General features: G+C 64.3%; 54 protein-coding genes and 1 pseudogene. 21 read left to right on the plus strand and 34 right to left on the minus strand.

Annotated features, from left to right (window positions below; genetic code table 11):
• Nucleotides 1-122 precede the first annotated feature (122 nt).
• Nucleotides 123-1,514 carry an L-cystine transporter gene (locus AC07Y9_RS24440; RefSeq protein ID WP_102681505.1) on the minus strand — a complete coding sequence of 464 codons (1,392 nt, stop codon included), beginning with the start codon at nt 1,512-1,514 and terminating at the stop codon, nt 123-125.
• A gap of 241 nt (nt 1,515-1,755) precedes the next feature.
• On the opposite strand from AC07Y9_RS24440, the gene AC07Y9_RS24445 reads away from it, so the two are divergent.
• The gene (locus AC07Y9_RS24445; protein WP_087092467.1) at nt 1,756-2,811 is read left to right on the plus strand and encodes an HAD family hydrolase; all 1,056 of its coding nucleotides are present in this window, start codon (nt 1,756-1,758) and stop codon (nt 2,809-2,811) included.
• Nucleotides 2,812-2,980: 169 nt separating this feature from the next.
• On the opposite strand, the gene ilvD is transcribed toward AC07Y9_RS24445, so the two are convergent.
• The 3 genes from ilvD to AC07Y9_RS24460 form a co-directional block, all read right to left on the minus strand.
• Entirely contained in the window at nt 2,981-4,822 is a 1,842-nt protein-coding gene (gene ilvD, locus AC07Y9_RS24450) for a dihydroxy-acid dehydratase (protein WP_092298314.1), read from the minus strand.
• Nucleotides 4,823-5,163: 341 nt separating this feature from the next.
• Complete coding sequence (locus AC07Y9_RS24455) at nt 5,164-5,622, minus strand: REP-associated tyrosine transposase (protein WP_102680470.1); 459 nt, start codon at nt 5,620-5,622, stop codon at nt 5,164-5,166.
• A gap of 209 nt (nt 5,623-5,831) precedes the next feature.
• Complete coding sequence (locus AC07Y9_RS24460) at nt 5,832-7,028, minus strand: class I SAM-dependent rRNA methyltransferase (RefSeq protein WP_007921262.1); 1,197 nt, start codon at nt 7,026-7,028, stop codon at nt 5,832-5,834.
• Between the two features lie 275 nt (nt 7,029-7,303).
• Here AC07Y9_RS24460 and AC07Y9_RS24465 point away from each other — a divergent pair, with 275 nt between their 5' ends.
• Both AC07Y9_RS24465 and mutM read left to right on the plus strand, forming a co-directional pair.
• The gene (locus tag AC07Y9_RS24465; protein ID WP_164485824.1) at nt 7,304-8,116 is read left to right on the plus strand and encodes an HDOD domain-containing protein; all 813 of its coding nucleotides are present in this window, start codon (nt 7,304-7,306) and stop codon (nt 8,114-8,116) included.
• A 34-nt stretch (nt 8,117-8,150) separates the two neighbouring features.
• Complete coding sequence (gene mutM, locus AC07Y9_RS24470) at nt 8,151-8,963, plus strand: bifunctional DNA-formamidopyrimidine glycosylase/DNA-(apurinic or apyrimidinic site) lyase (RefSeq protein WP_007921258.1); 813 nt, start codon at nt 8,151-8,153, stop codon at nt 8,961-8,963.
• A 128-nt stretch (nt 8,964-9,091) separates the two neighbouring features.
• Here the strand turns inward: mutM and AC07Y9_RS24475 are convergent, their stop codons facing one another.
• From AC07Y9_RS24475 to AC07Y9_RS24495, 5 genes are all read right to left on the minus strand, one after another.
• Entirely contained in the window at nt 9,092-9,343 is a 252-nt protein-coding gene (locus AC07Y9_RS24475) for a YfhL family 4Fe-4S dicluster ferredoxin (RefSeq protein WP_007921257.1), read from the minus strand.
• Nucleotides 9,344-9,500: 157 nt separating this feature from the next.
• A complete protein-coding gene (gene coaD / locus AC07Y9_RS24480; protein WP_003229157.1) occupies nt 9,501-9,980 on the minus strand; it encodes a pantetheine-phosphate adenylyltransferase in 480 nt (159 codons plus the stop codon).
• Nucleotides 9,981-10,095: 115 nt separating this feature from the next.
• Nucleotides 10,096-11,691: a GMC family oxidoreductase gene (locus AC07Y9_RS24485; RefSeq protein WP_007921255.1), complete on the minus strand. Its 1,596-nt coding sequence runs from the start codon at nt 11,689-11,691 to the stop codon at nt 10,096-10,098.
• A gap of 144 nt (nt 11,692-11,835) precedes the next feature.
• On the minus strand, nt 11,836-12,381 hold the full coding sequence (locus AC07Y9_RS24490) for a twin-arginine translocation pathway signal protein (protein ID WP_102680471.1): 546 nt from the start codon (nt 12,379-12,381) through the stop codon (nt 11,836-11,838).
• Between the two features lie 26 nt (nt 12,382-12,407).
• The gene (locus tag AC07Y9_RS24495) at nt 12,408-13,838 is read right to left on the minus strand and encodes a coniferyl aldehyde dehydrogenase (protein ID WP_102680472.1); all 1,431 of its coding nucleotides are present in this window, start codon (nt 13,836-13,838) and stop codon (nt 12,408-12,410) included.
• Nucleotides 13,839-13,983: 145 nt separating this feature from the next.
• Here AC07Y9_RS24495 and AC07Y9_RS24500 point away from each other — a divergent pair, with 145 nt between their 5' ends.
• Entirely contained in the window at nt 13,984-14,655 is a 672-nt protein-coding gene (locus AC07Y9_RS24500) for a TetR/AcrR family transcriptional regulator (protein WP_102680473.1), read from the plus strand.
• Between the two features lie 39 nt (nt 14,656-14,694).
• Entirely contained in the window at nt 14,695-15,549 is an 855-nt protein-coding gene (locus tag AC07Y9_RS24505) for a sulfurtransferase (protein ID WP_102680474.1), read from the plus strand.
• Nucleotides 15,550-15,670: 121 nt separating this feature from the next.
• Here the strand turns inward: AC07Y9_RS24505 and AC07Y9_RS24510 are convergent.
• The 6 genes and pseudogenes from AC07Y9_RS24510 to AC07Y9_RS24535 all read right to left on the minus strand — a co-directional run bounded on the left by AC07Y9_RS24510 (nt 15,671) and on the right by AC07Y9_RS24535 (nt 21,386).
• Nucleotides 15,671-16,503: pseudogene (locus tag AC07Y9_RS24510) on the minus strand (AraC family transcriptional regulator).
• The gene (locus AC07Y9_RS24515; protein ID WP_102680475.1) at nt 16,500-17,504 is read right to left on the minus strand and encodes a hydrolase; all 1,005 of its coding nucleotides are present in this window, start codon (nt 17,502-17,504) and stop codon (nt 16,500-16,502) included. Before AC07Y9_RS24515 ends, AC07Y9_RS24510 begins: the two are co-directional and overlap by 4 nt.
• A 63-nt stretch (nt 17,505-17,567) precedes the next feature.
• Nucleotides 17,568-18,188: a 16S rRNA (guanine(966)-N(2))-methyltransferase RsmD gene (gene rsmD / locus AC07Y9_RS24520; protein ID WP_009046042.1), complete on the minus strand. Its 621-nt coding sequence runs from the start codon at nt 18,186-18,188 to the stop codon at nt 17,568-17,570.
• The gene (locus AC07Y9_RS24525) at nt 18,188-19,678 is read right to left on the minus strand and encodes a M16 family metallopeptidase (RefSeq protein ID WP_102680476.1); all 1,491 of its coding nucleotides are present in this window, start codon (nt 19,676-19,678) and stop codon (nt 18,188-18,190) included. The genes rsmD and AC07Y9_RS24525 overlap by 1 nt, the downstream gene beginning before the upstream one ends.
• Nucleotides 19,671-21,026, minus strand: a complete 1,356-nt coding sequence (locus tag AC07Y9_RS24530) for a M16 family metallopeptidase (protein ID WP_007921220.1) — start codon at nt 21,024-21,026, stop codon at nt 19,671-19,673. Before AC07Y9_RS24530 ends, AC07Y9_RS24525 begins: the two co-directional genes overlap by 8 nt.
• Nucleotides 21,027-21,194: 168 nt before the next feature.
• Nucleotides 21,195-21,386 (minus strand): hypothetical protein, encoded by a 192-nt coding sequence (locus AC07Y9_RS24535; protein WP_158245997.1) that lies wholly within the window; start codon nt 21,384-21,386, stop codon nt 21,195-21,197.
• On the opposite strand from AC07Y9_RS24535, the gene ftsY reads away from it, so the two are divergent.
• The 4 genes from ftsY to rpoH all read left to right on the plus strand — a co-directional run bounded on the left by ftsY (nt 21,385) and on the right by rpoH (nt 25,619).
• A complete protein-coding gene (gene ftsY, locus AC07Y9_RS24540; RefSeq protein ID WP_102680477.1) occupies nt 21,385-22,962 on the plus strand; it encodes a signal recognition particle-docking protein FtsY in 1,578 nt (525 codons plus the stop codon). The genes AC07Y9_RS24535 and ftsY overlap by 2 nt on opposite strands.
• Nucleotides 22,959-23,630 (plus strand): cell division ATP-binding protein FtsE, encoded by a 672-nt coding sequence (gene ftsE, locus AC07Y9_RS24545; protein ID WP_007921216.1) that lies wholly within the window; start codon nt 22,959-22,961, stop codon nt 23,628-23,630. The genes ftsY and ftsE overlap by 4 nt, the downstream gene beginning before the upstream one ends.
• The gene (ftsX, locus tag AC07Y9_RS24550; RefSeq protein WP_009046038.1) at nt 23,627-24,649 is read left to right on the plus strand and encodes a permease-like cell division protein FtsX; all 1,023 of its coding nucleotides are present in this window, start codon (nt 23,627-23,629) and stop codon (nt 24,647-24,649) included. Before ftsE ends, ftsX begins: the two co-directional genes overlap by 4 nt.
• A gap of 115 nt (nt 24,650-24,764) precedes the next feature.
• Entirely contained in the window at nt 24,765-25,619 is an 855-nt protein-coding gene (rpoH, locus tag AC07Y9_RS24555; RefSeq protein ID WP_007921212.1) for an RNA polymerase sigma factor RpoH, read from the plus strand.
• Nucleotides 25,620-25,763: 144 nt separating this feature from the next.
• On the opposite strand, the gene mtgA is transcribed toward rpoH, so the two are convergent.
• Complete coding sequence (mtgA, locus tag AC07Y9_RS24560) at nt 25,764-26,486, minus strand: monofunctional biosynthetic peptidoglycan transglycosylase (protein ID WP_102680505.1); 723 nt, start codon at nt 26,484-26,486, stop codon at nt 25,764-25,766.
• A gap of 73 nt (nt 26,487-26,559) precedes the next feature.
• Here mtgA and AC07Y9_RS24565 point away from each other — a divergent pair, with 73 nt between their 5' ends.
• From AC07Y9_RS24565 to trmB, 4 genes are all read left to right on the plus strand, one after another.
• The gene (locus tag AC07Y9_RS24565; protein WP_102680478.1) at nt 26,560-26,931 is read left to right on the plus strand and encodes a DUF423 domain-containing protein; all 372 of its coding nucleotides are present in this window, start codon (nt 26,560-26,562) and stop codon (nt 26,929-26,931) included.
• A gap of 90 nt (nt 26,932-27,021) precedes the next feature.
• Nucleotides 27,022-27,222, plus strand: coding sequence for a sulfur carrier protein ThiS (gene thiS, locus AC07Y9_RS24570; protein ID WP_007921206.1), 201 nt, complete (start codon nt 27,022-27,024; stop codon nt 27,220-27,222).
• Between the two features lie 67 nt (nt 27,223-27,289).
• Nucleotides 27,290-28,084 carry a thiazole synthase gene (locus AC07Y9_RS24575; protein ID WP_007921204.1) on the plus strand — a complete coding sequence of 265 codons (795 nt, stop codon included), beginning with the start codon at nt 27,290-27,292 and terminating at the stop codon, nt 28,082-28,084.
• A gap of 9 nt (nt 28,085-28,093) precedes the next feature.
• Nucleotides 28,094-28,819: a tRNA (guanosine(46)-N7)-methyltransferase TrmB gene (gene trmB / locus AC07Y9_RS24580; RefSeq protein ID WP_016704842.1), complete on the plus strand. Its 726-nt coding sequence runs from the start codon at nt 28,094-28,096 to the stop codon at nt 28,817-28,819.
• Nucleotides 28,820-28,940: 121 nt separating this feature from the next.
• Here trmB and AC07Y9_RS24585 read toward each other — a convergent pair whose 3' ends face one another.
• From AC07Y9_RS24585 to AC07Y9_RS24630, 10 genes are all read right to left on the minus strand, one after another.
• The gene (locus tag AC07Y9_RS24585; protein WP_007921199.1) at nt 28,941-29,264 is read right to left on the minus strand and encodes a DUF3392 domain-containing protein; all 324 of its coding nucleotides are present in this window, start codon (nt 29,262-29,264) and stop codon (nt 28,941-28,943) included.
• A gap of 22 nt (nt 29,265-29,286) precedes the next feature.
• Nucleotides 29,287-30,489, minus strand: coding sequence for a radical SAM family heme chaperone HemW (gene hemW / locus AC07Y9_RS24590; protein WP_087092459.1), 1,203 nt, complete (start codon nt 30,487-30,489; stop codon nt 29,287-29,289).
• Complete coding sequence (gene rdgB / locus AC07Y9_RS24595; protein WP_009046030.1) at nt 30,486-31,082, minus strand: RdgB/HAM1 family non-canonical purine NTP pyrophosphatase; 597 nt, start codon at nt 31,080-31,082, stop codon at nt 30,486-30,488. The genes hemW and rdgB overlap by 4 nt, the downstream gene beginning before the upstream one ends.
• A complete protein-coding gene (locus tag AC07Y9_RS24600; RefSeq protein ID WP_007921193.1) occupies nt 31,079-31,513 on the minus strand; it encodes a DUF4426 domain-containing protein in 435 nt (144 codons plus the stop codon). The genes rdgB and AC07Y9_RS24600 overlap by 4 nt, the downstream gene beginning before the upstream one ends.
• Nucleotides 31,514-31,537: 24 nt before the next feature.
• The gene (gene metW / locus AC07Y9_RS24605; RefSeq protein WP_007921185.1) at nt 31,538-32,158 is read right to left on the minus strand and encodes a methionine biosynthesis protein MetW; all 621 of its coding nucleotides are present in this window, start codon (nt 32,156-32,158) and stop codon (nt 31,538-31,540) included.
• Nucleotides 32,159-32,165: 7 nt separating this feature from the next.
• Nucleotides 32,166-33,305 (minus strand): homoserine O-succinyltransferase MetX, encoded by a 1,140-nt coding sequence (metX, locus tag AC07Y9_RS24610; RefSeq protein ID WP_087092458.1) that lies wholly within the window; start codon nt 33,303-33,305, stop codon nt 32,166-32,168.
• Nucleotides 33,306-33,486: 181 nt separating this feature from the next.
• Nucleotides 33,487-33,783, minus strand: a complete 297-nt coding sequence (locus tag AC07Y9_RS24615; RefSeq protein WP_102680479.1) for a DUF167 domain-containing protein — start codon at nt 33,781-33,783, stop codon at nt 33,487-33,489.
• A gap of 4 nt (nt 33,784-33,787) precedes the next feature.
• Nucleotides 33,788-34,378 carry a YggT family protein gene (locus AC07Y9_RS24620; protein ID WP_102680480.1) on the minus strand — a complete coding sequence of 197 codons (591 nt, stop codon included), beginning with the start codon at nt 34,376-34,378 and terminating at the stop codon, nt 33,788-33,790.
• Between the two features lie 10 nt (nt 34,379-34,388).
• Nucleotides 34,389-35,207 carry a pyrroline-5-carboxylate reductase gene (proC, locus tag AC07Y9_RS24625; RefSeq protein ID WP_007929984.1) on the minus strand — a complete coding sequence of 273 codons (819 nt, stop codon included), beginning with the start codon at nt 35,205-35,207 and terminating at the stop codon, nt 34,389-34,391.
• 34 nt (nt 35,208-35,241) lie between these two features.
• Nucleotides 35,242-35,940 (minus strand): YggS family pyridoxal phosphate-dependent enzyme, encoded by a 699-nt coding sequence (locus AC07Y9_RS24630; RefSeq protein ID WP_102680481.1) that lies wholly within the window; start codon nt 35,938-35,940, stop codon nt 35,242-35,244.
• Between the two features lie 57 nt (nt 35,941-35,997).
• Between AC07Y9_RS24630 and AC07Y9_RS24635 the strand changes: the two genes are divergently transcribed.
• On the plus strand, nt 35,998-37,032 hold the full coding sequence (locus AC07Y9_RS24635) for a type IV pilus twitching motility protein PilT (protein ID WP_102680482.1): 1,035 nt from the start codon (nt 35,998-36,000) through the stop codon (nt 37,030-37,032).
• A gap of 76 nt (nt 37,033-37,108) precedes the next feature.
• On the opposite strand, the gene AC07Y9_RS24640 is transcribed toward AC07Y9_RS24635, so the two are convergent.
• Nucleotides 37,109-37,741, minus strand: a complete 633-nt coding sequence (locus AC07Y9_RS24640; protein WP_007929981.1) for a C40 family peptidase — start codon at nt 37,739-37,741, stop codon at nt 37,109-37,111.
• Between the two features lie 250 nt (nt 37,742-37,991).
• Between AC07Y9_RS24640 and AC07Y9_RS24645 the strand changes: the two genes are divergently transcribed.
• Nucleotides 37,992-38,411, plus strand: coding sequence for an NINE protein (locus tag AC07Y9_RS24645; protein WP_007929980.1), 420 nt, complete (start codon nt 37,992-37,994; stop codon nt 38,409-38,411).
• A 105-nt stretch (nt 38,412-38,516) separates the two neighbouring features.
• On the opposite strand, the gene AC07Y9_RS24650 is transcribed toward AC07Y9_RS24645, so the two are convergent.
• From AC07Y9_RS24650 to gshB, 7 genes are all read right to left on the minus strand, one after another.
• Nucleotides 38,517-39,788, minus strand: a complete 1,272-nt coding sequence (locus AC07Y9_RS24650) for a dihydroorotase (protein WP_007929979.1) — start codon at nt 39,786-39,788, stop codon at nt 38,517-38,519.
• Nucleotides 39,785-40,789 (minus strand): aspartate carbamoyltransferase catalytic subunit, encoded by a 1,005-nt coding sequence (locus AC07Y9_RS24655; protein WP_007929978.1) that lies wholly within the window; start codon nt 40,787-40,789, stop codon nt 39,785-39,787. The genes AC07Y9_RS24650 and AC07Y9_RS24655 overlap by 4 nt, the downstream gene beginning before the upstream one ends.
• Nucleotides 40,790-40,815: 26 nt before the next feature.
• Complete coding sequence (pyrR, locus tag AC07Y9_RS24660) at nt 40,816-41,322, minus strand: bifunctional pyr operon transcriptional regulator/uracil phosphoribosyltransferase PyrR (protein ID WP_007929976.1); 507 nt, start codon at nt 41,320-41,322, stop codon at nt 40,816-40,818.
• Between the two features lie 121 nt (nt 41,323-41,443).
• The gene (gene ruvX, locus AC07Y9_RS24665; RefSeq protein ID WP_009046019.1) at nt 41,444-41,881 is read right to left on the minus strand and encodes a Holliday junction resolvase RuvX; all 438 of its coding nucleotides are present in this window, start codon (nt 41,879-41,881) and stop codon (nt 41,444-41,446) included.
• Nucleotides 41,881-42,450: a YqgE/AlgH family protein gene (locus tag AC07Y9_RS24670; RefSeq protein ID WP_053262979.1), complete on the minus strand. Its 570-nt coding sequence runs from the start codon at nt 42,448-42,450 to the stop codon at nt 41,881-41,883. The genes ruvX and AC07Y9_RS24670 overlap by 1 nt, the downstream gene beginning before the upstream one ends.
• A 192-nt stretch (nt 42,451-42,642) precedes the next feature.
• Entirely contained in the window at nt 42,643-43,542 is a 900-nt protein-coding gene (locus AC07Y9_RS24675; RefSeq protein ID WP_007929970.1) for an energy transducer TonB, read from the minus strand.
• A gap of 120 nt (nt 43,543-43,662) precedes the next feature.
• On the minus strand, nt 43,663-44,619 hold the full coding sequence (gene gshB / locus AC07Y9_RS24680; RefSeq protein WP_053262978.1) for a glutathione synthase: 957 nt from the start codon (nt 44,617-44,619) through the stop codon (nt 43,663-43,665).
• Nucleotides 44,620-44,855: 236 nt separating this feature from the next.
• On the opposite strand from gshB, the gene pilG reads away from it, so the two are divergent.
• The 6 genes from pilG to AC07Y9_RS24710 all read left to right on the plus strand — a co-directional run bounded on the left by pilG (nt 44,856) and on the right by AC07Y9_RS24710 (nt 54,820).
• Nucleotides 44,856-45,263, plus strand: coding sequence for a twitching motility response regulator PilG (gene pilG / locus AC07Y9_RS24685; protein ID WP_007929962.1), 408 nt, complete (start codon nt 44,856-44,858; stop codon nt 45,261-45,263).
• A 43-nt stretch (nt 45,264-45,306) separates the two neighbouring features.
• Nucleotides 45,307-45,672, plus strand: a complete 366-nt coding sequence (gene pilH / locus AC07Y9_RS24690) for a twitching motility response regulator PilH (RefSeq protein ID WP_007929961.1) — start codon at nt 45,307-45,309, stop codon at nt 45,670-45,672.
• Between the two features lie 11 nt (nt 45,673-45,683).
• Entirely contained in the window at nt 45,684-46,223 is a 540-nt protein-coding gene (locus AC07Y9_RS24695) for a chemotaxis protein CheW (protein WP_062824341.1), read from the plus strand.
• Nucleotides 46,224-46,320: 97 nt separating this feature from the next.
• Nucleotides 46,321-48,384, plus strand: coding sequence for a methyl-accepting chemotaxis protein (locus AC07Y9_RS24700; RefSeq protein WP_037035562.1), 2,064 nt, complete (start codon nt 46,321-46,323; stop codon nt 48,382-48,384).
• Between the two features lie 30 nt (nt 48,385-48,414).
• Nucleotides 48,415-54,369 (plus strand): hybrid sensor histidine kinase/response regulator, encoded by a 5,955-nt coding sequence (locus tag AC07Y9_RS24705; RefSeq protein ID WP_102680484.1) that lies wholly within the window; start codon nt 48,415-48,417, stop codon nt 54,367-54,369.
• Nucleotides 54,362-54,820, plus strand: a complete 459-nt coding sequence (locus AC07Y9_RS24710) for a chemotaxis protein CheW (protein WP_102680485.1) — start codon at nt 54,362-54,364, stop codon at nt 54,818-54,820. The genes AC07Y9_RS24705 and AC07Y9_RS24710 overlap by 8 nt, the downstream gene beginning before the upstream one ends.
• Nucleotides 54,821-55,611 lie beyond the last annotated feature (791 nt).

A 55,611-nucleotide genomic window follows, 5' to 3' on the forward strand; every position in this document is an offset into this window, starting at 1 on the left:
TTCAGCCGTGAATACAAGCGTTACTTCGAGCGCAATCCGGGGGATGAGCGAGCAGCGTGATGGGAGGCGCTCGTCTGTAGGAGCGAGGCTTGCCCGCGATGACGTTCTAAAGGTCGCAGCCCTTAAGCCTGCGCCAGCTCCGCATGCTCATCGGCATCGAGCTTTTGCTTGTCGGTCTGCTGCATGATCTGGCTGGTGATCGCCCCGGCGGTCATCGAACCGCTGACGTTCAGCGCGGTGCGGCCCATGTCGATCAGCGGCTCCACGGAAATCAGCAGCGCCACCAGGGACACCGGCAAGCCCATGGCCGGCAGCACGATCAGCGCGGCGAACGTCGCGCCACCGCCTACCCCGGCCACCCCGGCCGAACTCAAGGTCACTATCGCCACCAGGGTCGCGATCCACAGCGGGTCTAGCGGGTCGATGCCGACGGTCGGGGCCACCATGACCGCCAGCATGGCCGGGTACAGGCCGGCGCAGCCGTTCTGGCCGATGGTCGCGCCGAACGAGGCGGCGAAGCTGGCGATGGACTGCGGAATGCCCAGGCGGCTGGTCTGCGCCTCGATGCTCAGCGGGATGCTCGCGGCGCTGGAGCGGCTGGTGAAGGCGAAGGTCAGCACCGGCCAGACCTTGCGGAAGAAGCGCAGCGGGTTGATCCCGGCCAGCGAAACGAGCAGGCCGTGGACCACGAACATCAGGCCCAGGCCGATGTACGACACCACCACGAAACTGCCGAGTTTGATGATGTCCTGCAGGTTGGAGCTGGCGACCACCTTGGTCATCAGCGCCAGCACGCCGTAAGGGGTCAGCTTCATCACCAGGCGTACCAGGCGGGTGACCCAGGCTTGCAGGGTGTCGATGGCGTTGACCACTTTCTGGCCCTTGTCGGCGTCGCCCTTGAGCAACTGCAGGGCGGCGACACCGAGGAAGGCGGCGAAGATCACCACGCTGATGATCGAGGTCGGCTTGGCCCGGGCCAGGTCGGCGAAGGGGTTCTGCGGAATGAACGACAGCAGCAGTTGCGGGATATTCAGGTCGGCGACCTTGCCCGCGTAATCGCTCTGGATCACCTGCAGGCGGGCCATTTCCTGGGTCCCGGCCACCAGCCCTTCGGCGGTCAGGCCGAACAGGTTGGTCAGGGCGATGCCGATCAGCGCGGCGATGGCGGTGGTGAACAGCAGGGTGCCGATGGTCAGGAAGCTGATCCGGCCCAGGGACGAGGCGTTGTGCAGGCGCGCCACGGCACTGAGGATCGAGGCGAACACCAGCGGGATCACGATCATCTGCAGCAATTGCACATAACCGTTGCCCACCAGGTCGAACCAACCGATGGAGGTTTTCAGGACGGGGTTGCCGGCACCGTAGATGCCGTGCAGGGCAACACCGAAAACCACGCCCAGCACCAGCGCCAGCAGGACCTTCTTGGCCAGGCTCCAGGTGGTATGACGGGTTTGTGCCAGGCCCAGCAGCAAGGCGAGGAACACCAGCAGGTTGAGGATCAGCGGCAGGTTCATTAAGGCTCCGATAAGACTTGTGCCAATCGCTTATGGCGGCGATTGCGAACCGGCAAGCCTAACAGCTTGATATCTAATGAATTAATATCAAAAACGCATTGAGACTGTCGTTTTTGGAATAAGCCGCTGACGCTCAGGCACATGCCGATGACGGGATCAGGACGCGGGCGGTCGCCCACAGGCGAGGATTGTCACAGCGATTTGTTAGCGTCGATCTCTTTAAATCAGGGAGAAAACGCCGATGAAACTCGCTCCGAAATTTCTGGTTGCCGCACTCTGCCTGGGCCTTGCCGGCCAGGTTCTCGCCACCGACTTGCAGCACTGGCCCGCGGACCAGGCCAAGCAACTGGACGCGATGATCGCGGCCAACGCCAACAAGGGTAACTACGCGGTGTTCGACATGGACAACACCAGTTACCGCTACGACCTGGAAGAGTCGCTGCTGCCGTTCATGGAGAACAAGGGCCTGATCACCCGCGAGACCCTCGACCCCTCCCTGAAGCTGATGCCGTTCAAGGACACCGCCGAGCACAAGGAAAGCCTGTTCAGCTATTACTACCGCCTCTGTGAAATCGACGACATGGTCTGCTACCCCTGGGTGGCGCAGGTGTTCTCCGGATTCACCCTCAAGGAACTCAAGGGCTATGTCGACGAATTGATGGCCTCGGGCAAGCCGGTGCCGGCCACCTATTTCGAAGGTGACGTGGTCAAGAACACCGAGATCAATCCGCCGAAAATCTTCACCGGCCAGAAAGAGCTGTACAACAAGCTGATGGAGAACGGCATCGAGGTCTACGTGATGACCGCCGCCTCCGAGGAACTGGTGCGCATGGTCGCGTCCGATCCGAAGTACGGCTACAACGTCAAACCGCAGAACGTCATCGGCGTGACCACCCTGCTCAAGGACCGCAAGACCGGCGAGCTGACCACCGCGCGCAAGCAGATCACCGCCGGCAAGTATGACGAGAAGGCCAACCTCGGCCTGGAACTGACCCCTTACCTGTGGACCCCGGCGACCTGGATGGCCGGCAAGCACGCGGCGATCCTGACCTACATCGACGAGTGGAAAAAACCGGTGCTGGTGGGCGGCGACACCCCGACCAGTGATGGCTACATGCTGTTCCACGGTGTCGACGTGGCCAAGGGCGGCATCCACCTGTGGGTCAACCGCAAGGACAAGTACATGGCCCAGATCAACGGCATGATGGCCAAGCACGCCGCGGCCCAGGCCAAGGAAGGGCTGCCGGTGACGGCGGACAAGAACTGGGTGATCGTCAAGCCGGAGGACATTCAGTAAGAACGGGTTGAATCCATCGCGGGCAAGCCTCGCTCCTACAGGATCAGTGCCGCCTGTAGGAGCGAGCGGGCGGCGATCCGACTTACCCGCGACAGGCCTCGCAGAGGCCGATCTCCAGACAAAAAAATGCCCCGCACTTGGCGGGGCATTTTCATTCAGTGGCTGGCAATCACAGACCGTCGAGCATCGCCTTGTTGCGCACCGCGCCCTTGTCGGCGCTGGTGGCCAGCAGGGCATAGGCCTTCAGGGCGGTGGTCACCTTGCGTGGGCGTTTTTCCACCGGCTTCCAGCCTTTCTTGTCCTGCTCGACGCGGCGGGCAGCCAGTTCTTCGTCGCTGACCAACAGGTTGATCGAGCGGTTCGGAATGTCGATCAGCACCTTGTCGCCGTCCTGTACCAGACCGATAGCGCCGCCCGCCGCTGCCTCTGGCGAAGCATGGCCGATGGACAGGCCCGAGGTGCCGCCGGAGAAGCGGCCGTCGGTCAGCAGGGCGCAGGCTTTGCCCAGGCCCTTGGACTTCAGGTAGGAGGTCGGGTAGAGCATTTCCTGCATGCCCGGGCCGCCTTTCGGACCTTCGTAGCGAATGATGACAATGTCGCCTTCCTTCACTTCGTCGGCGAGGATGCCGCGCACCGCGCTGTCCTGGCTTTCGAAGATCTTCGCGTTGCCTTCGAAGACGTGGATCGACTCGTCGACGCCGGCGGTCTTCACCACGCAGCCGTCCAGGGCGATGTTGCCGTACAGCACGGCCAGGCCGCCTTCTTTCGAGTAGGCATGTTCGACGCTGCGGATGCAGCCGTTTTCACGGTCGTCGTCGAGGGTTTCCCAGCGGGTCGACTGGCTGAACGCGGTCTGGGTCGGGATACCGGCCGGGCCCGCCTTGAAGAAGTGATGCACCGCTTCGTCGTTGGTCTGGGTAATGTCCCACTTGGCGATGGCTTCTTCCATGCTGCGGCTGTGCACGGTCGGCAGGTCGGTGTGCAGCAGGCCGCCGCGGGCCAGGGAGCCGAGGATGCTGAAGATGCCGCCGGCGCGGTGCACATCTTCCATGTGGTACTTCTGGATGTTCGGCGCCACCTTGCACAGTTGCGGCACGCTGCGGGACAGGCGGTCGATGTCGCGCAGGTCGAAATCGATCTCGGCTTCCTGGGCGGCGGCCAGCAGGTGCAGGATGGTGTTGGTCGAACCGCCCATGGCGATGTCGAGCATCATGGCGTTCTCGAACGCCTTGAAGTTGGCGATGTTGCGCGGCAGCACCGACTCGTCGTTCTCGCCGTAGTAGCGCTTGCACAGCTCGACGATAGTGCGGCCGGCCTGCAGGAACAGCTGTTCGCGGTCGCTGTGGGTGGCCAGGGTCGAACCGTTGCCCGGCAGGGCCAGGCCCAGGGCTTCGGTCAGGCAGTTCATCGAGTTGGCGGTGAACATGCCGGAGCAGGAACCGCAGGTTGGGCAGGCGCTGCGCTCGTACTCGGCAACCTTCTCGTCAGAAGCGCTGGAGTCGGCGGCGATCACCATGGCATCGACCAGGTCGAGGCCGTGGGCGGCGAGCTTGGTCTTGCCGGCTTCCATCGGACCGCCGGAAACGAAGATCACCGGGATGTTCAGGCGCAGGGCGGCCATCAGCATGCCGGGGGTGATCTTGTCGCAGTTGGAGATGCAGACGATGGCGTCGGCGCAGTGGGCGTTGACCATGTACTCCACGGAGTCGGCGATGATCTCGCGGCTCGGCAGCGAATACAGCATGCCGTCGTGGCCCATGGCGATGCCGTCATCCACGGCGATGGTATTGAATTCCTTGGCCACGCCGCCGGCGCGTTCGATTTCGCGGGCGACCAGCTGGCCCAGGTCCTTGAGGTGCACGTGGCCCGGGACGAACTGGGTGAAGGAGTTGGCAATGGCGATGATCGGCTTCTTGAAGTCGTCATCTTTCATCCCCGTGGCGCGCCACAGTGCGCGGGCGCCGGCCATGTTGCGGCCGTGGGTGGATGTTTTCGAGCGGTAATCAGGCATGGAGCACTCCGGGCGGCTAATCAGGTAACAAATGGGGAGTGAGCTTCTATTGACCCCTGGAACACTCAGAAATGGCCGTGTGTCCTGAAGCTGCCGATGACGCCGCGGGATCGCCGCGCGCCTCAGCCTGAGCTCATAAACCCGCCGGGGGATGACTGGCGATGAATCTCGCGATTCTACACCGCTGGCGCCAGGAAGGAATGGTGCGAATGACCGGCAGTACGAACACGCAGGCCCCTGTAGGAGCGAGCTTGCTCGCGATCAGCCGCCAGGCTGAAATCCGGCGGCGCCTGCAAAATGGCTATCGCGAGCAAGCTCGCTCCTACAGGTCGATCGGGGCATCAGAGCCAGATGGCGTCCCATAGGGGGTAGTCGCCGATGCGCCGGACCAAACCAGCGCGCAGCGGGTTGGCGATAATGTAGCGGGCCATGGCTTTCAGGTCTTCGTCACGGCGCAGGGCCCGGTCGAAATAGCCTTTCTGCCAGACAGGTTGCGAACTGTTGCGGATGCGGTTGATAGCCCTGGCACTACGGGATTTGCTGCCTTGCATCAGTTTTGGCAAGTCGCCGCTGTGCAGTTCGATCCGCCAGTGGAAGTGATCCGGCATGACGACCCAGGCCAGAGATATGGCGGTATCCGACTGTTGAGCGTGCCTGAATTCATTGGCCAGCAAGCGGCCGAGGCGCCAGTCGTGAAAGATGGGCTCGCGGCATTGGGTGACGGCGGTGAGCAGGTAGATACGGCCTGATTCCGAATAACGACCGATGCGCAGACGATGGGCATGGGGAGTGTTGGACATTCCGTTGTCCTCTTCGATGGATGGAAGAGCAACGGTAGGTGCTGTGAAGAAGGCTGTCGTAGTGACAATGGGACTGGATGTATCTGTAGGAGCGAGCTTGCTCGCGAAAAAACATCAGGCACCGCGATCCGGCAGGACGGGCGCGTTATCGTTGACGTTTTTCGCGAGCAAGCTCGCTCCTACAGGTTTTGTGACGCCTTGTGTAGCGATTAGCTGTTAGGCAGCAGGCGGCAGGTGATGCTCTTGATGTAGCGGGTTTCCGGGATGGCCGGGTGCACCGGGTGGTCCGGGCCTTGGCCGCCGCGTTCCAGCAGTTGGATATTGCGGTCCAGGTGGCGGGCGCTGGTGAGCAGGATGTTCTGCAGGTCGTCTTCGGGCAGGTGCATCGAGCACGAAGCGCTGACCAGGATGCCGTCCTTGCTGAGCAGGCGCATGGCCTGTTCGTTCAGGCGGCGGTAGGCGCCTTCGCCGTTCTTCAGGTCTTTCTTGCGTTTGATGAAGGCAGGCGGGTCGGCGACGATCACGTCGAAACGCTCTTCGGCGGCCTTGAGTTCTTTCAGGGCTTCGAACACGTCGCCTTCAATGCAGGTGACTTTCTCGGCGATGCCGTTGAGCGCGGCGTTGCGCTCGACACCGTCAAGGGCGAAACCCGAGGCATCGACGCAGAACACTTCGCTGGCACCGAAGGCGCCGGCCTGCACGCCCCAGCCGCCGATGTAGCTGAACAGGTCCAGTACGCGCTTGCCCTTGGCGTAAGGCGCCAGGCGGGCTCGGTTCATGCGGTGGTCGTAGAACCAGCCGGTCTTCTGGCCTTCCATCACCGGGGCCTCGAACTTCACGCCGTTCTCTTCCAGGGCGACCCACTCCGGCACCAGGCCGAACACGGTTTCCACGTAGCGGTTGAGGCCTTCGGCATCACGCGCGGCGGAGTCGTTCTTGAACAGGATGCCGCTTGGCTTGAGGACCTGGACCAGGGCGGCGATCACGTCGTCCTTGTGCTGTTCCATGGTCGCCGAAGCCAGCTGCACGACGAGGATGTCGCCGAAACGGTCGACCACCAGGCCCGGCAGCAGGTCGGAGTCGCCGTAGACCAGGCGGTAGAACGGCTTGTCGAACAGGCGTTCGCGCAGCGACAGGGCCACGTTCAGGCGGTGTACCAGCAGCGACTTGTCCAGCGCCAGCTTGGCGTCGCGCGACAGCAGGCGGGCGCAGATCAGGTTGTTCGGGCTCATGGCGACGACGCCCAGCGGCTTGCCGCCGGCGGCTTCCAGCACTGCCTGGTCGCCTGCCTTGAAGCCGTGGAGTGGGGTGGCGGCTACATCGATTTCGTTGCTGTAGACCCACAGGTGGCCGGCGCGCAGGCGGCGATCGGCGTTGGCTTTGAGGCGCAGGCTTGGCAGGGACATGACGTCGCTCCGGAAAAAAGAGCGGGAGTATAACGTGTTGCGCTCGCCGAGAGGCTGGCGAGTGGATATGCGGTGACAGGGCAAACTCGCCGTGGATATCCCGCGCCGGCCCGGCATTGCCCCGAGGCGCCCGTTGTAAAGTTCCTTTCGGCTGGCCATGGGCGCCATCTAAAGGGTTAGAATCGCCGCCTAGCCTAGAGTGCGTACCTATGTCCCAAGCGATGTCCCAAGAGCTTTCCGCCGAACAGATTCAACAGGCCCTGCAAGGCATCAGCGTGCCGCCCCAACCGCAGATCATGGTGGATTTGCAGATGGAGCAGTACATGCCCGACCCTGACCTGGAAGTGATCGCGCGGCTGATCTCCCAGGACCCGGGCCTTTCCGGCGCCCTGCTGAAAATCGTCAACTCGCCGTATTACGGGCTGAGCAACAAGATCGCCTCGATCCAGCGCGCGGTGAACCTGCTGGGCAGCCGTTCGATCATCAACCTGATCAACGCGCAGTCGATCAAGGGCGAGATGAGCGACGAAACCATCGTCACCCTCAACCGCTTCTGGGACACCGCCCAGGATGTGGCGATGACCTGCCTGACCCTGGCCAAGCGCACCGGCTCGCAAGCGGTCGACGAGGCTTATGCCCTGGGCCTGTTCCACGATTGCGGCGTGCCGCTGATGCTCAAGCGCTTCCCCGACTACATGACGGTGCTGGAAGAGGCCTACGCCAGCGCGGGCCCCGAGAACCGCGTGGTGGATACGGAAAACCGTGCGTTCAATACCAACCACGCGGTGGTCGGTTACTACACGGCCAAGTCCTGGCGCTTGCCGGAGCACGTGACCAATGCCATCGCCAATCACCACAACGCCCTGGCGATCTTCAGCGACGAGTCGTCGCGCAACAGCCAGCTGAAGAACCTGCTGGCGATCCTGAAAATGGCCGAGCATATCTGCGCGTCCTACCGGGTGCTGGGCAATCAGGTCGATGATCATGAATGGAACAGCATCGGCCATCTGATCCTCGATTACGTCGGTCTGTCCGACTACGACTTCGAGAACCTCAAGGAAACCGTACGCGAACTGGGCGCGCACTGATTCCCGACCACGTTATAGAGAACACGAGGCGCACATGCCTGAATTACCGGAAGTCGAAACCACCCGGCGCGGTATCGCGCCGCACCTGGAAGGGCAGCGCGTCAGCCGCGTGATCGTGCGCGAGCGGCGCCTGCGCTGGCCGATTCCGGAGGACCTCGATGTGCGCCTGTCCGGCCAGCAGATCGTCAAGGTCGAGCGCCGCGCCAAGTACCTGCTGATCAATGCCGAAGTCGGCACCCTGATCAGTCACCTGGGCATGTCGGGCAACCTGCGCCTGGTGGAGGTCGGCTTGCCGGCGGCCAAGCACGAGCACGTCGACATCGAGCTGGAGTCCGGCCTGGCCCTGCGCTACACCGACCCGCGGCGCTTTGGCGCGATGCTCTGGAGCCTGGACCCGCTCAACCACGAGCTGCTGATCCGCCTGGGGCCGGAGCCGCTGACCGACCTGTTCGACGGCGAGCGCCTGTATCAGTTGTCGCGGGGACGTTCGATGGCGGTCAAACCGTTCATCATGGACAACGCGGTGGTGGTGGGGGTGGGCAATATCTACGCGACCGAAGCGCTGTTCGCCGCCGGCATCGACCCGCGTCGCGAAGCCAAGGGGATTTCCCGGGCGCGCTACCTGAAGCTGGCGATCGAGATCAAGCGCATCCTGGCCGCGGCCATCGAGCGCGGCGGCACCACCCTGCGCGACTTTATCGGCGGCGACGGGCAGCCGGGTTATTTCCAGCAGGAACTGTTCGTCTACGGGCGCGGCGGGGAACACTGCAAGGTCTGTGGCACGGGGCTGCGGGAGATCAAGCTGGGGCAGCGTGCGAGCGTGTTCTGCCCTAAATGCCAGAGCTGATCGCCTGTAGCCGCTGCCGAAGGCTGCGATAGGTCCGTAGGACCTGTGGCGATCTTACTGGCGTCGCGGCCGTTTCGGCCGATCGCAGCCTTCGGCAGCGGCTACGGTCGCAAGTCTCGATGGCTGTGTTATGCCTTGCCGGTGATCTTCCGGTACTTGGCCATCAACTCTTCTTCGGTTTCCGGGTGGGCCTCGTCCAGCGGGATGCAATCCACCGGGCAGACCTGCTGGCATTGCGGCTCGTCATAGTGGCCGACGCATTGGGTGCACAGGTTCGGGTCGATCACGTAGATCTCTTCGCCTTGAGAGATCGCGGCGTTCGGGCACTCGGGTTCGCAGACGTCGCAGTTGATGCAATCGTCGGTGATGATCAGGGACATGGGGCACTCCGGCCGGGGCGGCGGGCCCAGGCATTTGAAAAACCAATGGCGCAATTGTGCCGCATTGGCGAGCGCAGTGCACGCGGGCGCGATGGGAGGGGCGTTTGCAGGTCGACTGCGTGGGAGCTGGCGCGGGCTGCGCCAGCTCCCACGGGGGTTATTTCTTGAAGCGCAGGGTCAGGGCGTCGGCCACGGCCGGATGCACGAACTTGCTGATATCGCCGCCCAATGCCGCGATTTCCCGGACCAGGGTCGAGGAAATGAACGAATAACGCTCCGACGGCGTGAGGAACAGGCTTTCCACGTCCGGCGCCAGTTGGCGGTTCATGTTGGCCAGCTGGAATTCGTATTCGAAGTCCGAAACCGCCCGCAGCCCCCGCAGGAAGACATTGGCGTTCTGCTCCTTGGCGAAATGCGCCAGCAGCGTGGAAAAACCGACGACTTCAACGTTCGGCAGATGCTTGGTGACCTCGCGAGCCAGTTCCACACGCTGTTCCAGGGGGAAAAGCGGGTTTTTCTTCGGGCTGGCGGCGACGGCGATGATCACATGATCGAACAGGCGCGAGGCGCGTTCGACCAGATCGCCATGGCCCTTGGTAATAGGGTCGAAGGTACCTGGGTACAACACTCGGTTCATCGCGTCGTCCTGGCGGGAGTCCGTTGGGGAGTCGGATGGTATCGCAGCCTTTCCGGTCGGCCAAGTCGCCTGTAACGGAAGAAAGCACTATAGACGACGAAAATAAGCGGCGTTTTCACCCGCTTTTCAGCCGTTCGGCCAAGGCCGTGGCCAGTTGCGCGGTCAGGCCGTAGACCGACAATTGCGGATTGGCGCCGATGCTGGTGGGGAACAGCGAACCGTCGTGGATCGACAGATTGGCCAGCTGGTGATGCCGGCCCAGGCTGTCGGCGACGGCGTTTTTCGGGTCTTCGCCCATGGCGCAACCGCCCATCACATGGGCGCTGCCCAGGCGGGTGCGGTACAGCGCAAGGTTCAGGCCGTCGATCAGTGTCTTGGCCTCGGCCAGGGTCTTCACGTAGCGGGCATCGCTGTGCATCGGCATGACCGCCTTGGCGCCGCCGGCGAACTGGATCTGCGCCATGCTGTGAAAGGCCCGGCGCACGCCATCCCAGGCGTAGTCCGAGACCTGATAGTCGAGCACCGGTGAGCCGTCGCCGCGCAGTTCCACGCTGCCGCCGCTGCTGTCCGGGTGAAAACCGTCGCGCAGCAGCGCGAGCATGGCATGGGTATGGGGCAACTGCTGCATGTTCAGGGCGCTCTGCGGGCCGAAACCGCCGAGCAGGGTGGCGGCCAGCGCCGGTTGCAGCGGCGGCACCTCGAGTTTGTAGGACATTTTGCCGGTGGTGCCGTCCAGCCACTGGAAATGGTCGGAGTAGATCGACTGCGGCGCCCCGTAAAAGGGGTTGATCACCTGGTCGAACTGCCCGGCGGAAAAATTCACCAGGTGCAGGAAGGTGCGTTTGCCCAGGCGCTTGTGCGGGTCGGCCGCGTCGGAGCGCAGCAGCAGGGCCGGGCTGTTGATCCCGCCACCGGCCAGTACGTAGTGCCGGGCCTTGACCTTGATGGTACGCCCGGTGGGCGCCACGCAGCGCTCGTCCATGGCCAGGCAGAGCAGGCTTTCGACCTGGTCGCCCTTGATCTGCAGGCGCTCGGCGCGGGCCAGGTACAGCAGCTCGCCGCCTTTCTCCAGGGTCGCGGGAATGGTGGTGACCATCATCGACTGCTTGGCGTTGGTCGGGCAGCCCATGCCGCAATAGCCGAGGTTCCAGCAGCCGCGCACGTTGCGCGGGATCACGTGCCAGCTGTAGCCGAGTTTCTCGCAGCCGATCCTGATCACGTCGTTGTTGGCGTTGGGCGGCATGATCCACGGGGCGATCCCCAGGCGTTGCTCCATCTTCGCGAACCAGGGGGCCATCTCGGCCGGGCTGTGGCCCTTGACGTCGTGCTCCTTGGCCCAGTGCTCCAGGGTCGGCTCGGGGGTACGGAAGCTGGACGTCCAGTTGATCAGGGTGGTGCCGCCGACCGCGCGGCCTTGCAGGATGGTGATGGCGCCATCCTTGCTCATGCGGCCGATGCCTTCCTGATAGAGGCTGGCGTAGGCCTGGTCCTCGAGCATCTTAAAGTCGTCGCTGGTCTTGAGCGGCCCTTCCTCGATCAGCAGCACCTTGTAGCCGGCGGCGCTGAGGATCTCGGCGGTGGTGCCGCCGCCCGCGCCGCTGCCGATGATGGCGACATCCGCTTCGAGGGTCAGGTCCTCCTGCAATTGCGCGCCGTTGTAGGTTTTCCAGCCTCGGGCCAGGCCTTCGCGAAACAGATCGGGTACAGGCATATCAGGCACTCTCTAGTTGTTCTGGGGCTTCTGGGTGCTTGTGTAGCCGCTGCCGAAGGCTGCGACAAGGTCCGTAGGATTTAGGAACGCGTCTCCTGCGGAGCCGATCGCAGCCTTCGGCAGCGGCTACAGAGCGAGCAGTCTTCAGATCCTGGGCGGCCCGGGATAACCGCAATGGGCCCAGGATTCGGGGCGGCTGTACCAGGCCATCATCACCAGTTGCAGCAGGGACGCGTGGCCCATGCGCAGCAGGCTGAGGGAGCTGTTTTCCCAGCGCTTGAGAAACTGGCGGATGTCTGCGGCGCTGGCGTTTTCCCAACTGCCCCAGATGCCGGTCAGGGGGCCGCGCGTGATGCCCATGCCCAGCACGTCGAACAGCTGCTGGGTGAGCTTGAGCATTTCCGGCGACAGGTGGTCGAGGCTGTAATCCAGGCTTTTCAGGGTGGCGTCGAGCGCCGCCGACAGCTTCTCGGCGGCCACGGCACCGTCGAGCATGACCGGGAGCAGCGCCCGCAGAATCGGCAGGTCACTGCTGCGCAATGCGGCAAAGCCGCTGGCAGGGGTGCTGGACGAGCAACCGCTGAGGCTGGCGCCGAGGCCGGCGGTGGTCAGGAACGCGCTGGCGCACAGGCCGATTTTCAACAGGCCACGGCGCGACAGTACGGGTGCGGCAGGCAGGCTGGGAGTCATTATTGTTATTACCCGCAATGGTCTGGTTAACGGATGAACAGCTTCTGGATCAGCTTCTGGATCGGTTTGCCATAGGGCGGGTAGATCAGCCGCGCGGCATTCAGGCGCTGCTTGCTCAGCACTCCCTTGGCCTTGCTGAAGGTCAGGAAACCCTCGTGACCGTGGTAATGGCCCATGCCCGAGTGGCCGATGCCGCCGAATGGCATGTCGTCCTGGGCGACGTGCAGCAGGGTGTCGTTGAGGCAGACCCCGCCCGAGTGGGTTTCGTTGAGTACCCGGTCCTGCTCGGCCTTGTCGTAGCCGAAGTAATAGAGCGCCAGCGGGCGAGGGCGCTGGTTGATGTAGGCGAAGGCCTGGTCCAGGCCGGTGTAGGGCACGATCGGCAGGATCGGGCCGAAGATCTCATCCTGCATCACCGTCATGTCGTCGCTGACATTCAGCATCAGGCTGTGGCCCATGCGCCGTTCCTGGTTCTCTTCGAACAGCGGGATCAGCAGCGCGCCCTTGCTGGTGGCGTCGCTGATGTAGCTGTTCAGGCGCGCCAGCTGCCGCGGGTTGATGATCGCGGTGTAGTCGGGGTTGTCGACCAGGGTCGGGAAGAAACCACGGACCACCTGGCGATAGACGTCGACGAAGGCGCCGACGCGGTGTTCCGGGACCAGCACGTAGTCCGGGGCGACGCAGGTCTGGCCGGCGTTCATGGTCTTGCCGAAGGCGATGCGTTCGGCGGCGTCCTTGAGCGGTACGTCGTCGGACACGATGGCCGGAGACTTGCCGCCCAGCTCCAGGGTCACCGGGGTCAGGTTTTCCGCCGCGGCGCGCATCACATGCTTGCCGATGCTGGTGGCGCCGGTGAACAGCAGGTGATCGAAGGGCAGCCGGGAGAAGGCCACGCCCACGTCGGCTTCGCCCAGCACCACGGCGACCAGGTCCTCGGGGAACGCCTTGGCCAGCAGGCGCTTGAGCAGCAGGCCGGTGGCGGGGGTCGATTCGCTAAGCTTGAGCAGTACCCGGTTGCCGGCGGCGAGCGCGCCCACCAGCGGGCCGATGGCCAGGTACAGGGGGTAGTTCCACGGCACGATCACCCCCACCACGCCCAATGGCTGGTAGACGACCTTGGCCGAGGCCGGCTGGAAGGCCACGCCGACCTTGCGCCGCGAAGGTTTCATCCAGCCCTTGAGGTGTTTGCTGGCGTAGTGGATGCCATGCAGGCTGGGCATGATTTCGGCGAGCAGGGTTTCGTCGGCGCTGCGATGGCTGAAATCTTCGCTGATGGCATCGATCAGGGCCTGGCGTTCGCTGTCGAGCAGCTCGCGCAGGCTCTTGAGCCATTGCTGGCGCTGGGCGGCGGGCGGCATGGGGTTGGCCGCGAAGGCCTGGCGCTGGGCGGCGAATAGACGGTGGAGCTCATCCAGCTGCTGGTGGGCTTCCGGCAAGTAGGCGATTTCGGCAGACATGGGCGGCTCCGGTTTTTGTGGGTGGGAGATTTTTAGAGTTTATGCTCTAGAATGTCAAATGACATCCCGGGCCGGCTTTGATTTATCCCGTTGGGGATAGGTCGTAAGATGCCGGGCAACGCCTTCTCGATTAAAGCCCACGCTCATGGCCCCACGCATAAAAACCCGCGAACGTATCGTCCAGAACAGCCTGGAGCTGTTCAACCAGCAAGGCGAACGCAGTGTCAGCACCAATCACATTGCGGCCCACATGGAGATTTCGCCGGGCAACCTGTATTACCACTTCCCCAACAAGCAGGCGATCATCGCCGTGCTGTTCTGCGAGTACGAAGCCCTGGTCGACAGCTTCCTGCGCCTGCCCCAGGGCCGTACCGTGACCGTGGAGGACAAGCGCTATTACCTGCAGGAACTGCTGGCCGCCATGTGGCGCTATCGCTTCCTGCACCGCGACTTGGAACACCTGCTCGACAGCGACGCCGAACTGGCCGCCCGTTATCGGCGCTTCTCCCAGCGCTGCCTGATCCACGGCACGGCGATCTACGAAGGTTTCGTCGAGGCCGGCATCCTGCGGATGGACAAGGTGCAGATCGAGTCCCTGACCCTCAATGCCTGGATCATCCTTACCTCCTGGGTGCGTTTTTTGTGCACCACCCGGGAAAACTCCGCGCACCTGAGCGAAGAAGCCATCAAGCGCGGCGTGTATCAGGTGCTGGTGCTGGAAGCCGGATTTGTCACCGACCACGCCCGGGAGGCGGTCGACGCGCTATACGACGAGTTTTACGTGCCCCTGGGGCAAGCCCTGGAAGAAGTGCAGTAGGATCTGGATCAAGTCATCGTTCAATTACTGGAGCCCGTCATGCCCATCGCGCAACTGATCAGTCCACAGCAATTGGCCGCTCGCCTGGAGCAGCCCGGGCTGGTGATTCTCGATTGTCGTTTTGCCCTGGAAGACCCGGATTACGGCCAGCGCAGTTATGCCGGGGGGCATCTGGCCGGCGCGCATTTTGCCGATCTGGAACGCGACCTCAGTGGCCGGGTGGTCAAGGGCGTGACCGGGCGCCATCCGCTGCCCGAACCGGCGACGCTGATCGCGCGCCTGCAAGCCTGGGGCATCGACGCCGACAGTGACATCGTGCTTTACGACGACGGCCCCGGTGCCTATGCCGCCCGCGCCTGGTGGCTGCTGGTCTGGCTGGGCAAGCGCGATGGTGTGTTCATTCTCGATGGCGGCTTGAAAGCCTGGCACGCCGCGGGCTTGCCATTGAGCCTGGATTCGCCGACCAATGTTCTCGGCCATTTCACGGGCCAGCCCGACAAAACCCTGTTGTTGACTGCCGAGCAACTGCAAAAGCGCCTCGGCCAGCCGACCCTGACCCTGCTCGACGCCCGCGGCCAGCCACGTTTTCGCGGCGAGGTGGAGCCGATCGACCCGGTGGCCGGGCATATCCCCGGCGCGCAATGCGCGGCTTTCACCGACAACCTGGACAGCGACGGCCGTTTCCTGCCGGCCGATCAGCTCAAGAAGCGCTTTGCCGCGAAGCTGGGCGAGTGTTCGCCGAGCGAACTGGTAGCGTACTGCGGCTCGGGCGTGACCGCCTGTCACAACCTGTTCGCCCTGTGCCTGGCCGGTTATCCCCTGGGCAGGCTGTATGCCGGCTCCTGGAGCGAATGGATCACCGATCCGCAGCGCGCGGTCGCCACGGGCGACTGAGGCCCCTCACCGTAGGAGCGAAGCTTGCGCGCGATCCAGGCGCTGCGTTGTTTCTGCAGGGCCGCGTCGCCTGAGATGTTTTTCGCGAGCAAGCTTCGCTCCTACAGGGGCAGGCGCTGTTTCAGAGGGACTGGCGGGCGCTGCGATAGGCCGCCGGCCCCACGCCGTAGACCTGCTTGAACTGCCGGCTCAGATGGCTCTGGTCGGCGAACCCCAATTGTGTCGCCACTTCCAGCGGCAGGCAGCCGTCGCGCAGCAGTGCCCGGGCCTGGGCGATGCGCTGTTGCATCAGCCAGGTGTGCGGCGGCATGCCGGTGGCGCGGCGGAACACCCGGGCGAAATGGAACGGCGAGAGATTCACCGCCGCGGCCAGTTCCTCCAGGGAGGGCGGGGCCGCCAGCTGCGCTTGCAGCAACTCCTTGGCCTGGACGATCGCCCGGTGTTCCCGTCCGGGTTTGCCCGGCGCCTTGACTCCGGCGTGACGCCGCAGCAGCAAGAGCATCATTTCCCGCCACAGGGTCTGTTGTTGCAGGGCGGTGGCCGGGCTTTCCAGCAGTTGATGCAACTGGCAGAAACCGCTGACCAGATCGGGGTCGCGATACAGCGTGGCACCGAAGACCGGCAGGCTGTCGGTGGGTAGTTCCAGTTCGCCGAGCATGGCGAGGATCTGCGCGTTGTCCGGATAAAACGCCCGGTACAGCCAGCCGTCCTCGGTGCCCTTGTGGCCGGTGTGCAGCTCGTCCGGGTTGATCAGCACCAGGGTGCCACGCCCCGCCAGATGCTCGGCGCCGCGATAACGGTAGCGCTGGGCGCCGTCCATGATCATGCCGATCACATAGCCGTCATGCACATGGGCACGAAGCGATGCTCGATGTAGCGCGCGGCCAGCAACTCCACGCCGGCCAGGGGCGCGGTCTGCCAGAAACGGATCGACTCGCCCTGGCCGCCGTTCATCGCAACTCGCCCCCCAGGCTGGACAGCCACTGGGGAATGCGCCGCTCCAGGTAGTAACCCGGAGTCTTCACCGAACCCTCGACAAAACCGACGTGCCCACCCTTGGCCTGCAGCTCGAGGTGGGTGCTGTCGGAAAGCTCGCCGGCTTCCGGCAGGCTGTGGGGGAACACGAAAGGATCGTCCGCGGCCTGGATGATCAGGGTTTGTGTGCGGATTTCCCCGAGGAAATAACGGCTGGAGGCGCGCCGGTAATAGTCCTGGGCATCGGCGAAGCCATTCAGCGGCGCGGTGACCCGGCCGTCGAAGTCCCAGAAGGTGCGCATCTTCTCCAGCGGCCCGAGCCGCTCCAGCACGGCCAGGCCCTCATGGCGCCCGTCGTGCTGGAACTGGCGTTGCTTGTCCTTGATGTAGGCCAGCATCTCGCGCATGAAATGCGCCTGGTAGACCTTGGAAAACCCCTGGCCGATGCGGTCGGCGCACTGGTCCAGGCGAAACGGCACCGACACCGCGACGGCGCCTTGCAGCTGGCTGGCGCTGCCGCTTTCCCCCAGGTGCTTGAGCAATACATTGCCGCCCAGCGAGTAGCCCACCGCGAACAGCGGGGCCTGCGGGCGTTTGCTGCGCAGGTGGTCGATGGCGGCGGCCAGGTCTTCGCTGGCCCCCGAGTGATAGCTGCGCGGCAGCAGGTTGGGTTCGCCCGAGCAGCCGCGCCAGTTCAACGCCGCGCTGGCCCAGCCCTGGCCCGCCAGGGCCTTTTGCAGGCCGGCCACGTAAGGCGAGTTGGAAGAGCCGGTCAGGCCGTGCAGCACCAGCACCAGGGGCGCGGTGGCGGAGTGCGGGCCGTGCCAGTCGAGATCGAGAAAGTCGCCGTCGTCGAGCCACAGGCGTTCGCGCTGGCGCTCGAGGTGAGTGGTCTTGCGCCATAGCGGGCCCCACAGGGTCTGCAGGTGCGGGTTGCCGAGGCCGAAGGCGGGAATGAAACGATCTGACGGAGTAGGCACGGTGATTCTCGTAGCAGCGGTGCGCGTCCCCGGCGGGGCTGCGCACCTTTTCAGGCCAGTGGCTTAACCGGCGATCTCTGCCGTACGTTGCCACAAGGCGTAGTACACCTGCCCGGATTTTTGCTCGCGGTGCAGGCGCCAGTTCGCCGGGAGGCCGAGGGTCGACGGCGCGGTTTCACTTTCGGTATAGACCCAGGCGTCGTCGGCCAGCCAGTCGCGTTCTTCCAGTAGAGCACAGGCGGCCGGCAGCAGGTTCTGATGGAACGGCGGGTCGAGGAACACCAGGTCGAAACGGCTGGCGGGCTGGGTTTCCAGGTAACGCAGGGCGTCGGCGGTCTGCACCTGGCCAACGGTGCAGCGCAGGGTGCCCAGGTGTTCGCGCAGGCGCGACACGGCCAGGTTGCTGGCATCCAGCGCCTGGCCCATGGCGGCGCCACGGGACAGGGCTTCGAGAAACAGCGCGCCGCTGCCGGCGAACAGGTCGAGCACCTTGGCCCCGGCGACATAGGGCGCCAGCCAGTTGAACAGGGTCTCGCGCACCCGGTCCGGAGTCGGGCGCAGGCCCGGCACATCGGGGAAGCTCAGGCGGCGGCTGCGCCACTCGCCGCCGATGATGCGCAGTTGGCCCACACCGTTGTGCTGGTTATGGACGGGTTTCTTGCTGGGACGCGATGGGCTGGCCATTAATGCTCCGGAACCCCGAGCGGCTGCTCGGCGGGTTTGTCAGTTGGGGCCGGCAACGGCTTTTGCGGCACGGTCGGGCCGGCGGTGACGATGACCATCTTGTCGGCGCCCAGGTGCTTGTTCAGCACGTCCCGGACCTGCTCCACGGTCAGGCTCTGGGACTGCTGCATGAAGTCTTCAAGATAGCTCAGCGGCAGGTTGTAGAAGCCGATGGCGCCCAGTTGGCCGACGATGTCGGCGTTGCTGGCGGTGGACAGCGGGAAGCTGCCGGCCAGTTCGCGCTTGGCGTCGTCGAGTTCCTTCTGGGTCGGGCCGGTCTTGAGGTAGTCGGCGAGCACGTCCTGCACCAGCTTGAGGGTGCCCTCGCTCATTTCGGCACGGGTCTGCAGGTTGATCATGAACGGGCCACGGGCCTGCATCGGGCTGAAGCCGGAATAGACGCCGTAGGTCAGGCCGCGCTTCTCGCGCACTTCGCTCATCAGCCGGGTGCCAAAACCACCACCGCCAAGGATCTGGTTGCCCAGGGACAACGCGGCGTAGTCCGGGTCGTCACGATCGATGCCCAGTTGCGCCAGCAGCAGGCTGGTCTGGCTGGAGGGGTATTCGATATGGCCGATGCTGGCTTGTGGCTCGCTCGGTTGCGGGATTTTCGCCAGCGCCGGGCCTTTGGGCAGGGCGGCGGAGATCTGCGCGGCAATCGCCTCGGCATCGCTGCGCGACAGGTCGCCCACCAATGCGATCACCACGTTGCCGGCGGCATAGGCCTTGGCGTGGAACGCCCGCAGTTGGGCCAGGCTGATCGGCGGCACGCTCTGCGCGGTGCCATCGCTGGAATGGGCATACGGATGGCTGCCGTACAGGCGCTTCATCAGTTCCAGGCTCGCCAGCTTGCCGGGGTTCTGCTTCTGGTACTCGAAGCCGGCGAGCATCTGGTTCTTGATGCGCGCCAGGGAGTCGGCCGGGAAGGTCGGCTTGCCGACGACATCGGCGAACAGCAGCAGGGCCGGCGCGCGCTTGTCCGGCGCGCTGAGGCTGCGCAGGGAGGCGATGGCCATGTCCTTGTAGGCACCGTTGCCGAAATCGGCACCCAGGCCCTCGAAACCTTCGGCGATCGCGCCGACATCCTTGCCGGCCACGCCTTCGTTGAGCATGGCGTTGGTCAGCATCGCCAGGCCCGGCGCGTCGCCATCCTGGCTGCTGCCGGCGGCGAAGGTCAGGCGCATGTCGAACATCGGCAGCTCATGGGCTTCGACGAACAGCACCTTGGCGCCTTCGGCGGTGCTCCAGGTCTTGATGTCGAGGCTGCGGCGGCTTGGGGCCTTGCCGTCGAGCTCGGTCAAGGATTGCAGTTTCTGGCTGCTCTTGGCCTTGTCCAGCGCCTGGCTGGCGTCGGATGGGTCCGCGCGCAGCAGATAAAGGCCGGCGGCGGTGATCAGGGCCACGAGTGCCAGGCCGAGCAGGACCGGGCTGGCGCTTTTGCGCTTACTCATGAGCGGACTCCTCAGGCAATACGTGGGCAACGCTCAGGCGTTCGCGGGTGAAATAGGTACGAGCGGCCTTCTGGATGTCTTCAGGGGTCACGCTTTGCAGTTCGGCGAGTTCGGTGTCCATGAGCTTCCAGGACAGGCCGACGGTCTCCAGCTGGCCGATGGCGGTGGCCTGGCTGGTGATGGAGTCACGTTCGTAGACCAGGCCGGCGATCACCTGGGCGCGCACGCGTTCCAGTTCTTCGGCGGTCGGCGGGGTGGTTTTCAGCTCTTCGAGCAGGCGCCACAGCCCGGCTTCGGCCTGGGCGATGGTTTTCTTCTTCTGGCTGTTGGGCATGGCCGAAAGCAGGAACAGGCTGTCGCCGCGGGTGTAGGCGTCGAAGCTCGACGAGCCGCCGGACACCAGCTCTTCGCCGCGCTCCAGGCGGGTCGGGATGCGGGCGCTGTAGCCGCCGTCGAGCAGCGCGGCGATCAGGCGCAGGGCGTGCACCGAATGCTTGTCTTCGGCGGTGGCGATGCTCGGCACGTTGAAGGCCAGCATCACGCTCGGCAGCTGGGTCTTCACCCGCAGGGTGATCTGCCGCTCGCCGGGCTCGGCCAGTTCCAGGGGAATCTTCGCCGCGGGCACGGCGCGCTTGGGAATGGCGCCGAAATAACGTTGGGCCAGGGTTTTGACTTCGTCCGGGGTCACGTCGCCGACCACCACCAGGGTGGCGTTGTTCGGCACGTACCAGGATTCATACCAGTGGCGCAGTTCCTCGACCTTCATCCGGTTGAGGTCGGCCATCCAGCCGATGGTCGGCGTGTGGTAGCCGCTGGCCGGGTAGGCCATCGCCTTGAAGCGCTCGAAGGCCTTGGACATCGGCTTGTCGTCGGTGCGCAGGCGGCGTTCTTCCTTGATCACTTCGATTTCGCGGCTGAACTCGTCGGGCGGCAGGCGCAGGCTGGCCATGCGATCGGCTTCCAGCTCGAAGGCCACGCCCAGGCGGTCACGGGCCAGCACCTGGTAATAGGCGGTGAAATCATCGCTGGTGAAGGCGTTCTCTTCGGCGCCCAGGTCGCGCAGGATCAGCGAGGCTTCGCCGGGGCCGACCTTTTCGCTGCCTTTGAACATCATGTGTTCCAGGGCGTGGGACAAACCGGTCTGGCCCGGGGTTTCGTAGCTGGAGCCGACTTTGTACCAGACCTGGGAGACCACGACCGGAGCCCGATGGTCTTCGCGGACCACGACCTTGAGGCCGTTGTCGAGGGTGAATTCGTGGGTGGGTTGTGGATCGGCAGCCAAGGCTGAAAGGGGCAGACAAACCGTACTGAGCAGCAGGCCTGCGGCGCGGCGGGCTAGAGCATTCATTCGTTTTTTAAACCTGTTGGACTGCCCGCTTGGTCTTAGCGTCGGCGGGCGAGGAGATGCTAGGATACTGATCCGTTTTACTGGCGGCCACGCCTATCAGGCTCGCATGGATCAATGTGTGCTTGAGCAGGTTGTATGGGTTCCCGGCAAAAAGCGCTGTTTTATCGACTAGACTTCGACTTTTCGCCGATTTTGCCGTTTCAGTCCTTTAGTAAAATCGATCCTTGAGATGCCGTTGGGCACCTCGACAAAATGTTGCGCGTGAACAAGCCGGCGGAAACGCAGTCTGTTCTGCATCGAATATTTATTTGCCGGTGCGCCTTGATGGCGCGTCGCTACCTTGAGATAGCCGTCCTCCATGTTTGGTTCCAACGACGACAAGAAGACCCCAGCCGCGGCTGGCGAGAAGAAAGGCCTGTTCGGATGGCTGCGCAAAAAGCCGCAGGAAACCGTCGTCGAACAGCCACAAGTCCCTGTCGAGCCTGCCCCGGCTCCTGCTCCCGTGATAGAACAAGCCCCGGTTGCCGAGGCCGCGGCTCCTGTGGTGTTGCCGATCGCCGAGCCGATCCGGCAGCCTGAACAGCCCGCACCAGCGGCCGAACCTGCTCCTGCGCCAGAACTGCCGCTGACCCCCGATCTCGAGCACAAGCCCTGGCTGACCCTGCCGGTGGCGGAAGAGCCGGTGGCGCTGGTGGAAGACGAGCAGGCGCCGCACATCACCCCGCCGATTCCGGCCGCGACCGATCTGCAGCAAGCCGCCGAGCTGTTGGTGGCCGAGTTGGCACACAGCAGCGAGCCAACTGAAGTCCAGGCGCAGATCGAAGAAGAGGACGTGCCACAATCGGTGATCGCGGCTTTCGTGAAACCCGAACCTGTTCCAGAACCGGAACCTGCCCCGGTTGTCGTTGCTCCAGTTGCTCCAGTTGCTCCAGTTGCTCCAGTTGCTCCAGTCGCGGCGGTCGAAGCGCCCGCTGTCGCCGAGCCGCCCCGTGCCGAGGAAAACAAAGTCGGCTTCTTCGCTCGCCTCAAGCAGGGCCTGTCCAAGACCAGCGCCAGCATCGGCGAAGGCATGGCCAGCCTGTTCCTGGGCAAGAAGACCATCGACGACGAACTGCTGGAAGATATCGAAACCCGTCTGCTGACCGCCGACGTGGGCGTGGAAGCCACCGCGGTGATCATTCAGAACCTGACCCAGAAGGTCGCGCGCAAACAACTGACCGACGTCGATGCGCTGTACAAGTCGCTGCAGGCCGAACTGGCGAGCATGCTCAAGCCGGTGGAGCAGCCGCTGCGGATCGCTTCGCAAACCAAGCCGTTCGTGATTCTGGTGGTGGGCGTCAACGGCGCCGGCAAGACCACCACCATCGGCAAGCTGGCCAAGAAGCTGCAGCTCGAAGGCAAGAAGGTCATGCTCGCCGCGGGCGACACCTTCCGCGCCGCGGCGGTGGAACAGCTGCAAGTCTGGGGCGAGCGCAACAAGATCCCGGTGATCGCCCAGCACACCGGCGCCGATTCGGCTTCGGTGATCTTCGACGCCGTGCAGGCCGCCAAGGCCCGTGGCATCGATGTGCTGATCGCCGACACCGCCGGTCGCCTGCACACCAAAGACAACCTGATGGAAGAGTTGAAGAAGGTTCGCCGGGTGATCGGCAAGCTGGACGCCGACGCGCCGCACGAAGTGCTGCTGGTGCTCGACGCCGGTACTGGCCAGAACGCCATCAACCAGGCCAAGCAGTTCAACCAGACGGTCGAGCTGACCGGCCTGGCCCTGACCAAGCTCGATGGTACCGCCAAGGGCGGGGTGATCTTCGCCCTGGCCAAGCAGTTCGGCCTGCCGATCCGCTATATCGGCGTCGGTGAGGGCATCGACGACCTGCGTACCTTTGAAGCCGAACCCTTTGTCCAGGCACTGTTTGCCGAGCGGGAGCGTTCATGATTCGTTTCGAACAGGTCGGTAAGCGTTACTCGAATGGCCATGTGGGCCTGCACGAGCTGAGTTTCCGGGTTCGTCGCGGCGAGTTTCTGTTCGTCACCGGCCACTCCGGCGCCGGCAAGTCCACGCTGCTGCGGTTGCTGCTGGCCATGGAGCGCCCAACCAGCGGCAAGCTGCTGTTGGCCGGTCAGGACCTGAGCACCATCAGCAATGCGCAGATTCCGTTCCTGCGGCGGCAGATCGGCGTGGTGTTCCAGAACCACCAACTGCTGTTCGATCGCACTGTTTTCAACAACGTCGCCTTGCCGCTGCAGATCCTCGGCCTGTCCAAGGCTGAAATCGCCAAGCGCGTGGACTCGGCCCTGGAGCGCGTGGCGCTCTCGGACAAGACCGATCTCTACCCGGGCGACCTGTCCACCGGTCAGCAGCAGCGCGTCGGCATTGCCCGCGCCATCGTGCACCGCCCGGCCTTGCTGCTGGCGGACGAACCCACAGGTAACCTCGACCCGCGTCTGGCGGCGGAAATCATGGGCGTATTCGAAGATATCAACCGTCTGGGCACCAGCGTGCTGATCGCCAGTCACGACCTGGCGCTGATCGCGCGCATGCGTCACCGCATGCTGACCCTGCAACGCGGCCGATTGATCGGCGACGGGGAGGCTGGCGTATGAGTGCGACCCGTAGCCCCAAAGTGGCCGAACGCGTGGCTCCGAAAGCCTCGGACCAGCCGCCGCAGAAGAAAAAGCGCGACGAAGACGACGGTCCGGATTTCGGCACCCTGCTGCACGCCTGGATCGAAAGCCACCGCGCCAGCCTGCTGGACAGCCTGCGTCGCCTGGGCAAGCAACCGATCGGCAGCTTCTTCACCTGCCTAGTGATGGCCGTGGCCCTGAGCCTGCCGATGGGCTTGTCGTTGTTGCTCAACAACGTCGAGCGCCTGGGCGGTTCCTGGCAGCGCGCGGCGCAGATTTCCCTGTACCTGGAACTCGACGCCAGCGCCACCGAGGGCGAAAGCCTGAGCGAGCAGATCAAGGCCATGCCGGGCGTGGCGGATGCCGAGTTCATCAGCAAGGACAAGGCCCTGGACGAGTTCCAGCAGCAGTCCGGGCTGGGCGAGGCGCTCAAGGAGTTGCCGCAGAACCCGCTGCCGGGCGTGGTCCTGGTCACGCCGAACGAAGTGGACAAGGCAACCCTGGAAGCCTTGCGTCAGCGCCTGGCAGAAATGCCCAAGGTGCAACAGGCGCAACTGGACCTGGTGTGGGTCGAGCGGCTGGCGGCGATCCTCAAGCTGGGCGACCGGTTTGTCTTCGGTCTGACGGTGTTGCTGGTTTCCGCATTACTTTTGGTGATAGGCAATACCATTCGTCTTCATATTGAAAACCGCCGCACCGAGATAGAAGTGATTAAACTCGTCGGCGGCACGGACAGTTATGTGCGGCGTCCCTTCCTTTATATGGGCGCCCTGTATGGCTTCGGTGCGGGGATTCTGTCCTGGGGTGTTCTGGCGTTCGGCCTCGACTGGCTGAACGACGCGGTAGTGGGGCTGGCCGGTTTGTACGGCAGTGATTTTGCCCTGGCTGGCGTGCCGGTCGCCGATGGTCTATCACTCTTGCTTGGCGCGGTGTTGTTGGGGTATATCGGTGCGTGGATTGCGGTCGCCCGCCACTTGCGGGAGCTGGCGCCGAAATAGTGTCTTTTTGCTTGTATTGACCTTTTAGAATTTTTGGGAACTTGTTTTGCGGTTTCCGGTCAATTTTCAGCAGTGCTGAATAAGCACGAGTTATGTGAGTCGGAGGTTTTTTCGTATGACCACTTCTTTGCAACCTGCTTATGCCTTGGTCCCGGGTGCGAACCTGGAGGCCTATGTGCACACGGTGAACAGCATTCCATTGCTGACGCCCGAGCAGGAGCGTGAACTGGCCGAGAGTCTCTACTATGAGCAGGATCTTGAGGCGGCTCGGCAGATGGTGCTCGCCCACCTGCGTTTTGTCGTACATATCGCCCGTAGCTATTCCGGCTACGGTCTGGCCCAGGCCGACCTGATTCAGGAAGGCAATGTCGGGCTGATGAAGGCTGTAAAACGCTTCAACCCGGAAATGGGTGTGCGTCTGGTTTCGTTCGCCGTGCACTGGATCAAGGCGGAAATCCACGAGTTCATCCTGCGCAACTGGCGCATCGTGAAAGTCGCGACCACCAAGGCCCAGCGCAAGCTGTTCTTCAACCTGCGCAGCCAGAAGAAGCGTCTGGCCTGGTTGAACAACGAAGAAGTCCATCGTGTGGCGGAAAGCCTCGGTGTGGAGCCGCGCGAAGTGCGCGAGATGGAAAGCCGCCTGACCGGCCATGACATGGCCTTCGACCCAGCCGCCGAAGCGGATGACGACAGCGCCTTCCAATCGCCGGCCAACTACCTGGAAGACCACCGGTACGATCCGGCCCGTCAGCTGGAAGATGCCGACTGGACCGACAACTCCACCAGCAACCTGCACGAGGCGCTGGAAGTGCTGGACGACCGCAGCCGCGACATTCTCTACCAGCGCTGGCTGGCGGAAGAGAAAGCCACGCTGCACGACCTGGCGCAGAAGTACAACGTGTCGGCCGAGCGTATTCGTCAGCTTGAGAAGAGCGCGATGAACAAGCTCAAGCTGTCGATTGCCGCGTAATACGCCACGCAATAAAAAACGCCCCGATCCGATCGGGGCGTTTTTGTTTGTGGCGTTGGAGCGGTGGTGTCTGTGGGGATGCTATCGCGAGCAAGCTTCGCTCCTACAGAAGAAGACGCGGGCCTGTAGCGCGGATCCTGGGTGTCACTGCGCCCACAGCGCCTTGCGCGAATCGTTCAGGCCCAGCAGGTAGCTGTCTCCACCCAACTGGCTCATCTGCCGGCGGATCCAGCCGGCCCGTTGTGCCACGTAGCTGCTCGGATGGCTGGCGCTCCATACCCGAGGGTTGGGCAGGACCGCAGCCAGCAGGCTGGCCTGTTGCCGCGACAGCGAGCCCGCGCTGACACCGAAGTGATGCCGCGCCGCGGCCTCGGCGCCAAATACGCCTTCGTCCCACTCGACGCTGTTGAGGTAGACCTCGAGAATCCGTTGCTTGGGCCAGAAGATCTCGATCAGCCCGGTGAACCAGGCTTCCAGCCCTTTGCGCAACCAACTGCGTCCAGACCACAGGAACAGGTTCTTCGCCACCTGCTGGCTCAGGGTGCTGGCGCCGCGAATCGAGCCGCCGCGCTCGTTGTGGGCGAAGGCGGCCTGGATCGCGCCAATGTCGAACCCCCAGTGCTCAGGGAACTTCTGGTCTTCGCCGGCGATCACCGCCACCTTCAGGTCGTCGGAGATTTCCTCCCAGGGTTTCCAGCTGCGTTGCAGGTCGATGGGCTCACCATCGATCCAGGATTCGATCTTGCGCTCGACCATCAAGGCCGTGCCCGGAGGCGGCACGACACGGAACACCAGCACCAGCAAAACGCTGCCGACGGCGAACCAGAGCAGGGCTTTAGAGAAACGACGGAAAAATAAACGCAGCATAGAGATGGCTTGGCCGAACCCGTTGAGCGCGCCATTATACAGGCCCGACCGACGATTCTGACTGGAGTTCCTCATGCTGCGTGGCTTCCTGATGCTGGCCGCCTTTTTCGGCTTTACCGGCGTTGCCCTGGGCGCATTCGCTGCCCATGGCCTGAAAAATCGCCTGAGCGCGGAATACCTGGCGATTTTCCATACCGGCGTCACCTACCAGCTGGTGCACACCCTGGCGCTGCTGGGCGTGGCGCTGCTGGCCACGCAGATCCCCGGCCGCCTGGTGACCTGGGCCGGCGCTTCGTTCGCCATCGGCATCCTGCTGTTTTCCGGCAGCCTCTACCTGCTGACCCTGACCGGTTTCAGCAAGCTGGGCATAGTCACTCCCTTCGGTGGTCTGGCCTTCCTGGTCGGCTGGTTGTGCCTGGGTCTTGCCGCCTGGCGGTTGAGCTGACCGGCAGGTCCATTTCGAGACGAATGGCTTGGGTCGGCCAGACTGATCGGGCTAGAATGCTGGCCCCTAAAAATGATGGCGGCATTCGGCATGCGCATTCAGTTGAACGGCGAATCCTTTGAACTGCCCGACGGCGAAACCGTTGCGGCCCTGCTGACCCGTCTGGACCTGACCGGACGCCGGATCGCGGTCGAACTCAACCTGGATATCGTCCCGCGCAGCCAGCACGCCGAGACCACCCTCAACGAGGGCGATCAGGTCGAAGTGGTACACGCCATCGGCGGCGGCTAGCCACCCGGGCCAGGGCTGGCCCCCCCCACGCATTCTGCAAGAACCTCACCCCAACAGAGGATTTCCGATGAGCAACGTTCGCAGCGACAAGCCTTTCGTCCTGGCCGGTCGTACTTACCAGTCGCGTTTGCTGGTAGGCACCGGCAAGTACCGTGACATGGAAGAAACCCGCCTGGCCATCGAAGCCTCGGGGGCCGAGATCGTCACCGTCGCCGTGCGCCGGACCAATATCGGGCAGAACCCGGGCGAACCGAACCTGCTGGATATCCTACCGCCGGATCGCTACACCATCCTGCCGAACACCGCTGGCTGCTATGACGCGGTCGAGGCCGTGCGCACCTGCCGCCTGGCCCGTGAGCTGCTCGACGGTCACAATCTGGTGAAGCTGGAAGTGCTGGCCGACCAGAAAACCCTGTTCCCCAACGTGCTGGAAACCCTCAAGGCCGCCGAAGTGCTGGTCAAGGAAGGTTTCGACGTGATGGTGTACACCAGCGATGACCCGATCATCGCCCGCCAGCTGGCGGAAATGGGCTGCATCGCGGTCATGCCGCTGGCCGGCCTGATCGGTACCGGCCTGGGGATCTGCAACCCGTACAACCTGCAGATCATCCTCGAAGAAGCCAAGGTCCCGGTGCTGGTGGATGCTGGTGTCGGCACTGCCTCCGACGCCACCATCGCCATGGAACTGGGTTGCGAAGCGGTGCTGATGAACTCGGCCATCGCCCATGCGCAACAACCGGTGCTGATGGCCGAAGCCATGAAGCACGCCATTGTGGCAGGCCGCCTGGCGTACCTCGCCGGCCGCATGCCGAAGAAACTCTATGCCAGCGCCTCCTCGCCGCTGGATGGTCTGATCAAGTAAGAGCCATTGATGACTGAATCAAACGACACGCCAATCCAGCCGGAAGCCGGCGACGAGCGCCAACACCGCCGCATCAAGAGTTTCGTGATGCGCGCCGGGCGCATGACCGAAGGCCAGCAGCGCGGCCTGGAGCAGGGCGCGCCGCTGTATGTGCTGCCGTTGGCCGACGCGCCGGTGGATTTCGATCAGGTGTTTGGTCGCTCGGCGCCACGCTCCCTGGAAATCGGCTTCGGCATGGGCCACTCGCTGCTGGAAATGGCCGCGGCCGCGCCGGAGCAGGATTTCATTGGTGTGGAAGTGCACCGTCCGGGTGTCGGCGCGTTGCTCAACGGCGTGCTGACCCAGGGCCTGACCAACCTGCGGGTCTACGATTGCGATGCGATCGAAGTGCTCAACCGCTGCATCGCCGATAACAGCCTGGATCGCCTGATGCTGTTTTTCCCCGATCCGTGGCACAAGAGCCGTCACCACAAGCGGCGTATCGTCCAGGCGTCCTTCGCCGAGCTGGTGCGCAGCAAGCTGAAGGTCGGCGGCATCCTGCATATGGCCACCGACTGGGAGCCTTACGCCGAGTACATGCTGGAAGTGATGAATGTCGCGCCGGGTTACCGCAACCTGGCCGAAGACGGCAAGTGCGTGCCGCGCCCGGCCGAACGGCCGATCACCAAGTTCGAGCGCCGCGGCGAGCGCCTGGGCCATGGGGTGTGGGACCTGAAGTTCGAAAAGCTGGCGTGAGCCCTGTTGTGTAGGAGCATCCGTTCGATGCTCGATTGCTCGCGATCGGCTGCCAGGCTGAAAGATAGCGGCGCTGCGAAGTCCGCTATCGCGAGCAAGCTTCGCTCCTACGGGGCGCGGCTTATCGGCGGTCGGCGACGACGCCGATCAACACCAGCACCACCAGCAGCACCGGCGCCAGGCTGTAGTTGTTGAACTGGCTCAGGCCGCGGACGATCCACGGCGTGGCGTAGATCAGCGCGGCACCGCTGCCGATCATGCACAGCAGCGCCATCATCGGTACGCGCAGGGCGCCGGCGAGGCCGCCCAGGCGTGCTTCGACCCAGCCCTTGATATCGGCGCCGAACAGCACCAACAGGCAGCCGACGAGGGCCAGGGAGATTTCTGAAAGGTTGCTGCGACTCCAGCGGGACACGGTAGCGAGCAGGTCGAGTATCAAATCCATTCGTTTTCCCTTAGGGCTGAAATCAGCTCAGAAATTTCTGCAGCAAGTCATTGAGGAACAGCTGGCCGCGCGGGGTGGCGGCCAGGCGTGACGGTTCGACCTGCAACAGGCCGCTTTGTTCGGCGTCGCGGCGACCTTCGGCGAGGCTTTCCAGGGGCAGCCCGGTACGCTCCGGATACAGCCGCGCCTCGACGCCTTCGGTCAGGCGCAGGGCGTTCATCAGGAACTCGAACGGCAGCTCTTCGTTGCTCAGGTCCTTTTCGCCGGCCTTGAAGTTTTTCGCCGGGTTGAGGTAGTCCTTGGGCAGGCGGGTCTTCCAGGTGCGCACGATGCGCCCGTCCGGATGGCTGAGCTTGCCGTGTGCCCCGGCGCCGATGCCGATGAAGTCGCCGAAGCTCCAGTAATTGAGGTTGTGCCGGGCCGCCCGACCGGGCTGGGCATAGGCCGAGACTTCGTACTGGGCGTAGCCGTGCTCGGCCAAAAGCGCCTGGCCGGCTTCCTGGATGTCCCACAGGGTGTCGTCTTCCGGCAGCGTCGGCGGCTGGTTCCAGAACACCGTATTGGGTTCCAGGGTCAGCTGGTACCAGGACAGGTGGGTCGGCTTCATGGCGATGGCCTGGCGCAGGTCGCCCAGGGCGTCGTCCAGGGACTGGTCGGGCAGGCCGTGCATCAGGTCCAGGTTGAAGTTGTCGAACCCGGCCTGGCGTGCCATGCCGGCGGCGCGCACGGCTTCGTCGCCATTGTGGATGCGGCCCAGGGCCTTGAGCTTGTCTTCCTGGAAACTCTGGATGCCGATCGACAGGCGATTGATGCCCAGGGCGCGATAGGCGGTGAACTTCTCCTGTTCGAAGGTCCCGGGGTTGGCTTCCAGGGTGATCTCGATGTCGCGGGCGAACGGGATGCGTTGCTCCACGCCTTTGAGCAACCGGCCCAGGGCCTGGGCGCTGAACAGGCTCGGCGTGCCGCCGCCGAAGAAGATCGAACTCAGCTCGCGGCCGTAGACGGCGGACAGGTCCTGGTCGAGGTCGGCCAGCAGGGCGTCGACGTACTCTTCTTCCGGCAGCACCGGGCTGGCGGCGTGGGAGTTGAAGTCGCAGTAAGGGCATTTGCGTACACACCACGGGATGTGGATGTACAGCGCCAGGGGCGGCAGCTGGGGCAGGGCCGCCCGGGGCGTTTGCGCACCGCCGAGAATCAGCGGTGGCGCGGACGAATCAATGGTCATTGCAGGCTCAGGCGTTGCCGCAGAATGGCCATGGCGCGGGCGCGATGGCTGAGTTGGTTCTTTTGGATCGGGTCCAGCTCGGCGCTGGAGCAGTTGCGCTCCGGCACCCAGAACAGCGGGTCGTAGCCGAAACCGTGCTCGCCGCTGGCGGCCGTGAGGATGCGCCCGTGCCACAGGCCTTCGCAGAGGATCGGCAGCGGATCCTCGGCATGTCGCACCAGCGCCAGGACGCAGACGAACTGCGCGCCGCGCTCGGCCTCGGGAACGTCCTTCAGGGCGTCCAGCAGCTTGGCGTTGTTCGCCGCGTCGCCCTGGCCGTCGGCGTAGCGCGCCGAGTAGATGCCTGGCGCGCCGCCGAGGAAGTCCACCGCCAGGCCGGAATCGTCCGCCAGCGCCGGCAGGCCGGAAATGCGCGAAGCGTTGCGGGCCTTGAGGATGGCGTTCTCGACGAACGACAGGCCGGTTTCTTCCGGTTCGACGCTGCTGAACTCGCCGATCGAGCGCAGGTGCACCGAGTCGCCGAGCATGGCCTGGAGTTCCTTGAGTTTGCCGGCGTTATGGCTGGCCAGTACGAGTTGGGTAAAAGTCATCATTCGCCGGGGAAAAGCTCTTGGTTGAAGTTGATGGTGTTGATCGCGTCACCGGTCTGCACCTTGATTTCGAAGGTGCGGGTTTCCTGCTGTTCCACCGGGTACTGGGCGATGTAGTAGATCGCGCCCTGTTCGGTGACCTGCTTGAATTTCAGCGGCACCGACTGGCTGGTCAGGTCCTTGACGGTCCCGGTGACCTGGGCGACCAGCGGTTTGCCGGCCTTGAGCACGGAAACGTTGATCACGCCCTGGTTCTTGCTGCGCACCAGCTCCGCGGCCTTGGCGATATCCGGTTGCAGGAAGGTGGAGTTGAAGGTGTTGTAGTGCACGGTCACGTCACCGAACACTTCCTGGCGCTCGCCCTTGATGGGCTCGGCGGCCATCGCCGATGCGCTCAGGCACGCTGCCAATAGAAAAGTAACCAAGCGACCCATGATCGTTCTCCTTTTGAACCTGGTTTATACCGCGATCTGGTGATCCTGCAGGCCGGGGCTGCTGACGCGGTAGATGCCGATCTCACCTAACAGATTAGGCCATAGCTTACTGGCCCACCCGTGCCGGTGCTGTTGATCCACCGCAAGGCGATCGATGACCTTGGCTTCACGTTCGCGGCAAAGCTCTTCAAAGTCCTCGAACGTGCAGAAGTGAATGTTCGGCGTGTTGTACCAGGTGTACGGCAGGAATTCGGAGACCGGCATCCGCCCCTTGCTGGCCAGGTACCAGCGGCAGCGCCAGTGGCCGAAGTTGGGGAAGGTGATGATGCACTGGCGGCCGACCCGCAGCATTTCGTCGAGGATCCGGTCCGGGTAGTGCACGGCCTGCAGGGCCTGGGTCATGACCACGATGTCGAAGCTGTTGCTGGCGAAGTTGCCCAGGCCCTTGTCCAGGTCCTGCTCGATGACGTTGATGCCCTTGGCCACGCACTCGGCGATGTTGTCCGGGTCGTTTTCCAGGCCATAGCCGGTGACTTGCTTGTGATCGCGCAGCCAGCTCAGCAGTTCGCCATTGCCGCAACCGAGGTCGAGCACGCGGCTGCCGGCGGGGATCCATTCTTGGATGATTTCCAGATCGGCTCTCATGGCGTCCTCACAGCGTTATACGGTTCATGTAGTTGCCGAACGCCTGCAGGTAACGCGGGATCGGAATCAGAAAGGCGTCGTGGCCCTGTGGGGCATCGATTTCCAGGTAGCTGACGTCCTTGCGCGCGGCCATCAGGGCATCCACCAGCTCCCGCGAGCGGGCCGGGGAGAAGCGCCAGTCGGTGGTGAAGGACATCACGCAGAACTTGGCCTTGGCGCCTTCGAAGGTTTTCGCCAGGTTATCGTCGAAGTTCGCCGCCGGATCGAAGTAATCCAGGGCCTTGGTCATCAGCAGGTAGGTGTTGGCGTCGAACCGCCCGGAGAACTCCTCGCCCTGATAACGCAGGTAGCTTTCGACCTGGAACTCGACGCTGTGGAAGTCGTAGTTGAGCTTTTCGCTCTTCAGGCCACGGCCGAATTTCTCGCCCATGGAGTCGTCGGACAGGTAAGTGATGTGCCCGACCATCCGCGCCAGCATCAGCCCGCGCTTGGGGATCACGCCCTGTTCCTGGAACGAACCGCCGTGGAATTCGGGGTCGGTGAGGATGGCCTGGCGCGCCACTTCGTTGAAGGCGATGTTCTGCGCCGACAGCTTGGGCGCCGAAGCGATGGCCAGGCAATGGCGCACCCGCTCCGGGTAGGTGATGGTCCATTGCAGGGCCTGCATGCCGCCCAGGCTGCCACCGATCACGGCGGCCCACTGGTGGATGCCGATGCGGTCGGCCAGGCGCGCCTGGCTGTGCACCCAGTCTTCCACGGTCAGCACCGGGAAGTCGGCGCCGAACGGCTTGCCGGTGTCCGGATTGACGCTGCTCGGACCGGTGGAGCCGTTGCAGCCGCCGAGGTTGTTCAGGCTGACGACGAAGAACTTGTTGGTGTCGATCGGCTTGCCCGGGCCGATGCAGCTGTCCCACCAGCCCGGCTTGCGGTCGTCGGGGCTGTGGTAGCCGGCGGCGTGGTGATGGCCGGACAGGGCGTGGCAGATCAGCACGGCATTGCTCGCCGTGGCGTTCAGCTGGCCGTAGGTCTCGTAGATCAGATCATAGGCTGGCAGGGAGCGGCCGCAGGCCAGGGCCAGGGGCTCGCTGAAATGCGCCACTTGCGGCGTCACCAGACCAACGGAATCGGCGGGAAAGGCAGTTGGCATCGACCCTGCTCTCGTTTAAATGAGGCGTAAGTCTAAAGACCGCTGCCCCCAGCGGCAAGCAAAGGCCGGGGCTGATTTCAGGCAGTTGAAGCGCAGTGAGGCAATCGCGGGCAAGCCTCGCTCCTACCCGACCGCGTGGACCTGTAGGAGCGAGGCTTGCCCGCGATGAACGGTGATGAAGTCAGCTGGTCGGCCACTTCAATTCCGGCAGGTCCGGGAGTTTTTTCGGCGCATTGATCCGCACCCGTTTCTGCCGGTTCAACTCGCCGCTGATCAGGCTGACCTGGCTCTTGGACACGCCGAAGGCCTTGGCCAGGAACGCCATCAAATAAGCGTTGGCCTTGCCCTCCACCGGTGGCGCGGTGAGGCGGATCTTCAGGCGCTCGCCATGCAGCCCGGCGAAATCATCGCTACGGGCCGCAGGTTGCAGGTGGCACTCCAGGATCAGGTCGTCGCCGTCCCAACGAAAGTAGCTCACAGGATCAGATCAGCAGACGCAGGATGTCCGGCATCATGGTCATGGCCGCCAGGTTGTTGATCACCAGCATATCGATCAGCTTGAGCACCATGAACGCCAGGATCGGCGAGATATCCAGGCCGCCCATGCTCGGCAGGATGCGGCGGAACGGCGCCAGGGCCGGCTCGCAGATCTGGTTGACCAGTTCGGCGCCCGGGTTATGGCTGCCCGGGGCGACCCAGGAGAGGATCACGCTGATGATCAGGGCGAAGAAGAAAATCTTCATGAACAGCGCGGTCACGCCAATGATCGACCAGATCAGCAGTTGCAGCGGGTTGCCGGTGGTGCCGTAAGTCAGCAGCAGGGTCAGGGCCATCAGCAGCAGTTGCACGACGATCGCCAGGATCAGCGACGACATGTCCAGGCCGAACAGGCTCGGGATGACCCGGCGCATCGGCTTGAGCAGCGGCTGGGTGGCGCGCACGGCGAACTGGCACAGCGGGTTGTAGAAGTCGGCGCGTACCAGTTGCAGCACGAAGCGCAGCAGCACGATCAGCAGGTACAGGCTGCCCAGGGTTTGCAGCACGTACACCGCCGCAGTGTTCAATCCAATCATCATTGGCTCCTTATTGGCCCAGTTGTTCGGCCATCTCGGCCGAGCGGTGCGCGGCGGCACCCAATGCTTTTTCCACCAGGGCTTCGAAGCCACTGGCCTGGAACGACTTGATCGCGGCTTCCGTGGTCCCGGCCGGCGAGGTCACGCGGCGGCGCAGTTCAGCCGCGTCCACGTCGCTGGACACCGCCATGTGCGCCGCGCCCAGCGCGGTTTGCAGGGTCAGTTGGCGGGCGGTTTCCCGTGGCAGACCGAGTTTTTCGCCGGCGGCGGTCATGGCTTCGATCAGCAGGAAGAAATACGCCGGGCCGCTACCGGACACCGCGGTCACCGCGTCCAGTTGCTGCTCCTGTTCCAGCCACAGGACGATGCCCACGGCCGACAGCAGTTCTTCGGCCTGCTGGCGTTGCGCCGCGCTCACCGCGGCGGTGGCGTACAGGCCGCTGGCGCCCTGGCGCAGCAGGGCTGGGGTGTTGGGCATGCAACGCACGATCGGCTGCTCGCCGAGCCACTTGTTCATGCTGGCGCAGGTGATGCCGGCGGCGATGGACACGATCAACTGGTGCGGTTTCAGGCTGGGGCGCAGGGCTTCGCACACGGCCTTCATGGCCTGTGGCTTGACCGCCAGCACCACCACGTCGACGCCGTCGATGGCTTCGGCGTTGTCGGCGAACAGTTCAATGCCGTGCTCGGCCTGGACCTTGGCGCGGGTTTCGGCGCCCGGGTCGCTGGCGCGGATCTGGCTGGCGTCCAGGCCCTTGGCGCGCAGGCCGCCGATCAAGCTGGCAGCCATGTTGCCGGCGCCGATAAAGGCGATACGAGTCTTGCTCATGACAGGTCCTTATTCAGAGGTGAGGCCGCCACAGTCATGGCTGGCCATAATCGCGGGCACCAAACAGGGCGGTACCGATACGTACCCAGGTGGCGCCTTGGGCGATGGCCGCTTCGAGGTCGTGGCTCATGCCCATGGAAAGTGTGTCGGTTGGCAGGTCCAGGCTTTCGCGCAGGTTGTCGTTCAGGTTGCGCACGGCCGCGAAGGCAGCGTCCTGGGCGGCACGATCTTCAGTCGGCTCGGGAATCGCCATCAGCCCGCGCAGTTGCAGGCGCGGCAAGGCGCTGATGGCGCTGGCCAGGGCCGGCAGGTCGGCCGGCGTACAGCCGGACTTGCTGGCCTCGCCACTGACATTGACCTGAATGCAGATGTTCAACGGCGGCAAGTCGGCCGGGCGTTGCTCGGACAGGCGTTGAGCGATTTTCAAGCGATCCACGGAATGCACCCAGGCGAAGTTCTCGGCGATAGCTCGCGTCTTGTTCGACTGAATGGGGCCGATGAAGTGCCAACTCAAGGGCAGGTCGCCAAGTTCCGCCTGTTTGCCCAGGGCTTCTTGCAGGTAGTTCTCGCCGAAGTCGCGCAGACCGGCCGCGTAGGCTTCACGCAGCGCCGCGGCGGGCTTGGTCTTGCTCACGGCCAGCAGATGGATGCTGCTTTCGTCACGTTGCGAGGCCTGCGCCGCGGCACGGATCCGTGCGCTAACCAGGGCGATGTTGTCTGCTATCGTGGACATTCGATGTACGCCAGCGGGTCTTGGGTTCGCGGCATTCTACTGGAATTGGGGAACGCTATGGATATCACTGAGTTGCTGGCCTTCAGCGTCAAACAGGGCGCTTCGGACCTGCACCTCTCGGCCGGTTTGCCGCCGATGATTCGCATCGACGGCGATATTCGCCGGATCAACCTGCCGGTGCTGGAGGCGCAACAGGTGCATGAGCTGATCCTGGCCAGCATGACTGATCCGCAACGGGCCGAGTTCAAGGCCGCGCTGGAGATCGACTTTTCCTTCGCGGTGCCGGGCCTGGCGCGCTTTCGGGTCAATGCCTTCAACCATCAGCGCGGCGCCGGCGCGGTCTTTCGCAGCATTGCGGCCAAGGTGCCGGGCCTGGACGAACTGGGCATGGGCGAGGTCTTTCGCCGGATCAGCGAAGTGCCCCGCGGCCTGGTGCTGGTGACCGGGCCGACCGGTTCGGGCAAGTCGACCACCCTGGCGGCGATGATCGATCACCTGAACCAGAGCCGGCACCAGCACATCCTCACCATCGAGGACCCCATCGAGTTCATCCACGAATCGAAGAAGTGCCTGATCAACCAGCGCGAGGTGCATCGCGACACCCGCAGCTTCTCCACGGCCCTGCGCTCGGCCCTGCGCGAAGACCCGGATGTGATTCTGGTGGGGGAAATGCGCGATCTGGAAACCATCCGCCTGGCGCTGACCGCCGCGGAGACCGGGCATCTGGTGTTCGGCACCCTGCACACCACGTCGGCGGCGAAAACCGTGGACCGGGTGGTGGACGTGTTCCCGGCCGAGGAGAAGGCGATGGTTCGCTCCATGCTCTCGGAATCGCTGCAGGCGGTGGTTTCCCAGGCGCTGGTGAAGCGTATCGGCGGAGGCCGGGTAGCGGCTCACGAGATCATGCTGGGCAGCGCGGCGATCCGTAACCTGATCCGCGAGGACAAAGTGGCGCAGATGTACTCGGCGATCCAGACCGGCGGGGCACTGGGGATGCAGACCCTGGACATGAGCCTGAAGGCGCTGGTGGATGCGGGGCTGGTCAGCCGGGAGCACGCCCGGGAAAAGGCGCGGGCGCCGGACAGTATTTGAAGAGGTATCGGGGCGGCCAATGCAATCGCGAGCCATCGAGCGTGGTGGCTCGATGACTCGCGATCAGGGAGGGCGATCAGCGCTGAACGATGCGCAGGGTGTTCTGCTCTTTTGGCAGGACCCGCTTGGCCACTACGTAGTTCTTGTCCCAGTACGGCTTCTTCAGGGTATCGATGGTCACCGACTTGCCGCGGCGCGGCGCGTGGATGAAGCGATCGTTGCCCAGGTAGATGGCGACGTGGTTGACCCGGCGGCTCTTGAGGTTGAAGAACAGCAGGTCGCCAGGCTTGAGGTCCTTGCGCTCGACTTTCTGCCCGTGACCGCTGGCCATGGCGTTCGAGGTGCGGGGCAGATCGACGGCGGCGACGTCGTTGAAGGCGTATTTCACCAGGCCGCTGCAGTCGAAGCCTTTACTTGGGCTGCTGCCGCCCCAACGGTAAGGAGTACCCAGTACGTTGACGGCACGGCTGAGCACGGTGCTGCTCTGCTTGGCCGCCATCTGCGGTACCGGCTTGCTGCTGACGCTGCTCAGGTGAGTCGGGCGTTTGACCGACAGCTTGTTCTTGGAGCTGTTCTTGCTGATTTGGGTGACGTGGGCTTTTGGAGTGAAGCCGTTCACGTTGGGAAGACGTTGCTCACGATTGGTGGCGTGGGCAGCCAGTGGCATCAATAGGCAAATGGTTAGCCATGTCTTGAAAAATGGACGCATTAGGCAAGGCTCATATGGGTTAGCGCGCAACTTTATAACAGCTTTTTTGTCACTTCTCAGGCCGTTGGTCGATTCAACCTGGAGGTCAAATTCGCTGAAGAGGCGGCAAATTGACGCAATTGTCCGACAGAAGTCAGGCAGTACAAGGGTTTCATGGCAGCGACCTTAACATTTGCCACACGTCGGCTGCCTGTAAAAAAGTCACAAAGAATTAAAGAAAATTTATCTATTGCGTGGAACGAGGTACTCAATGAACACCTATCGCCCGGACGGTTCGACCCATGACACCCACAGCAAGGTGATCGGTTACCTGTTGTGGATTTTCGGTTTTACCGGCTCTCACCGCTTCTATTACGGCAAGCCGGTTACCGGAACCATCTGGTTTTTCACCCTGGGCTTGCTGGGCATCGGCTGGCTGATCGACCTGTTCCTGATCCCGGCCATGGACCGCGAGGCCGACCTGCGTTTTACCCCGGGACCCATCGAATACAGCGTCGCCTGGATCCTCCTGACCTTTCTCGGGATCTTCGGCGTGCACCGTATGTATCAGGGCAAATGGATCAGCGGCCTGCTGTACCTGCTGACTGGCGGGGTGTTCTTTCTGGGGGTCTTGTATGACTTCTGGACGCTGAATGACCAAGTGTCGTTGCGTAACGCGCAGCGGCGTTGAATACAGGAGCGCCATCGCGAGCAAGCTCGCTCCTACAGAAGAAGTGCGGCGCCAATGGGGTCTGCGCCGTACCTGTAGGAGCGAGCTTGCTCGCGATCATGGCCGTCAGCCCTTGTGGCTGATCCGCCCATCCACCAGGGTGTAACGCACCACGCCCGGCAGGCTATGGCCGAGGAACGGGCAGTTCTCGCCTTTCGACAACCAGTGTTCGCCAGCCACGGTGGACGTGCTCGGGTCGAACAGCACCAGGTCCGCCGGAGCGCCCACCGCCAGCTTGCCGGCTGGCAGGCGCAGGGCGTCGGCCGGGCCGCTGCTCAGGCGTGCCAGCAGGGTCGGCAGGTCGAGCAGACCGTCTTCCACCAGGGTCATGGCCAGCGGCAGCAGCAGCTCGACGCTGCTGATGCCCGGCTCGGTGGCGCCGAAAGGCGCCAGCTTGGCGTCGCGTTCGTGGGGCTGGTGATGGCTGGAGATGGCCTGGACCACCCCGGACTTCACGGCCTCGCGCAGGCCTTCGCGGTCGGCGCGCGAGCGCAGCGGCGGCTGGACGTGATAGAGGCTGGAGAAGTCGATCAGCGCGTCGTCGGTGAGGATCAGCTGGTACAGGGCCACGTCGGCGGTCACCGGCAGGCCACGGGCCTGGGCCTGGGCGATCAGGGCCACGCCCCGTGCGCTGGTCAGCTGGCTGAAGTGGGCGCGCACGCCGCTTTGCTCCACCAGCAGCAGGTCACGGGCCAGGGCCACGGTTTCCGCGGTTTCCGGAATGCCCGGCAGGCCGAGGAAGCTGGCGGTGGCGCCTTCGTGGGCCAGGCCGCCTTCGGCCAGGTCGCGGTCCTGGGAGTGGAAAATCACCGTCAGGTCGAAGGTCGCCGCGTACTCCAGCGCCCGGCACAGGGTGCGGGTGCTGCGAAAGCCATCCAGGCCGTTGCCGAAGGCCACGCAGCCAGCGTCGCGCAGGGCGATCAGCTCGGCCAGCTGTTCGCCGTCCAGGCCTTTGCTCAGGGCGCCGATCGGGAACACCTTGGTGTTGCCGGCCTCGCGGGCGCGATCGAGGATCAGCTCGGCCACCGCCGAGGTGTCCAGCACCGGCTTGGTGCGTGGCGGGCAGCACAGGCTGGTGACGCCACCGGCCGCGGCGGCGCGGGTTTCGCTGGCGATGGTGCCTTTGCGGCTATAGCCCGGCTCGCGCAGGGAGACGTTCAGGTCCACCAGCCCGGGCGCGGCCACCAGGCCCTTGGCGTCGAGGCTTTCAACCGCGCTGAAACCGGCGGGCGCGGCGCCGATGGCGACGATCTTGCCGGCTTCCAGATGGATATCGCTGACTTGATCCAGGCCGCTGCTTGGATCGATGACACGGGCGCCGAGAATGCTGAGCTTCACTGGGCGTTCTCCTGCTCGAATTGTCGCTGGGCGGTCTGCCCGCTCATGGCCATGGACAGTACGGCCATGCGTACCGCGATGCCGTAGGTCACCTGGTTGAGGATCACCGAGTGCGGACCGTCGGCCACCGCCGATTCGATCTCCACGCCGCGGTTGATCGGGCCCGGGTGCATGACGATGGCGTCCGGCTTGGCGCCGGCCAGGCGCGCGGTGGTCAGGCCGAACAGACGGTAGAACTCGCCCTCGCTCGGCAGCAGGCCGCCCTGCATGCGCTCGCGCTGCAGGCGCAGCATGATCACCACGTCGACATCTTTCAGGCCTTCGGCCATGTCGGTGTAGACCTTTACCCCGTATTGCTCGATGCCGATCGGCAGCAGGGTCTTGGGCGCGATCACGCGGATGTCCGGGCAACCCAGGGTTTTCAGGGCCAGCATGTTCGAGCGCGCCACCCGCGAGTGCAGGATGTCGCCGACGATGGCCACCGAGAGGTTTTCGAAACCGCCCTTGTGCCGACGGATGGTGAGCATGTCGAGCATGCCCTGGGTCGGGTGGGCGTGGCGGCCGTCGCCGCCGTTGATGATCGCCACCTGCGGGCACACATGCTCGGCGATGAAGTGCGCGGCGCCGGAGTCGCCGTGGCGCACGACGAACATGTCGGCGGCCATGGCTTCGAGGTTGCGCAGGGTGTCGAGCAGGGTTTCACCCTTGCTGGCCGAGGAGGTGGACACGTTGAGCGTGATCACGTCCGCCGACAGGCGCTGGGCCGCCAGTTCGAAGGTGGTGCGGGTACGGGTGGAGTTTTCGAAGAACACGTTGCACACGGTCTTGCCGCGCAGCAAAGGGACTTTCTTCACCGCCCGGGCGCCGACTTCGAGGAAGGAGTCGGCGGTGTCGAGGATTTCCGTCAGCAGCTCGCGACGCAGACCGTCGAGCGAGAGGAAGTGGCGCAGCTGGCCCTGATCGTTGAGCTGCAGCGGGCGCTTGGCGTCTAGAGGCGTCATCGCAATGGACTCTTTAGAGGGGCGAATTAAAGGGCGAGGTCTTGAAGCTCGAGTTGAAGCGGCGCAGGACCGGACAATTTTACCCGCTCGTGGGCGGCCAGCGACAGGGTGGCGCCGACCACGTTCGGACGAATCGGCAGCTCGGCGGCGTCCAGGTCCAGCAGGCAGACCAGGGTCACGCTGGCCGGGCGGCCGTAGTCGAACAGCTCGTTGAGGGCGGCGCGGATGGTGCGGCCGCTCATCAGCACGTCGTCGATCAGGATCAGGTGCTGGCCCTCGATCTCGAACGGCAGCTCGGAAGGGCGCACTTGCGGATGCAGGCCGTTCTGGCTGAAGTCGTCGCGGTAGAAGGACACATCCAGGGTGCCCAGCGGCGCGTCGCTGCCCAGTTCGGCGAGCAGGGCCTGGGCGACCCAGACGCCGCCGGTACGGATGCCGATATAGCGGGGCTCGCTGATGGCGCGTTGTTCCAGGTGGGCGGTGAGACGCACGGCCATCTGGCTGATCAGTTCGGCGGGATTGGGCAGGCTCATGATTGCTCCTTCGTGGGCCCGCGCCTGGTTGCATGCAGCAAGGCGCAGGGTCTTACGGCTGGTGTTGTGGCCAGGAGGCGCGTGGCCGGGGGTTGACCACGCATCTTCAGGATTCGGCGTTTCAGTTGTTCAACAGCGCTGCGTTTTCGTCGAGCCAGCCTTGCAGCAGCAGGGCGGCGGCGATGGCGTCGACCGGGTTGTCGCGGTAACTGCCTTTCTGGCCGCCGCGGGCCAGGCGTTCGCCCTTGGCCTCGAAGGTGGTCAGGCGTTCGTCATGGGTATAGAAGGGCAGGTTGTAGCGGCCATTGAGGCGCCGGGCGAATTTCTCGGCGCGCACGCACATCTCGCTCGGGGTGCCGTCCATGTTCAATGGCAGGCCGACCACCACTGCATCCGGCTTCCATTCCTTGATCAGGGCTTCGACCTGGTTCCAGTCCGGCACGCCGTTCTGCGCCTTCAGGGTGCACAGCTCGCGGGCCTGGCCGGTGATGGCCTGGCCGACCGCCACGCCGATCTGCTTGGTGCCGTAGTCGAACCCGAGGATCAGTCGCAGGGCCATCAGGCGTGGCCCGCCTGGCTGGTCAGCAGGGCGAGGTTGATGCCCAGGTGCCTGGCCGCCGCTTCCAGGCGCAGTTCGCTGCTGGTGTTGAACAGGATGTCGGCGTCGAACGGGCAGGTCAGCCAGGCGTTGTCCGCCAGCTCGGCTTCCAGCTGCCCGGCTTCCCAGCCGGCATAACCGAGGGCGATCAGGCTTTTGGCCGGACCGACGCCATCGGCGATGGCGAACAGCACGTCCTGGGACGTCGACAGCGACAGGCCATCAAGCTCGACCGTGGCCTGGAAGGTCGGGCCGCTGGGGTGCAGGACAAAACCGCGATCGGTCTGCACCGGGCCGCCGATGAAGATCGGCACATGCTGGCAGAGCGCTGGCGGATCGATCTCGGGGCGCAATTGCTCGAGGATATCGGCGAGGTTCAGGTCCTGCGGACGGTTGACCACCAACCCCATGGCGCCATTGGCATTGTGCTCGACGATGTAGGTCAAGGTGTGCGCAAAGTTCGGGTCGGCCATGTGCGGCATGGCGATCAGGAAGTGATGCTTGAGGTAGCTGGGGCTGACGTTTTTCATGAGCGCTAGTGTGGCGGTGGAGGGGCGAACTGACAAGCTGGGGATGTGTGGCTCCGGGCATTTTGCTCGGCCTTTTGCGGCGGTGCCGGCGTCGGCGCCATCGCGAGCAAGCTCGCTCCTACAGGGATGGCGCAGGACCTGTAGGAGCGAGCTTGCTCGCGATAAGGCCAGGCGGACGGTTTCGCCCTGGAATCAGTTGCTGGACAGCCGGTCGCCGCGGGCGAACTTCCAGGTGCGGATGATCTCCAGGCGGTCGATATCCGACAGGTCACCGGTAAAGGGCGCGAACGGCGCCGCCAGGCGCACGATGCGTTGCGCCGCCTGGTCCAGCAGCGGCTGGCCGGAGGACTCCAGCACCAGCACCTCGTACAGAGAACCGTCGCGGTTGATCGAGACCATCAGCCGCAGGTTGCCGTAGATCTGCTTGCGCCGGGCTTCTTCCGGGTAGTTGAGGTTGCCGATGCGCTCGACCTTCTTGCGCCACTCGTCCTTGTACCAGGCGCCCTTGTCGCGCATGGTCGAGGCCGCGCTCAGGCGGTGGATGCGCGGGCGCTTGGCGTACAGCTGCTGCTCCTGGGCCAGTTCGGCCTCCAGGCTGGCGATGTCGCTGGACAGCTGCTCGCTGTCGAACGTCGGCACGGGAACCTTGGGTTTGGCCTCGGTCTTGACCTCTTCACGCTTGGTGACGGTCTTTTTCGGCTTCGGCGCGGTGGTCGCGACCGCGGCCTTGGGCGCGGCCTCCTTGACTTCGGTCTTGGCCGGAGGCGGCGGGGTGACCTTGTTGACTTTGTTTTCCTGGAATGGCGCCACTTCGGTGGTCTTCGGGATCGCTTTCTTGTCCAGGGTGCCGCTGCCTTGCTGGTTTTCCTGGGCGAGAAAATCGGCCTTCTTCGGCTTGGTCTCGCTCTTGAAGGTGGCCAGGGTGATTTCCAGGGTCTTGCTGATCTGCTTGGGTTCGGCGAAGGAGAAGCCCAGGCCGAGAATCAGCGCGATATGCAGCAGGGCGGCCAGGAACAGGGTAAACCCCAGGCGATCGGCCGGGCGCACGCCGCTGTGAGCCAGCTCGGGGGGCAGATCGGAAGGGAGAGCCATCAGCGGTTCACAAAAGTCATCAGCGGTTCAACATCACAAAAAGCATCACAAGACCAACATCGCGCGTTTCACAGGCGGCGCATGATAACGCAATGTTGGTTTGTGCTTGGCAGTTCTGGATCAACGAGCCTTGAGCTTCTGATCGATGGCATCCATCAGCATTGCGCCGATGTTGGTGCCAAAGGCGTTGTCGATCTCGCGGATGCAGGTCGGGCTGGTGACGTTGATTTCGGTCAGGTGCTCGCCGATCACGTCGAGCCCCACGAACAGCAGGCCTTTCTCGCGCAGGGTCGGGCCGACCTGTGCGGCGATCCAGCGATCTTTCTCGGTCAGCGGCCGGGCTTCGCCACGGCCACCGGCAGCGAGGTTGCCACGGGTTTCACCCTGGGCGGGAATCCGTGCCAGGCAGTAATCCACAGGTTCGCCGTCGATCATCAGGATGCGTTTGTCGCCATCGACGATGGCCGGCAGGTACTCCTGGATCATGATCTGCTGCTTGCCGTGCTGGGTCAGGGTTTCGAGGATCACCGAGAGGTTCGGGTGACCGGCGGTGTGGCGGAAGATCGACGAGCCGCCCATGCCGTCCAGCGGCTTGAGGATCACGTCGCCGTGATGGTCGGCGAATTCGCGCAACACGTCCGGACGACGGCTGACGATGGTCGGCGGCGTGCACTGCGGGAACAGGGTGGCGAACAGCTTTTCATTGCAGTCACGCAGGCTCTGCGGCTTGTTGACCACCAGCACGCCGTCGCGCTCGGCCTGCTCCAGCAGGTAGGTGGAGTAGACGAACTCCATGTCGAACGGTGGGTCCTTGCGCATCAGGATCACGTCCAGCTCGCTCAGGGCGCTGTCGGTCTCGGCTTCCAGCTCGAACCACTTGTGCGGGTCGGCGAACACCTTCAGCGGACGCATCCGCGCCCGGGCCACGCCACCGGTCGCCTGGTACAGGTCGCGCTGTTCCATATAGAACAGGGTCCAGCCGCGCTCCTGGGCGGCCAGCAGCATGGCCAGCGAGCTGTCCTTCTTATAGGAGATGCTGGCGATAGGGTCCATGACAATCCCGACGCGAACGCTCATGGGCGGTTTCCTCGAAAATTAGTGGGCGCAATGGCTTGCAAAATTGGCGTCAGAGTGGCGTCCGGGCGGTTCCCGGTCAAGGAAAAACCACCGCGCCGGTCGGCCGATAGATTGCATGGGGAGAGTATGCTAAAAAGGCTCGCATGCCGTGCTCAGGCCTTGAACATCAAGGGCTTGAGGCATTGGCCACCAGTACGGGCAGAAAATCGATTCGCTGTGGCGATGGTAGAGCAGATATGGAACAGCAATCCAGCGCCCTCAAGGTGATGGTGATCGATGATTCGAAGACGATTCGCCGCACGGCCGAAACGCTGCTGAAGAATGTGGGCTGTGAAGTCATCACCGCGGTCGACGGTTTCGAGGCCCTGGCCAAGATCGCCGACAACCACCCGGGCATCATTTTCGTCGACATCATGATGCCGCGGCTCGATGGCTATCAGACCTGTGCGTTGATCAAGAACAACAGCGCGTTCAAGTCCACGCCGGTGATTATGCTGTCCTCCAAGGACGGCCTGTTCGACAAGGCCAAGGGTCGCATCGTCGGCTCTGACCAGTTTTTGACCAAGCCTTTCAGCAAGGAAGAGCTGCTGAGCGCGATCAAGGCCCATGTGCCGGGGTTCGCCGCAGTAGAACAAGCACATTGAGGTTCGGCCAGCGGGCCGCACGCCTATTCGTATGGGGAAGACCATGGCTCGTATTCTGATCGTCGATGACTCGCCGACTGAAATGTACAAACTGACCGGCATGCTGGAAAAGCACGGCCATGAAGTCCTGAAGGCCGAAAACGGCGCCGACGGCGTGGCCCTGGCGCGCCAGGAAAAGCCCGACGCGGTCCTGATGGACATCGTCATGCCCGGTCTCAATGGTTTTCAGGCGACCCGTCAGTTGACCAAGGATGCGGAAACCAGCCATATCCCGGTGATCATCATCACCACCAAGGATCAGGAAACCGACAAGGTCTGGGGCACTCGCCAGGGCGCCAAGGATTACCTGACCAAGCCGGTCGACGAAGACACCCTGATCAAGACCCTGAACAGCGTCCTGGCCGGCTGACCGCCCGCGCCATGGCCGAGTCGCAAACCGCCTTCGAACTGCTGCTCGAGATCGACCAGCGCTGCCGCCTGCTGGCAGCCGACCTGCCTTCCCAGGAAACCCGCCAGCACGGCTGGAGCGGTATCGGTTTTCGCATCGGCGAGCATTGGTATGTGGCGCCGATGGGCGAAGTCAGCGAAGTCCTGCACGAGCCCCGTTACACCCTGCTGCCCGGGGTCAAGCCCTGGGTGAAAGGCGTGGCCAACCTGCGCGGACGGCTGCTGCCGATCATGGACCTGTGCGGGTTCTTCGGCCACGAGCTGTCGGCCCTGCGCAAGCAGCGGCGGGTGCTGGTGGTCGAGCACAAAGAGGTGTTCGCCGGCTTGATGGTGGACGAGGTGGCCGGCATGCAGCACTTCGAGCAGAGCAGCCTGGAAACCGCGGCCAACGCTAGCGAGCAGGGCGCCATCACGCCGTACCTGCGGGGGTATTTCCCGTGTGAGCCGGTCTGGTGGGTATTCAGTCCCTTCGCCCTGGCGCAGTCGCCGGGGTTCCTGGATGTGGCGCTGTAGGCGCGAGGCTTGCTCGCGATGAATATTGCGCGATGAACCTGCAGGACCGCGCCGTCCATGGCGCGGGCAACAGAACAACCGGAATTCAGGTGTGCAGATGCTAAAAGCCAACCCAGGCAAGCCAATGGAAGGATCGCGCAGCCGCTCGCAGATCATCGTGCTGTTCATCGCCCTGATCGTGTTCATCATGCTGCTGTTCGCCAACTTCGCTTACCTCAACACCCAGGCCACGTACGACAAGCAGTACATCGGCCACGCCGGCGAGCTGCGGGTGCTGTCCCAGCGTATTGCCAAGAACGCCACGGAGGCCGCGGCGGGCAAGGCTGCGGCCTTCAAGCTGCTGGGCGATGCGCGCAACGATTTCGCCCAGCGCTGGGGCTACCTGAAAAAAGGCGACCCGGCCACCGGGCTGCCCGCCGCGCCAGTGGCGGTGCGTCAGGAAATGCGCGCGGTGCAGCAGGACTGGGACAAGCTGTTGCACAACGCCGACGCGATCCTGGCCAGCGAACAGACCGTATTGTCCCTGCATCAGGTGGCCGCGACCCTGGCGGAAACCGTGCCGCAGTTGCAGGTCGAGTATGAAAAGGTCGTGGAGATCCTCCTGCAACGCGGCGCTCCGGCCGCTCAGGTGGCCATGGCGCAACGCCAGTCGTTGCTCGCCGAGCGCATTCTCGGTGCGGTGAATACTGTGCTGGCCGGCGACGAAAACGCAGTGCAGGCCGCGGATGTCTTCGGCCGTGACGCGGCACGCTTCGGCCAGGTGCTCAGCGGCATGCTCCAGGGCAACCCGACCCTGAAGATCAGCCAGGTCGAGGACCGCGATGCGCGAGCGCGCCTGACCGAGATCAGCGAGCTGTTCCAGTTCGTCTCAGGCTCGGTGGACGAAATCCTCGAAACCTCCCCCGAGCTGTTCCAGGTCCGCGAGTCGGCGAGCAATATCTTCAGCCTGTCGCAGACCCTGCTCGACGAGGCCTCGCACCTGGCCATCGGCTTCGAGAACCTGGCCGGCGGCCGTTCGCTGGACACCATCGGCGGTTATGTCCTGGGCCTGGCGGCGCTGGCCTCGATCATCCTCATTGGCCTGGTGATGGTCCGTGAAACCAATCGCCAGCTGCACGAGACTGCGGAGAAGAACGAGCGCAACCAGAACGCGATCATGCGTTTGCTGGACGAGATCGAAGACCTGGCCGACGGCGACCTCACCGTGACCGCCTCGGTGACCGAGGACTTCACCGGCACCATCGCCGACTCGATCAACTATTCCGTGGACCAGCTGCGCGACCTGGTGGCGACCATCAACCTCACCGCCGGCCAGGTCGCCGGCGCGGTGCAGGAAACCCAGGCCACCGCGATGCAACTGGCCGAAGCCTCGGAGCATCAGGCCCAGCAGATTTCCGAAGCCTCCACCGCGATCAACGAAATGGCCCAGTCGATCGATCAGGTGTCGGCCAACGCCGCCGAGTCCTCGGCGGTGGCCGAGCGTTCGGTGGAGATCGCCAACAAGGGCAACGAGGTGGTGCACAACACCATCCACGGCATGGACAACATCCGCGAGCAGATCCAGGACACTGCCAAGCGCATCAAGCGCCTGGGCGAGTCGTCCCAGGAAATTGGCGACATTGTCAGCCTGATCGATGACATTGCCGACCAGACCAATATCCTCGCCCTCAACGCGGCGATCCAGGCCTCCATGGCCGGGGATGCCGGGCGCGGCTTCGCGGTGGTGGCCGATGAGGTGCAGCGCCTGGCGGAACGTTCTTCGGCGGCGACCCGGCAGATCGAGACCCTGGTGCGGGCGATCCAGACCGACACCAACGAGGCGGTGATCTCCATGGAGCAGACCACCTCGGAAGTGGTGCGCGGCGCCCGGCTGGCGCAGGATGCCGGGGTGGCCCTGGAAGAAATCGAAGGCGTCTCCAAGACCCTGGCGGCGCTGATCCAGAGCATCTCCAACGCCGCCCAGCAGCAGACGTCCTCGGCCGGACAGATATCCTTGACCATGAACGTGATCCAGCAGATTACTTCACAGACTTCGTCCGGCTCGACCGCGACGGCCGAGAGCATCGGTAACCTGGCGAAAATGGCCAGCCAGCTGCGGCGCTCGGTGTCCGGTTTCACCTTGCCGGCCGGTCGCGAGCAGACGCCGCGGGACAACCGCTGAGGCCGGAGCACGACTTTGATGGGAATGGTAATGGGTGATCGGCACGACTATGTGGCCCTGGAATGGGTCAAGGGCGAAATTGCCGAAACGCTGAAGCAGGCCCACCAGGCGCTCGATCATCTGGTCGACGAGCCGCAGGCGGTGGAAGCGCTCGAACAGTGCCTGGACTGCATCCATCAGGTCCACGGCAGCCTGCAGATGGTCGAGTTCTATGGCGCGGCGCTGCTCGCCGAGGAAATGGAAGCCCTGACCCTGGCCCTGCGCGAGCACCGCGTGGCCCAGCGGGACGAGGCGATCTATCTGCTGCGCCAAGCCATCAGCCAGTTGCCGCAGTACCTCGACCGGGTGCAAAGCGCGCGCCGCGACCTGCCGTTGGTGGTGTTGCCGCTGCTCAACGACCTGCGCAGCGCCCGGGGCGAAGGCCTGCTGAGCGAAACCAGCCTGTTCAGCCCGCAGCTGCCGGACCTGCCGGCGCTGGACCAGGCGACACTGGACCGCCTGGCGCCCCCCGACCTGACCATCCTGCTGCGCAAGTTGCGGCACATGCTGCAAACCGCGTTGGTCGACCTGCTGCGTGAACAGGATGTGAAAAACAGCCTGGGCTACATGGCCAAGGTCTTCGAGCGCCTCCAGGTGTTGTGCCAGAACGCCCCGCTGGGGCCCTTGTGGCAGATCGCCCTGGCCCTGGTGGAAGGCATGGGCAGCGGGGCGATCGCCAACAGCCCGGCGGTGCGCAGCCTGCTCAAGGATGCCGACCGCGAACTCAAGCGTCTCTATGAACAAGGCATCGCCGGGGTCAACCAGGCGGCCCCCGACGAACTGCTGAAAAGCCTGCTGTTTTACATCGCCAAGGCCCGCTACCCCACCGCGCAGATGCAGACCATGAAAGACACCTACGGACTCGATGACGCTTTGCCCGACAATGCGCTGGTCGACCAGGAGCGGGCGCGCATGGCCGGTCCCGACCGCGACGCCATGCGCTCGGTGCTGGCGGCCCTGTGCGAAGAGCTGGTGCGGGTCAAGGAACGCCTGGACCTGTTCGTGCGCAGCGACCGCCAGCACGCGTCGGACCTGGACAGCCTGCTGGCGCCCCTGCGGCAGATCGCCGACACCCTGGCGGTGCTGGGTTTCGGCCAGCCGCGCAAGGTCATCATCGACCAGCTGGCGGTGGTGCTGAGCCTGGCCCAGGGCCAGCGCGAACCGAATGACGCGGTGCTGATGGATGTGGCCGGGGCCCTGCTGTATGTCGAGGCGACCCTGGCCGGCATGGTCGGCCCGGCCGAACCCGAGAGCCGCGAAGAAAGCCGCCTGCCGACCACCGACCTGACCCAGATCCACCAACTGGTGATCAAGGAGGCGCGGATCTGCCTGCAACAGGCCAAGGACCTGATCGTCGACTACATTGACGCCGGTTGGGACCGCGAACACTTGCAGGCCCTGCCGGAGCTGCTGACCCAGGTGCGCGGCGCCCTGGCGATGATTCCCCTGGGCCGTGCGGCGGGCCTGCTGCAAGCCTGCATCGGCTTCGTGCGCGAACACCTGCTGCTGGACCCGCGCCAGCCCGGCTGGCAGCAGCTGGACAATCTGGCCGACGTGATCACCAGCATCGAGTATTACCTGGAGCGCCTGAGCGACGATCCCCAGGCGCCGGGGGAAAAGATTCTCGACGTGGCCGAGCAGGGCCTGGCCGCGCTGGGCTATGCGCCACAAAAGCGGGCGCCGGACGAGTTGCTGCCGAACGAACAGGTGCCGCTGCTCAGCGATGTGCTCAGCCCCAACGAAGCCCTGGTGATGCAGGACCTGCAGGAACTGGACAGCCCGGAAGTGGCGCAGTCCCTGGCCGATGTACTGGCCAGCCCGGTCTCGGCGCTCAACCCGCCAGCGCTGGACACGCCGGGCAGCCTGTTGCCGCCGCCGGGCGATGAAGCGCCGGTGGACGACGAACTGCGCGAAGTCTTCCTCGAAGAGACCGACGAAGTGCTCGACGTGCTGCGCGAGTACCTGCCGCGCTGGGTCGCCGAGCCCCACGGCAAGGCGGCGCTTGGCGAACTGCGCCGGGCCTTCCACACCCTCAAGGGCAGCGGGCGGATGGTGCGCGCGCTGGTGCTGGGCGAGCTGGCCTGGGCCGTGGAGAACCTGCTCAACCGGGTCCTGGAACACAGTGTGGAGCCGGGGCCGCAGGTGCGGCAACTGCTTGAAGAGGTAGTGCAGTTACTGCCGGAGCTGGTCGCCGAGTTCGCCGCCCAGGCCCAGCGCCAGCGCGACGATGTCGACCGCCTGGCTGCCCGGGCGCATGCCCTGGCCAAGGGCGACACGGCGTCGCCAGACGGCTTGGCAGACGAACTCGATCCGCAGTTGCTGGAGATCTTCCGCAACGAGGCCGAAACCCATCTGGAGAGCATCAAGCGCTTTCTCGATCAGGCTGCCGAGCATCTGCCGCTGCAGGCCAGCGACGAATTGCAGCGCGCCTTGCACACCCTCAAGGGCAGCGCCTACATGGCCGGCGTGCTGCCGATCGCCGAGCTGGCGGCGCCGCTGGACCTGCTGGCCCGGGAATATCGCGCGCATCTGATGGCCCTGGACCTGGACGAGGTCGAGCTGCTGCTGGAGGCTGAAGGCCTGTTTCGCCGCAGCCTGCAACAGCTGGGCAGCGATCCGCTGGCGCCCATCGAAGGCGCCGCCGACCTGAACGAACGGGTCAAGGCACTGACCGCCGAGCGCCTGGAAGCCCTGCTCAACGCGCCCAATACCGGGCTGCGGGTCAAGCGCGATGCGCAGTTGATCAGCAGCTTCCTGGCCCAGGGCATGGACATCCTGCTGGATGCCGAAAACCTGCTGCGCCGCTGGCAACAGCACCCCGGCGAGCGCCAGGAGCTCAGCGCCCTGCTGGACGAGTTGACCACCCTTGGCGAAGGCGCGCACCTGGCGGACCTGCAGCCGATGGATGAGCTGTGCGAAGCGCTGCTGGACCTGTACGGCGCCGTGGAAGAAAGCAGCCTGGCGGTGGGCGAACGGTTTTTCCATGAGGCGGAAAACGCCCACGAAGCCCTGATCAACATGCTCGACGAACTGGCCGCCGGCCAGGAAGTCAGCCCGCAACCGGCCATGGTCCGGGCCTTGCGCGAACTGCTCGAGGAGAGCCTCGACCCGTCGGCCATGGGCCTGATCCGCAGCGACGGCAGCCGCACCCTGAGCATCACCGACCTGGCCAGTGCCACCGCCGAGATGGAGCAGGAGGCGCAGATCGAGGTGGAGGGGCCGGACGATGAAATCGTGGCGATCTTCCTCGAAGAGGCGATGGATATTCTCGAAAGCGCCGACCAGGCCTTGCAGCGCTGGCTGGCCGACCCGGACAACGGCGCGCCGCTGTCTTCCCTGCAGCGCGACCTGCACACCCTCAAGGGCGGCGCGCGCATGGCCGAAGTCGGGCAGGTGGGCGACCTGGCCCAGGAACTGGAAAACCTCTACGAAGGCCTGGTGGATCGTCGTTACCAGCATGGCGAGGCCCTGGCCGACCTGCTGCAACGCAGCCATGCGCAACTGGCGCTGCTGTTGCAGCAGTTGCAGGCGCAGCAAGCGCTGAGCGATCCCAAGGCGCTGATCGAAGCGATTCGCGGTTTTCGCCAGCGCAGCGGGGTCACCAGCGAGGTGCCCGAGGCCGCGGTGGCCGACGATTCGGCGGCCCACGATCCGGAGCTGCTGGAGATCTTCCTCGAAGAAGGCTTCGACATCCTCGACAGTTCGGGGGCGGCGCTGACGCGCTGGCAGGCCGAGCCGGCCAGCCGCCAGGAAGTGGAAACCCTGCTGCGCGACCTGCACACCCTCAAGGGCGGCGCGCGCATGGTGGAGATCGTGCCGATCGGCGATCTGGCCCATGAACTGGAGTTTCTCTATGAGGGCCTGTCCGCGGGCCTGCTGCAACCGAGCCCGGCGCTGTTCGGCCTGTTGCAGAAAAGCCAGGACCGCCTGGCGCAGATGCTCGACGCCGCCCGCGCCGAACAACCGATCAAGCCGGCCGACAGCCTGATCGAGGCGATTCGCGGCTTCACCCATCCGGCCCAGGCCGAAGCGCCGCCTCTGTTGCTGCCCGACCTTAGCCCGCCGAGCAAACCCGAACCGCCGGTGGCGCAGGCGGAAGCCGCGGTGGCCGGGGATATGGTCAAGGTCTCGGCCGAGTTGCTGGACGACCTGGTCAACCTGGCCGGGGAAACCTCAATCTTCCGCGGGCGCATCGAGCAACAGGTCAACGATGCGCGGGTGGCCCTGAGCGAAATGGAAACCACCATCGAGCGTATCCGCGACCAGTTGCGCCGTCTGGACACCGAAACCCAGGGGCGGATTCTCAGCCGCCAGCAGGTCGAGGCCGAGCGCCTGGGCTACGAGGAATTCGACCCGCTGGAGATGGACCGCCATTCGCAGTTGCAGCAACTGTCGCGGGCCCTGTTCGAGTCGGCGTCCGACCTGCTCGACCTCAAGGAAACCCTGGACCGGCGCAACCAGGACGCGGAAAACCTGTTGCAGCAGCAAGGGCGGGTCAATACCGAATTGCAGGAAGGCCTGATGCGCACGCGCATGGTGCCGTTCGAGCGCCTGGTACCGCGCCTCAAGCGCATCGTCCGCCAGGTGGCGGAGGAGTTGGGCAAGGATGTCTCGTTCAGCGTCGGCAACGCCGAGGGCGAGATGGACCGCAACGTGCTGGAGCGCATGGTTGCGCCCTTGGAGCACATGCTGCGCAACGCCGTCGATCATGGCCTGGAGTCCGCCGAGGTGCGCCGTGCCTCGGGCAAGCCGGAGCAGGGGCGGATCACCCTGGACCTGTCCCACGAAGGCGGCGATATCGTCTTCGACATGCGCGACGACGGCGCCGGGGTGCCGCTGGAGGCGGTGCGGCGCAAGGCGATCAAGCGTGGCCTGCTCGCCCCCAATGCCGAGATCAGCGACCGTGACGTGCTGCAATTCATCATGCAGCCGGGGTTTTCCACGGCGGAGAAAATCACCCAGATTTCCGGGCGCGGGGTGGGCATGGACGTGGTCCATGAAGAGGTGCGCCAGCTCGGCGGCTCGATGACCATCGACTCGATCCCGGGGCAGGGCGTGCATTTCCGCATCCGGCTGCCGTTCACCCTGTCGGTCAACCGCGCGCTGATGGTGCAGTGCCTGGAGGAGCAGTACGCGATCCCGCTGAACACCATCGAAGGCATCGTGCGGGTGCTGCCCAACGAACTGGAAAGCCATTACCAGCTCGACCCGCCCCATTACGTATACGCCGGCCAGCGCTATGAGCTGTGTTACCTCGGCGAGCTGCTGCACACCGTGGCCCGGCCGAAACTGTTGGGGCAGAGCCTGCCGCTGCCGGTGCTGCTGGTGCATTACAACGAACACCGGATCGCCGTGCAGGTGGATGCCATGGCCGGCACCCGGGAGATCGTGGTCAAGAGCCTGGGGCCGCAGTTCGCGACGGTGCAGGGCCTGTCCGGCGCGACCATCCTCGGCGATGGCCGGGTGGTGCTGATCCTCGATCTGCTGGCGCATATCCGCGCCCTGCAAACGCGCTTGCCGGCGCCGCGCATGGCGGCCGGCGACGAAGTGATTGCCGAGGTCGAACCGCTGCGGCCGAGGCTGGTGCTGGTGGTCGACGATTCGGTGACGGTGCGCAAGGTCACCAGCCGCCTGCTGGAACGCCACGGCATGAACGTGCTGACCGCCAAGGACGGGGTCGACGCCATGGCGCTGTTGCAGGAGCACACCCCGGACCTGATGCTGCTGGACATCGAAATGCCGCGTATGGACGGCTTCGAGGTGGCGATGCAGGTGCGCGCCGACCCGCGCCTGCACCAGCTGCCGATCATCATGATCACTTCGCGCACCGGCCAGAAGCACCGCGACCGGGCCATGGCCATCGGCGTCAACGACTACCTCGGCAAGCCTTACCAGGAGTCGGTGCTGCTGGAGAGCATCGCCCAGTGGAGCAGACCCCATGCATGACTACCGCGCCAGCTTCCTCACCGGACTGCTGCTGCCCCTGGCCGACCGCACTCTGATCCTGCCCAACGTCGCGGTGGCCGAATTGATCGACTATCAACGCGGCGAGCCGGCCAGCGACGCGCCGCCCTGGTACCTGCGTTCTGTTGCCTGGCGCGACCGCCAGCTGCCGCTGATCAGCTTCGAGGCCGCTTGCGGCCAGCCTCTGGCTATCGGCGAGCGCGCCCGCATCGTCGTGCTCAATACCCTGGGCGGTCGCGAGCGCCTGAAGTTCATTGCCTTGGTGATCCAGGGCATCCCGCGTTCTTGCCGGCTCGACAGCCAGCTGAGCTACGTCGACGTGCCGCTGTGCCGGCTGGAGAAGGCCGCGGTACAGGTGGGGGAGCAGGTGGTGAAGATCCCGGATTTGTTGGGGTTGGAGGCGATGCTGGTGGAAGCGGGGCTGCATCTGTAACCGCTGCCGCTGTAGGAGCGGCCGGTCGACGCTCGATTGCCCGCGATGACACCCGTCCTGGCGCTGCATTTTTTGGACGGGGTGCATATCCATTCCTGCGGTAACGGCCACTTAGGGTTCCGCCCTTACGGCGGGTCACTTTTGGCAAACGCCCCAAAAGTAACCAAAAGGTCTCGCCCCTGGCGTACGGCCTTCGCTGCGCTCAGGTTCCCTCGCTCCGGCGTCCATCAGGGGGCATCGACTCCGGTCGGCTTCGCTTCGACCTCCATACGATGTCCTCGACTGCGTCGAGGGGCGCTGCGCGCCTGTCCCCTGATGAACGCCTCCACTCGGCCTCCCGATGGGGCGGGTAGATCAAGATCAAAAGCCAAAGCTGCGCCATGCGCGACCTACCGGTCGGCGCTAAACCCTGTAGCCGCTGCCGAGCCCGCGAGGCTGCGATCGGCCGCGCAGCGGGCGCAGGGTCTTGAGCCCGCTGGAGGACCTGCGGTCCTATCGCAGCCTGCGGCAGCGGCTACAGGTTTGGGGAGGCATCAGGGGAGAGTGGGGCAGATCTGGTTTTGCAAGGCAATGGCAACACATTACGGGTTTGCCACCGACGCATCGGTGGCCGATCTTAGCCGGTCGAAACTGTTCACGGACGCACAAGCGCCCTCCTATCGTCAATGCGGCCCATCTGCTGCTGCAGGATGGCTGCGATGCGCTGGATGCCTTGCAGTGGCGGCTCGAAGGTTAAGCGCAAGGTTGTCTATGGGGCGTAGGTGTGAAGGCCTGCGCCCTTGATCATTACC

It is taken from the genome of Pseudomonas sp. GW456-L12 (assembly GCF_059424045.1).

Coding starts and splice junctions, on each gene's coding strand:
- AC07Y9_RS24440 (WP_102681505.1), bottom strand. CDS start 1,514: ATGAACCTGCCGCTGATCCTCAACCTGCTGGTGTTCCTCGCCTTGCTG.
- AC07Y9_RS24445 (WP_087092467.1), top strand. CDS start 1,756: ATGAAACTCGCTCCGAAATTTCTGGTTGCCGCACTCTGCCTGGGCCTT.
- ilvD (WP_092298314.1), bottom strand. CDS start 4,822: ATGCCTGATTACCGCTCGAAAACATCCACCCACGGCCGCAACATGGCC.
- AC07Y9_RS24455 (WP_102680470.1), bottom strand. CDS start 5,622: ATGTCCAACACTCCCCATGCCCATCGTCTGCGCATCGGTCGTTATTCG.
- AC07Y9_RS24460 (WP_007921262.1), bottom strand. CDS start 7,028: ATGTCCCTGCCAAGCCTGCGCCTCAAAGCCAACGCCGATCGCCGCCTG.
- mutM (WP_007921258.1), top strand. CDS start 8,151: ATGCCTGAATTACCGGAAGTCGAAACCACCCGGCGCGGTATCGCGCCG.
- AC07Y9_RS24475 (WP_007921257.1), bottom strand. CDS start 9,343: ATGTCCCTGATCATCACCGACGATTGCATCAACTGCGACGTCTGCGAA.
- coaD (WP_003229157.1), bottom strand. CDS start 9,980: ATGAACCGAGTGTTGTACCCAGGTACCTTCGACCCTATTACCAAGGGC.
- AC07Y9_RS24485 (WP_007921255.1), bottom strand. CDS start 11,691: ATGCCTGTACCCGATCTGTTTCGCGAAGGCCTGGCCCGAGGCTGGAAA.
- AC07Y9_RS24490 (WP_102680471.1), bottom strand. CDS start 12,381: ATGACTCCCAGCCTGCCTGCCGCACCCGTACTGTCGCGCCGTGGCCTG.
- AC07Y9_RS24495 (WP_102680472.1), bottom strand. CDS start 13,838: ATGTCTGCCGAAATCGCCTACTTGCCGGAAGCCCACCAGCAGCTGGAT.
- AC07Y9_RS24500 (WP_102680473.1), top strand. CDS start 13,984: ATGGCCCCACGCATAAAAACCCGCGAACGTATCGTCCAGAACAGCCTG.
- AC07Y9_RS24505 (WP_102680474.1), top strand. CDS start 14,695: ATGCCCATCGCGCAACTGATCAGTCCACAGCAATTGGCCGCTCGCCTG.
- rsmD (WP_009046042.1), bottom strand. CDS start 18,188: ATGGCCAGCCCATCGCGTCCCAGCAAGAAACCCGTCCATAACCAGCAC.
- AC07Y9_RS24525 (WP_102680476.1), bottom strand. CDS start 19,678: ATGAGTAAGCGCAAAAGCGCCAGCCCGGTCCTGCTCGGCCTGGCACTC.
- AC07Y9_RS24530 (WP_007921220.1), bottom strand. CDS start 21,026: ATGAATGCTCTAGCCCGCCGCGCCGCAGGCCTGCTGCTCAGTACGGTT.
- ftsY (WP_102680477.1), top strand. CDS start 21,385: ATGTTTGGTTCCAACGACGACAAGAAGACCCCAGCCGCGGCTGGCGAG.
- AC07Y9_RS24535 (WP_158245997.1), bottom strand. CDS start 21,386: ATGGAGGACGGCTATCTCAAGGTAGCGACGCGCCATCAAGGCGCACCG.
- ftsE (WP_007921216.1), top strand. CDS start 22,959: ATGATTCGTTTCGAACAGGTCGGTAAGCGTTACTCGAATGGCCATGTG.
- ftsX (WP_009046038.1), top strand. CDS start 23,627: ATGAGTGCGACCCGTAGCCCCAAAGTGGCCGAACGCGTGGCTCCGAAA.
- rpoH (WP_007921212.1), top strand. CDS start 24,765: ATGACCACTTCTTTGCAACCTGCTTATGCCTTGGTCCCGGGTGCGAAC.
- mtgA (WP_102680505.1), bottom strand. CDS start 26,486: ATGCTGCGTTTATTTTTCCGTCGTTTCTCTAAAGCCCTGCTCTGGTTC.
- AC07Y9_RS24565 (WP_102680478.1), top strand. CDS start 26,560: ATGCTGCGTGGCTTCCTGATGCTGGCCGCCTTTTTCGGCTTTACCGGC.
- thiS (WP_007921206.1), top strand. CDS start 27,022: ATGCGCATTCAGTTGAACGGCGAATCCTTTGAACTGCCCGACGGCGAA.
- AC07Y9_RS24575 (WP_007921204.1), top strand. CDS start 27,290: ATGAGCAACGTTCGCAGCGACAAGCCTTTCGTCCTGGCCGGTCGTACT.
- trmB (WP_016704842.1), top strand. CDS start 28,094: ATGACTGAATCAAACGACACGCCAATCCAGCCGGAAGCCGGCGACGAG.
- AC07Y9_RS24585 (WP_007921199.1), bottom strand. CDS start 29,264: ATGGATTTGATACTCGACCTGCTCGCTACCGTGTCCCGCTGGAGTCGC.
- hemW (WP_087092459.1), bottom strand. CDS start 30,489: ATGACCATTGATTCGTCCGCGCCACCGCTGATTCTCGGCGGTGCGCAA.
- rdgB (WP_009046030.1), bottom strand. CDS start 31,082: ATGATGACTTTTACCCAACTCGTACTGGCCAGCCATAACGCCGGCAAA.
- AC07Y9_RS24600 (WP_007921193.1), bottom strand. CDS start 31,513: ATGGGTCGCTTGGTTACTTTTCTATTGGCAGCGTGCCTGAGCGCATCG.
- metW (WP_007921185.1), bottom strand. CDS start 32,158: ATGAGAGCCGATCTGGAAATCATCCAAGAATGGATCCCCGCCGGCAGC.
- metX (WP_087092458.1), bottom strand. CDS start 33,305: ATGCCAACTGCCTTTCCCGCCGATTCCGTTGGTCTGGTGACGCCGCAA.
- AC07Y9_RS24620 (WP_102680480.1), bottom strand. CDS start 34,378: ATGATTGGATTGAACACTGCGGCGGTGTACGTGCTGCAAACCCTGGGC.
- proC (WP_007929984.1), bottom strand. CDS start 35,207: ATGAGCAAGACTCGTATCGCCTTTATCGGCGCCGGCAACATGGCTGCC.
- AC07Y9_RS24630 (WP_102680481.1), bottom strand. CDS start 35,940: ATGTCCACGATAGCAGACAACATCGCCCTGGTTAGCGCACGGATCCGT.
- AC07Y9_RS24635 (WP_102680482.1), top strand. CDS start 35,998: ATGGATATCACTGAGTTGCTGGCCTTCAGCGTCAAACAGGGCGCTTCG.
- AC07Y9_RS24640 (WP_007929981.1), bottom strand. CDS start 37,741: ATGCGTCCATTTTTCAAGACATGGCTAACCATTTGCCTATTGATGCCA.
- AC07Y9_RS24645 (WP_007929980.1), top strand. CDS start 37,992: ATGAACACCTATCGCCCGGACGGTTCGACCCATGACACCCACAGCAAG.
- AC07Y9_RS24655 (WP_007929978.1), bottom strand. CDS start 40,789: ATGACGCCTCTAGACGCCAAGCGCCCGCTGCAGCTCAACGATCAGGGC.
- pyrR (WP_007929976.1), bottom strand. CDS start 41,322: ATGAGCCTGCCCAATCCCGCCGAACTGATCAGCCAGATGGCCGTGCGT.
- ruvX (WP_009046019.1), bottom strand. CDS start 41,881: ATGGCCCTGCGACTGATCCTCGGGTTCGACTACGGCACCAAGCAGATC.
- AC07Y9_RS24670 (WP_053262979.1), bottom strand. CDS start 42,450: ATGAAAAACGTCAGCCCCAGCTACCTCAAGCATCACTTCCTGATCGCC.
- AC07Y9_RS24675 (WP_007929970.1), bottom strand. CDS start 43,542: ATGGCTCTCCCTTCCGATCTGCCCCCCGAGCTGGCTCACAGCGGCGTG.
- gshB (WP_053262978.1), bottom strand. CDS start 44,619: ATGAGCGTTCGCGTCGGGATTGTCATGGACCCTATCGCCAGCATCTCC.
- pilG (WP_007929962.1), top strand. CDS start 44,856: ATGGAACAGCAATCCAGCGCCCTCAAGGTGATGGTGATCGATGATTCG.
- pilH (WP_007929961.1), top strand. CDS start 45,307: ATGGCTCGTATTCTGATCGTCGATGACTCGCCGACTGAAATGTACAAA.
- AC07Y9_RS24695 (WP_062824341.1), top strand. CDS start 45,684: ATGGCCGAGTCGCAAACCGCCTTCGAACTGCTGCTCGAGATCGACCAG.
- AC07Y9_RS24700 (WP_037035562.1), top strand. CDS start 46,321: ATGCTAAAAGCCAACCCAGGCAAGCCAATGGAAGGATCGCGCAGCCGC.
- AC07Y9_RS24705 (WP_102680484.1), top strand. CDS start 48,415: ATGGGTGATCGGCACGACTATGTGGCCCTGGAATGGGTCAAGGGCGAA.
- AC07Y9_RS24710 (WP_102680485.1), top strand. CDS start 54,362: ATGCATGACTACCGCGCCAGCTTCCTCACCGGACTGCTGCTGCCCCTG.